56 protein-coding genes and 2 tRNA genes (2 of these 58 cut by a window edge) are annotated in these 57,671 nt (G+C 40.4%); 51 read left to right on the top strand and 7 right to left on the bottom strand.

Annotated elements, in window-relative coordinates:
• The 5 genes from OFO01_RS05545 to OFO01_RS05525 form a co-directional block, all read left to right on the top strand.
• Positions 1–140: the 3' portion of a FeoA family protein gene (locus OFO01_RS05545; RefSeq protein ID WP_270859198.1), read on the top strand. The gene continues 88 nt to the left of window position 1, outside the view; only the last 140 of its 228 coding nucleotides appear in the window; its start codon lies off the left edge, out of view; it ends in the stop codon at positions 138–140.
• Positions 141–164: 24 nt separating this feature from the next.
• A complete protein-coding gene (gene feoB, locus OFO01_RS05540; protein WP_270859197.1) occupies positions 165–2,543 on the top strand; it encodes a ferrous iron transporter B in 2,379 nt (792 codons plus the stop codon).
• Position 2,544: 1 nt separating this feature from the next.
• Entirely contained in the window at positions 2,545–2,706 is a 162-nt protein-coding gene (locus tag OFO01_RS05535; RefSeq protein WP_270859196.1) for a FeoB-associated Cys-rich membrane protein, read from the top strand.
• 116 nt (positions 2,707–2,822) lie between these two features.
• Entirely contained in the window at positions 2,823–3,035 is a 213-nt protein-coding gene (locus OFO01_RS05530; protein ID WP_270875520.1) for a hypothetical protein, read from the top strand.
• Positions 3,036–3,100: 65 nt separating this feature from the next.
• Positions 3,101–4,024 carry a hypothetical protein gene (locus tag OFO01_RS05525; RefSeq protein ID WP_270859194.1) on the top strand — a complete coding sequence of 308 codons (924 nt, stop codon included), beginning with the start codon at positions 3,101–3,103 and terminating at the stop codon, positions 4,022–4,024.
• Between the two features lie 91 nt (positions 4,025–4,115).
• Here OFO01_RS05525 and OFO01_RS05520 read toward each other — a convergent pair whose 3' ends face one another.
• A complete protein-coding gene (locus tag OFO01_RS05520) occupies positions 4,116–5,051 on the bottom strand; it encodes a M48 family metallopeptidase (protein WP_270859193.1) in 936 nt (311 codons plus the stop codon).
• Positions 5,027–6,349, bottom strand: coding sequence for an MATE family efflux transporter (locus OFO01_RS05515; protein ID WP_270859192.1), 1,323 nt, complete (start codon positions 6,347–6,349; stop codon positions 5,027–5,029). Before OFO01_RS05515 ends, OFO01_RS05520 begins: the two co-directional genes overlap by 25 nt.
• 124 nt (positions 6,350–6,473) lie before the next feature.
• On the opposite strand from OFO01_RS05515, the gene abc-f reads away from it, so the two are divergent.
• The 7 genes from abc-f to OFO01_RS05480 all read left to right on the top strand — a co-directional run bounded on the left by abc-f (position 6,474) and on the right by OFO01_RS05480 (position 13,585).
• On the top strand, positions 6,474–8,426 hold the full coding sequence (abc-f, locus tag OFO01_RS05510) for a ribosomal protection-like ABC-F family protein (RefSeq protein ID WP_270859191.1): 1,953 nt from the start codon (positions 6,474–6,476) through the stop codon (positions 8,424–8,426).
• An 8-nt stretch (positions 8,427–8,434) separates the two neighbouring features.
• Complete coding sequence (locus OFO01_RS05505; RefSeq protein ID WP_270859190.1) at positions 8,435–9,664, top strand: M48 family metallopeptidase; 1,230 nt, start codon at positions 8,435–8,437, stop codon at positions 9,662–9,664.
• Positions 9,661–10,455: a peptide chain release factor N(5)-glutamine methyltransferase gene (prmC, locus tag OFO01_RS05500; protein ID WP_270859189.1), complete on the top strand. Its 795-nt coding sequence runs from the start codon at positions 9,661–9,663 to the stop codon at positions 10,453–10,455. The genes OFO01_RS05505 and prmC overlap by 4 nt, the downstream gene beginning before the upstream one ends.
• On the top strand, positions 10,455–11,099 hold the full coding sequence (locus tag OFO01_RS05495; RefSeq protein WP_270859188.1) for a uracil-DNA glycosylase: 645 nt from the start codon (positions 10,455–10,457) through the stop codon (positions 11,097–11,099). The genes prmC and OFO01_RS05495 overlap by 1 nt, the downstream gene beginning before the upstream one ends.
• A complete protein-coding gene (locus tag OFO01_RS05490) occupies positions 11,096–12,268 on the top strand; it encodes a hypothetical protein (protein ID WP_270859187.1) in 1,173 nt (390 codons plus the stop codon). Before OFO01_RS05495 ends, OFO01_RS05490 begins: the two co-directional genes overlap by 4 nt.
• Positions 12,269–12,340: 72 nt before the next feature.
• Positions 12,341–13,102 carry a transporter substrate-binding domain-containing protein gene (locus tag OFO01_RS05485; protein WP_270859186.1) on the top strand — a complete coding sequence of 254 codons (762 nt, stop codon included), beginning with the start codon at positions 12,341–12,343 and terminating at the stop codon, positions 13,100–13,102.
• A gap of 78 nt (positions 13,103–13,180) precedes the next feature.
• A complete protein-coding gene (locus tag OFO01_RS05480) occupies positions 13,181–13,585 on the top strand; it encodes a hypothetical protein (protein WP_270859185.1) in 405 nt (134 codons plus the stop codon).
• A gap of 48 nt (positions 13,586–13,633) precedes the next feature.
• Here the strand turns inward: OFO01_RS05480 and OFO01_RS05475 are convergent, their stop codons facing one another.
• Positions 13,634–14,026: a YbgC/FadM family acyl-CoA thioesterase gene (locus OFO01_RS05475; protein WP_270859184.1), complete on the bottom strand. Its 393-nt coding sequence runs from the start codon at positions 14,024–14,026 to the stop codon at positions 13,634–13,636.
• Complete coding sequence (locus tag OFO01_RS05470) at positions 14,016–14,519, bottom strand: DUF4149 domain-containing protein (RefSeq protein WP_270859183.1); 504 nt, start codon at positions 14,517–14,519, stop codon at positions 14,016–14,018. The genes OFO01_RS05475 and OFO01_RS05470 overlap by 11 nt, the downstream gene beginning before the upstream one ends.
• 171 nt (positions 14,520–14,690) lie before the next feature.
• Between OFO01_RS05470 and OFO01_RS05465 the strand changes: the two genes are divergently transcribed.
• From OFO01_RS05465 to OFO01_RS05450, 4 genes are all read left to right on the top strand, one after another.
• Positions 14,691–14,766 (top strand) — tRNA-Phe (locus OFO01_RS05465).
• Positions 14,767–14,814: 48 nt separating this feature from the next.
• Positions 14,815–15,711, top strand: coding sequence for a metallophosphoesterase family protein (locus OFO01_RS05460; RefSeq protein ID WP_270859182.1), 897 nt, complete (start codon positions 14,815–14,817; stop codon positions 15,709–15,711).
• A gap of 135 nt (positions 15,712–15,846) precedes the next feature.
• Entirely contained in the window at positions 15,847–16,269 is a 423-nt protein-coding gene (locus OFO01_RS05455) for a hypothetical protein (RefSeq protein WP_270859181.1), read from the top strand.
• A 97-nt stretch (positions 16,270–16,366) separates the two neighbouring features.
• Entirely contained in the window at positions 16,367–16,612 is a 246-nt protein-coding gene (locus OFO01_RS05450) for a hypothetical protein (RefSeq protein WP_270859180.1), read from the top strand.
• A gap of 124 nt (positions 16,613–16,736) precedes the next feature.
• Here the strand turns inward: OFO01_RS05450 and uvrA are convergent, their stop codons facing one another.
• Positions 16,737–19,553 carry an excinuclease ABC subunit UvrA gene (gene uvrA, locus OFO01_RS05445; RefSeq protein WP_270859179.1) on the bottom strand — a complete coding sequence of 939 codons (2,817 nt, stop codon included), beginning with the start codon at positions 19,551–19,553 and terminating at the stop codon, positions 16,737–16,739.
• Between the two features lie 128 nt (positions 19,554–19,681).
• Between uvrA and OFO01_RS05440 the strand changes: the two genes are divergently transcribed.
• The 13 genes from OFO01_RS05440 (at position 19,682) to tgt (ending at position 32,552) form a co-directional block, all read left to right on the top strand.
• Positions 19,682–21,103: a TrkA C-terminal domain-containing protein gene (locus OFO01_RS05440; protein WP_270859178.1), complete on the top strand. Its 1,422-nt coding sequence runs from the start codon at positions 19,682–19,684 to the stop codon at positions 21,101–21,103.
• A gap of 48 nt (positions 21,104–21,151) precedes the next feature.
• Complete coding sequence (gene aroB, locus OFO01_RS05435) at positions 21,152–22,186, top strand: 3-dehydroquinate synthase (RefSeq protein ID WP_270859177.1); 1,035 nt, start codon at positions 21,152–21,154, stop codon at positions 22,184–22,186.
• Positions 22,183–23,850, top strand: coding sequence for a mechanosensitive ion channel family protein (locus tag OFO01_RS05430; RefSeq protein WP_270859176.1), 1,668 nt, complete (start codon positions 22,183–22,185; stop codon positions 23,848–23,850). Before aroB ends, OFO01_RS05430 begins: the two co-directional genes overlap by 4 nt.
• Positions 23,851–25,089 (top strand): tRNA (N(6)-L-threonylcarbamoyladenosine(37)-C(2))-methylthiotransferase MtaB, encoded by a 1,239-nt coding sequence (gene mtaB / locus OFO01_RS05425; protein WP_270859175.1) that lies wholly within the window; start codon positions 23,851–23,853, stop codon positions 25,087–25,089.
• Complete coding sequence (locus OFO01_RS05420) at positions 25,052–26,842, top strand: AAA family ATPase (RefSeq protein ID WP_270859174.1); 1,791 nt, start codon at positions 25,052–25,054, stop codon at positions 26,840–26,842. The genes mtaB and OFO01_RS05420 overlap by 38 nt, the downstream gene beginning before the upstream one ends.
• Positions 26,843–26,849: 7 nt before the next feature.
• The gene (gene mog / locus OFO01_RS05415; protein ID WP_270859173.1) at positions 26,850–27,380 is read left to right on the top strand and encodes a molybdopterin adenylyltransferase; all 531 of its coding nucleotides are present in this window, start codon (positions 26,850–26,852) and stop codon (positions 27,378–27,380) included.
• A 2-nt stretch (positions 27,381–27,382) separates the two neighbouring features.
• Positions 27,383–27,700, top strand: a complete 318-nt coding sequence (locus OFO01_RS05410; RefSeq protein ID WP_270859172.1) for an HMA2 domain-containing protein — start codon at positions 27,383–27,385, stop codon at positions 27,698–27,700.
• Positions 27,701–27,918: 218 nt separating this feature from the next.
• Positions 27,919–28,281, top strand: coding sequence for a hypothetical protein (locus tag OFO01_RS05405; protein WP_270859171.1), 363 nt, complete (start codon positions 27,919–27,921; stop codon positions 28,279–28,281).
• Between the two features lie 9 nt (positions 28,282–28,290).
• On the top strand, positions 28,291–28,590 hold the full coding sequence (locus OFO01_RS05400; RefSeq protein WP_270859170.1) for a Cys/Met metabolism pyridoxal-phosphate-dependent enzyme: 300 nt from the start codon (positions 28,291–28,293) through the stop codon (positions 28,588–28,590).
• A complete protein-coding gene (locus tag OFO01_RS05395) occupies positions 28,587–28,955 on the top strand; it encodes a YtxH domain-containing protein (protein ID WP_270859169.1) in 369 nt (122 codons plus the stop codon). Before OFO01_RS05400 ends, OFO01_RS05395 begins: the two co-directional genes overlap by 4 nt.
• The gene (locus OFO01_RS05390) at positions 28,945–31,119 is read left to right on the top strand and encodes a heavy metal translocating P-type ATPase (protein ID WP_270859168.1); all 2,175 of its coding nucleotides are present in this window, start codon (positions 28,945–28,947) and stop codon (positions 31,117–31,119) included. Before OFO01_RS05395 ends, OFO01_RS05390 begins: the two co-directional genes overlap by 11 nt.
• Positions 31,109–31,405, top strand: a complete 297-nt coding sequence (locus tag OFO01_RS05385; RefSeq protein ID WP_270859167.1) for a hypothetical protein — start codon at positions 31,109–31,111, stop codon at positions 31,403–31,405. Before OFO01_RS05390 ends, OFO01_RS05385 begins: the two co-directional genes overlap by 11 nt.
• Complete coding sequence (tgt, locus tag OFO01_RS05380) at positions 31,395–32,552, top strand: tRNA guanosine(34) transglycosylase Tgt (RefSeq protein WP_270859166.1); 1,158 nt, start codon at positions 31,395–31,397, stop codon at positions 32,550–32,552. Before OFO01_RS05385 ends, tgt begins: the two co-directional genes overlap by 11 nt.
• 5 nt (positions 32,553–32,557) lie before the next feature.
• Here tgt and OFO01_RS05375 read toward each other — a convergent pair whose 3' ends face one another.
• On the bottom strand, positions 32,558–33,454 hold the full coding sequence (locus tag OFO01_RS05375; RefSeq protein ID WP_270859165.1) for a hypothetical protein: 897 nt from the start codon (positions 33,452–33,454) through the stop codon (positions 32,558–32,560).
• 65 nt (positions 33,455–33,519) lie between these two features.
• Positions 33,520–35,343 (bottom strand): glutamine--fructose-6-phosphate transaminase (isomerizing), encoded by a 1,824-nt coding sequence (glmS, locus tag OFO01_RS05370; RefSeq protein WP_270859164.1) that lies wholly within the window; start codon positions 35,341–35,343, stop codon positions 33,520–33,522.
• A 134-nt stretch (positions 35,344–35,477) separates the two neighbouring features.
• On the opposite strand from glmS, the gene mqnE reads away from it, so the two are divergent.
• The 22 genes from mqnE to OFO01_RS05260 form a co-directional block, all read left to right on the top strand.
• Complete coding sequence (mqnE, locus tag OFO01_RS05365; protein ID WP_270859163.1) at positions 35,478–36,566, top strand: aminofutalosine synthase MqnE; 1,089 nt, start codon at positions 35,478–35,480, stop codon at positions 36,564–36,566.
• A gap of 2 nt (positions 36,567–36,568) precedes the next feature.
• Positions 36,569–37,789, top strand: a complete 1,221-nt coding sequence (locus OFO01_RS05360) for a potassium/proton antiporter (RefSeq protein ID WP_270859162.1) — start codon at positions 36,569–36,571, stop codon at positions 37,787–37,789.
• Positions 37,773–39,068 (top strand): NCS2 family permease, encoded by a 1,296-nt coding sequence (locus OFO01_RS05355; RefSeq protein ID WP_270859161.1) that lies wholly within the window; start codon positions 37,773–37,775, stop codon positions 39,066–39,068. Before OFO01_RS05360 ends, OFO01_RS05355 begins: the two co-directional genes overlap by 17 nt.
• 12 nt (positions 39,069–39,080) lie before the next feature.
• Positions 39,081–39,530, top strand: coding sequence for a phosphoribosyltransferase (locus tag OFO01_RS05350; protein WP_270859160.1), 450 nt, complete (start codon positions 39,081–39,083; stop codon positions 39,528–39,530).
• Between the two features lie 23 nt (positions 39,531–39,553).
• Positions 39,554–40,708, top strand: coding sequence for an MFS transporter (locus tag OFO01_RS05345; RefSeq protein WP_270859159.1), 1,155 nt, complete (start codon positions 39,554–39,556; stop codon positions 40,706–40,708).
• On the top strand, positions 40,686–41,894 hold the full coding sequence (locus OFO01_RS05340) for a hypothetical protein (protein ID WP_270859158.1): 1,209 nt from the start codon (positions 40,686–40,688) through the stop codon (positions 41,892–41,894). Before OFO01_RS05345 ends, OFO01_RS05340 begins: the two co-directional genes overlap by 23 nt.
• Positions 41,895–41,919: 25 nt before the next feature.
• Positions 41,920–42,585 carry a pilus assembly FimT family protein gene (locus OFO01_RS05335; RefSeq protein WP_270859157.1) on the top strand — a complete coding sequence of 222 codons (666 nt, stop codon included), beginning with the start codon at positions 41,920–41,922 and terminating at the stop codon, positions 42,583–42,585.
• A 24-nt stretch (positions 42,586–42,609) separates the two neighbouring features.
• On the top strand, positions 42,610–44,505 hold the full coding sequence (gene metG, locus OFO01_RS05330) for a methionine--tRNA ligase (protein ID WP_270859156.1): 1,896 nt from the start codon (positions 42,610–42,612) through the stop codon (positions 44,503–44,505).
• 81 nt (positions 44,506–44,586) lie between these two features.
• Positions 44,587–45,576: a hypothetical protein gene (locus OFO01_RS05325; protein WP_270859155.1), complete on the top strand. Its 990-nt coding sequence runs from the start codon at positions 44,587–44,589 to the stop codon at positions 45,574–45,576.
• Positions 45,577–45,591: 15 nt separating this feature from the next.
• Positions 45,592–47,436 (top strand): menaquinone biosynthesis decarboxylase, encoded by a 1,845-nt coding sequence (locus tag OFO01_RS05320; RefSeq protein ID WP_270859154.1) that lies wholly within the window; start codon positions 45,592–45,594, stop codon positions 47,434–47,436.
• Positions 47,437–47,451: 15 nt separating this feature from the next.
• Positions 47,452–48,126, top strand: a complete 675-nt coding sequence (locus OFO01_RS05315) for a methionine ABC transporter permease (protein ID WP_270859153.1) — start codon at positions 47,452–47,454, stop codon at positions 48,124–48,126.
• A gap of 823 nt (positions 48,127–48,949) precedes the next feature.
• A tRNA-Glu gene (locus tag OFO01_RS05310) sits at positions 48,950–49,024 on the top strand.
• Positions 49,025–49,263: 239 nt separating this feature from the next.
• A complete protein-coding gene (locus OFO01_RS05305) occupies positions 49,264–49,848 on the top strand; it encodes a hypothetical protein (protein WP_270859152.1) in 585 nt (194 codons plus the stop codon).
• Positions 49,849–50,053: 205 nt separating this feature from the next.
• Positions 50,054–51,451, top strand: a complete 1,398-nt coding sequence (locus OFO01_RS05300; RefSeq protein ID WP_270859151.1) for a carbon starvation CstA family protein — start codon at positions 50,054–50,056, stop codon at positions 51,449–51,451.
• 107 nt (positions 51,452–51,558) lie between these two features.
• Positions 51,559–51,945: a CRISPR-associated protein Csx20 gene (gene csx20, locus OFO01_RS05295; RefSeq protein ID WP_270859150.1), complete on the top strand. Its 387-nt coding sequence runs from the start codon at positions 51,559–51,561 to the stop codon at positions 51,943–51,945.
• Between the two features lie 37 nt (positions 51,946–51,982).
• Positions 51,983–52,807, top strand: coding sequence for a CRISPR system precrRNA processing endoribonuclease RAMP protein Cas6 (gene cas6, locus OFO01_RS05290; RefSeq protein ID WP_270859149.1), 825 nt, complete (start codon positions 51,983–51,985; stop codon positions 52,805–52,807).
• On the top strand, positions 52,797–54,425 hold the full coding sequence (gene cas10 / locus OFO01_RS05285; RefSeq protein WP_270859148.1) for a type III-A CRISPR-associated protein Cas10/Csm1: 1,629 nt from the start codon (positions 52,797–52,799) through the stop codon (positions 54,423–54,425). The genes cas6 and cas10 overlap by 11 nt, the downstream gene beginning before the upstream one ends.
• A complete protein-coding gene (gene csm2 / locus OFO01_RS05280) occupies positions 54,425–54,841 on the top strand; it encodes a type III-A CRISPR-associated protein Csm2 (protein WP_270859147.1) in 417 nt (138 codons plus the stop codon). Before cas10 ends, csm2 begins: the two co-directional genes overlap by 1 nt.
• 12 nt (positions 54,842–54,853) lie before the next feature.
• Entirely contained in the window at positions 54,854–55,510 is a 657-nt protein-coding gene (gene csm3 / locus OFO01_RS05275) for a type III-A CRISPR-associated RAMP protein Csm3 (RefSeq protein ID WP_270859146.1), read from the top strand.
• A 12-nt stretch (positions 55,511–55,522) separates the two neighbouring features.
• A complete protein-coding gene (csm4, locus tag OFO01_RS05270) occupies positions 55,523–56,479 on the top strand; it encodes a type III-A CRISPR-associated RAMP protein Csm4 (RefSeq protein WP_270859145.1) in 957 nt (318 codons plus the stop codon).
• Entirely contained in the window at positions 56,463–57,500 is a 1,038-nt protein-coding gene (locus OFO01_RS05265; protein ID WP_270859144.1) for a hypothetical protein, read from the top strand. The genes csm4 and OFO01_RS05265 overlap by 17 nt, the downstream gene beginning before the upstream one ends.
• Before the next feature lie 20 nt (positions 57,501–57,520).
• Positions 57,521–57,671, top strand: the beginning of a protein-coding gene (locus OFO01_RS05260; RefSeq protein ID WP_270859143.1) for a TM1812 family CRISPR-associated protein. It continues 1,199 nt past the right edge of the window; only the first 151 of its 1,350 coding nucleotides appear in the window; the start codon lies at positions 57,521–57,523; its stop codon lies off the right edge, out of view.

Below are 57,671 nucleotides of genomic sequence, written 5' to 3'. Positions count from 1 at the left end.
ATATGGGGATTACAAAAGGCATTGAGATAAAGCTAAAAAAAGCAGCCCCCTTAGGCGATCCTTTGGAGCTAGGCGTGAGAGGATATGAGCTCTCGCTACGCAAGGCCGACGCGTCATTGATAGAGGTCGAAAATTTATAAAATTTGCAAATTTAAAGAGTAAAAATGATAAAAATCGCACTTGTAGGAAATCCAAATTGCGGCAAAACGACATTTTTTAATGCCCTAACTGGCGCAAATGCCTTTGTCGGCAACTGGCCGGGCGTAACGGTTGAAAAAAAAGAGGGCTGTTTAATCGGCAAAGAAAATATCATAATCACCGATTTGCCGGGCATTTACTCGCTCTCGCCATACACGCCAGAAGAGATTGTGGCGCGCAATTACCTTTTGCACGAAAATCCAGATGTGATTTTAAATATCATCGACGGCACGAATTTAGAGCGAAATTTATACCTTAGCACGCAACTTTTGGAGCTTGAAATTCCAATGGTAATCGCTGTGAATATGACCGATATTTTGCGCAAAAGAGGCGATAAAATCGATTTAAAACTTCTTAGCAAAACCCTTGGTGCGCCGTGTGTGGAGATTTCTGCGCTTAAAAATATCGGCACGAATTTATGCGTGGAGCTAGCAATCGAGGCTAGCAAAAACCCTGCCCCGCACCCAAAACACGATTTTTGTGGCCCGGCCGAACACGCGCTAGCGCATATCGAAGACGCTGTTTTAAAGGGCGAAAAGGGCGATAGGTGGTATGCGGTTAAAATTTTCGAGCGCGATGAGAGCGTGCTAAAAGAGCTAAAAATCGAAAAAGCCAAATTTAGCCTAATCGAGGAAAAAATCAAATCCTGTGAAGCCGAGCTAGATGACGATAGCGTGGGGATTATCGCAAACGAGCGATACAACTATATTGCGCGTGTAAAAGAGGCGTGTTTTATCAAAAACACAGATTTTGTCGCCAATGCCAGTGAAAATATCGACAAGGTTTTGACGCATAGGATACTAGCTTTGCCGATTTTTGCGGTGATTATGTTTATCGTGTATTACACTTCGGTTACAGGCGTGGGCGGGCTGATGACAGACACCGTAAATGACGGGATTTTTGGCGACGGATTTTTCGTGGGAAGTAGCGAAAAATACGAGCAGGCTCTTGGCGAGCATTTGCAAAGCAAAATTTGCACGAGCGAATTTGTGGGCGCATTAGATTTGATAAATCCTGAATTTAGCGCGGTTAGCGAAAATTTAAAAACAGCTTGCAATGAAGGCGATTTTGGCGCATTTAGCGAAAATTTTGACGCACTAAGCGGTGAAATTTCGCAAATTTCAAACGAAAATTTAAAAGAGCAAATTTCACTAGCTAGTGCGAATTTAGAGGCCCAAATTTTGCCAAATCCTAGCGAGTATGGGCTGTATCTGCGCGGTCTGCCTGTGGTAATGGACGAGTTTTTGGAGCGCATAAACTGCGCGCAGTGGCTAAAAAGCCTCATCATCGACGGCGTTATTAGTGGCGTTGGAGCAGTGCTTGGCTTCGTGCCACAAATGGCGGTGCTTTTTATCTTTTTAGCGTTTTTGGAGGCGTGCGGATATATGACGCGCGTGGCTTTCGTGCTGGACCGCGCATTTCGCAAATTTGGGCTTAGTGGCAAGTCCTTTATCCCTATGCTAATCGGCACGGGCTGTGGCGTGCCCGGCGTGCTAGCTACGCGCACAATCGAGAGCGAAAAAGACCGCAAAATGGGCATTATGACGACTACATTTATGCCGTGTTCGGCGAAAATGCCGATGATTGCGCTCATTTCCGCTGCGCTTTTTGGCGGAGTGTGGTGGGTGGCGCCTAGTGCGTATTTTCTGGGGATTTGCGCGATTGTGATTTCTGGGCTAATGCTTAAAAAAACGCCTATGTTTGCGGGCAAACCTGCGCCTTTTGTCTTGGAGCTTCCGCCATATCACATGCCGACCTTGAAAAATATTTACCGAAGCGTCAAAGAGCGCGTTAGCTCGTTTATCAAAAATGCTGGAACGATAATTTTCATCTCATCGGTGCTGATTTGGTGCGGATCGAGGTTTGGCTTGGCTGAGGGGGGCTTTGTCTTTGATATAGAGCTTGATTTAAACGATAGCTTTATCGGCAAAATCGGCGCGTTTGTGGCGCCACTATTTGCGCCACTGGGCTTTGGCGACGCGAAGTCCGCAATCGCTACGCTTATGGGCTTAGTAGCCAAAGAAGAGGTCGTGGCGGTCTTTGGGATACTCGATTTTTCGGGGCTTGACACGCTTAGTGGATATGCGTTTTTGGCTTTTAACCTGCTTTGTGCGCCTTGCATAGCGGCAATGGCGACAATCGCAAAAGAGATGAGAAGTGCGCGCTGGACGGCGTTTGCGCTTGTGTATCAGACGCTGTTTTCTTACGCGGTCGCGCTTATGATTTATCAATTTGGCAGATTTTTTAGTGGTGCGCAAGGCGTGGGAGTGTGGCTTTTCGTGGCGTGTGCGTGCGCTGCGCTGATGATTTTAATGCTAGCAAAACCTTATAAAGAGAAAATTTGATATGCAAACTTTAACACAAAATATCGGAACAATCGCGGTTTTAGTGGTGCTTGGCGGGCTTTTGTTTTTGGCGGCAAGAAGCTTTGCGAAAAACAAAAATTCCTGCAACAAATGCGAGGGCTGTGGCTGCAACAACCCGCAAGAGTGCAAAAAAGACGAGTGAGGGTGATTTTGCCTTTGCAAGGTGCGCTTGGCACGAACCTATGAACCCTGCGCCTGATTTGTCATTGCGCGGTAATCAAAGTGCAAATTTTGCTAAATCTGTCATTAGGGGAATTTTTGCGAAGCAAAAATTCGTGCCAATCTACGATTTTAAAATTCCAAAACGCAAATTTCGTGTCATTGCGAAATTTTAGTAATAAAATTGAAGCGATAAACTCGCTAATTGCTACCATAGAAGCCAAATCAGAGCTACAAGCTCATATACTAAAATTAAATTTCACGCTTAAAAAGCTTGGCTTAATCGCAGAGCAAAGCAAGAAGTGTGAGTGAGGGTTTGTGAATTTAAAAATTTTAGTATCGCAGATACTGACCGAGATTTTATAAAAGGATTAAATTTGGAAAACAGAAATTTTAAAAACGATATTTTTAATAAAAATAAGAATTTGAGGGATTACGATAAGGAACCGTTGGTTTTGCGTAATTATGCTAGCTGGGCTTTGGCTTTCCATTTTTTACTAATTTTTGCATTTTGGGTTACTGCTTCATTGTTTATTTTAAACAAATTTGATGAATTTGAATACAGATATTTGGAAACCCATGAAACTATACGAACGATTGCTATTTTTGGATTTATAATGTTTTTTATGTTATTGCTTGATTTTTTAAATATTTCTAATATGAAATCACATTATACTTATTTCTACAACTCAAAAGCTGTATTTTACAATCATAAAAATCAAGTCGATGAGACAATACATTTCCGAGTTATGGGAGATAGGATTGTGCTTTGCAATCCTTATGATAATCCAATTAGTTATGAGATTTCGCATGTAAAAAAAGAAGAAAGTAAAATGGTTTTTTATTCTTTTATGCAAACAATTATAACAACAGGTTTTGGTTGGGGATTTCTTAGTGCGTTTGTAATCATAAATTTAGGTTCTAGGGATAGTTTCGGACTATTCTTTTTGAGTGTGCTTATCACAATATTTATGTTATTTGTAGCTGAATTTTTAGAAATTTTAGTCTTTATGGGAATTTATAAAAAATCAAATAAAACTCTTAAAAATTTTTGGAAATATGCTAGAAAATTTCAAATAAACATAGAGTGGGCTTCGATCGAAAGGTGGAAAGTTGCTCCAACTATCAATATGTTTTATTTTAATCAAAAAGACCACGACGAATTAAGACAATATATTTTAACTATATTTAACAGAGATATTGACAACAAATTAAAACCAAATTTTTCTAATAAGGAGACAAAAATGAGTAATTCTAGCAGAATTCACAAGGCTACTAGTGAGCTAAACAAGGCAGAATAAAGATTATAAATTTTGATAAATTTTAAAAATTCTCTAAATTTTGCACGCGTAGATTGCTTCGTTTCGCTCGCAATGACAATAGGGGTGCAAATTATCTATTTTTCACCAGATTAATTCGCTCTTTGAAATCAGGCATAATCCCAGCTATGAAGTCGTAAAATTCATGCCTGTGGTGGGCGTAGATGAGGTGAGTTAGCTCGTGAAGCACGACATAGTGGATAAATCGCAAATCTTTTTCGACCAATTTTAACGACAAATTTATGTAGCCCTTCGCGCTGTTGCAACTGCCCCAGCGCGTCTTCATATCGCGCACGACTAGGCGATTGACGCTCTTTTGCACGAACGGCAAGTAGAGTTTAATCAAATCTTTGTATAAATTTAACGCCAAAAATTTCTTAAATTTCGCAAATTCTATCTCGTTTGCGCAGTAAATTTTACTCTCCAAAATGGCGATTTTGCCGTTAAATTTCGCCAAATTTTGCGCCAAAATTTCGTTTGGCGTGGCTGGCGTGGCTGGCGTGGCTGGCGTGGCTGGCGTGGCTGGCGTGGCTGGCGTGGCTGGCGTGGCGGACTGGGCGGACTGGGCGTTCGTGGAGTTCGTGTTTGGCGTGGCACTAGGTGCAGTATCTCTCGCAAAATTTGCGTCAAATTTTAGCGCACTATCACTCGCGCCACTCTCGCAAAATTTCGGCGCAGTATCGCCACCACTAAAATTTTGCGCACTAAATTTCGGCGCAGTATTCCGCAAATCCGCGAATTTCTCGCCAAATTTCAGCTCATAAATTTGCCCTAAAATTTCACTCTCGTTTTCTTTTAGCGCCAAATTTTCGTATTTTTCTAAGGTTTTTTTAATCCAAATTTCATGCGAGGCGATAAATTCCTGCGCCCTTTTCACGCTCCAAAACCACGGCACACTAGCACGCACGGCGCAATCAGGGCTAATGCGAATCCTAGCGTATTTTACGCGCTTGAAACTCGCCAAAACGCAAATTTCGCCCAAATTTAGACTAATCGTTTGCTCTGCCATTTTTTGCTAATCCACCGCCAAGTATTCGCCCCGCCTCTGAGCCACTCATCGCACAAAAACCCAATCCAAACGCCCAAAATCCCGATTCCAAGCGAAATGCCTAAAAAATACCCCACCGGAAGCGACACGCCCCACATGAAAATCAGCCCCATTAAAAACGGAAATCTCGCATCGCCGCTGGCGCGCAGAGCATTTACGAAAACGATATTGAAAGTGCGCCCAAGCTCTAAGATTATCGTTAGATAAAACAGCGGCCGCATGATTTCTTTGTGCGCCCCGCCCAGATTTAGCGTGCTCATGATTAGCTCGCGCGCGAAAAAGACAATCGCGATGAAAAAGGCCGTGACGATTAGACCGATTTTTAGCGCGTGAAAGGTGTGCGAATACGCGCGTTCTGGCTCTTTTGCGCCCACTAGGCGGCCTACGATGACCTCATTTGCCATGCTAATGGCACTTCCGCCAAAGAAAATAAAACTTGAAATCTGAAAATAAATCGTCTGCACCGTAAGACTTGCCTCTCCCATACTCGCCACAAAGGCAAAGGCGACGAGATATTGCGTGATCCAAAGCAGATTTTCCCCAGCACTCGGTAGTCCCACGGATAAAATTTTGCGTAAAATTTCAAATTTTATTTTCAAAAACATTGAAAAGTAAAATTTCAGTTTTATGATTTTTACAGCAATTAGCGCGAAAAGTATCACGCCCACAATCCGCCCGATAATCGTGCTAATTCCAACGCCAAAAAGCCCGTAAAATGGCAGTCCAAAGGGCTGGAAAAGTGCGATAAAATTTCCCACTAGCGTGATGATATTCATCGTTACTGAGATGATGATTATGTAGTTGGCATAGCCATACACGCGGATTATTGCGCTAAAAACTATCGCCACAGCGTCGATTGCAAAGACAATGCTAATGATTTTTAGATAAATCGTGCTATCAGCGAGAAGTTCGCTTGGCACTTGTAAGGCACGGAGCAAAAGCGTGGCGCACGAAAATACAAAAACCCCGCTAAGTCCGCCGATTAGGGCGTTAAAGGTAATGCTAGTATGTATTGCGCGCAGGGCTAAAATTTTATTCCTAGCCCCCAGAGCTTGGGCGACCACGACCGAGCAACCCACAGCCAAAAACCCAAAAACCGTGATAAAAAGCAAAAATACCTGATTGCCAGCGCCTAGCGCGCCCACGAGCCTGACATCGACAAGGCTTATCATGTAGGTGTTAATCAGCGCGGTAACTAGGCGCAAAAACATATCCGCATAGATTGCTAGGCTTAGTTTTGTTAGTGAAATTTCCTTCATTAATTCTCTTTTTTTAAAATAAGAAGCGCATTTTAGCGAAAAATTCATAGATTAAATTTAGAAATTATTCAAATTTAATATTTTTTTTACTACAATCGACAAATTTTATCTATAAAGGCAAATTTTGGCATTAGTTGATTTGATTGATGTAGTTAAAAAATTCGGTTCAAACACTGTCCTTGACGGCGTGAATTTCAGCCTGAGCTCTGGCGAGAGAGTCGCAATCATCGGCAAAAACGGCGGCGGAAAATCTACGCTGATGAAAATCATCGCTGGTGAGTATGAAATCGACGGCGGTCGCGTCATCACGCAAAATGGCATAAATATCCAAATGCTAGAACAAAGCCCGAAATTTGACGATAATCTCTCTGTCAAAGACGCCCTAAAACGCGAACTCAAAGAAATCTACGATGCCATTGATGAATACAACCAAATTTTAGAACAAATCTCAAACGACCCCCAAAACGAAGCACTTCTAACCCGCCAAAATGAGCTAAATAAATTTATCGACGCCAAAGACGGCTGGAATATCGACAATAAAATCGAGCGAATTTTGGAGCATTTTGGGCTTAAAATTTACGAAAACCGCTCGGCTTGCACGCTAAGTGGGGGCGAAATTCGCCGCGTCGCCCTTGGCGCGCTGGTGCTAAAAAAGCCAGATATTTTGCTACTTGACGAGCCGACAAACCACCTTGATGTCTATATGGTGAGATTTTTGGAGGATATGCTTTTAAATTCGAAGCAAACCATACTTTTCATCTCGCACGATCGCTATTTCATCGACAAACTTGCGACTAGAAGTATCGAGATAGAAGAGGGCAAACTAAGCTTTTTTGATGGCGGATACGAAAACTATCTAAGGCGCAAACAAGAAATTTTAGCTAGCTTGCAAAAATCCCATGAAACGCTTTTAAAACAGCTAAAATACGAAGAAGAGTGGCTTCATCGTGGCGTAAAAGCGCGCCTCAAACGCGACGAGGGTCGCAAAGCCCGCGTGCTAGCCATGAGAGAAGAAGCCAAAAAAAATCCGGGCGTGATAAGGCGCGTGAAATTGGAGCTTGAACGCGCTAGTAGGAATTTCAACGGCACAGGTGGCGAGAACCGCAAAAAAATGCTTTTCGAGTGCAAAAATGTAAGCAAAATTTTAAACGGCAAGGACCTATTTAAGGGCTTTTCGGCTAGGGTTTTACAAGGGGAAAGAATTGGAATTGTCGGCGCAAACGGCGCAGGTAAATCCACACTAATAAAAATGCTGATTGGCAAAACCCGCATTGACGGGGGCGAGATCAAAAGGGGCGATATCAAAATCGGCTATTTTGATCAGGCTAGGTCTGAAATTTCAGGCGATAAGAGTTTGATTGAGATTTTTTGCCCAAACGGCGGAGATCACATTATGGTGCGCGGACATTATATGCATGTTTATGGCTATCTTAAAAATTTCTTATTCCCAAAAGAATTTTTGGATAAACCAGTAAGTGTGCTAAGTGGTGGCGAAAAAAACCGCGTAGCCCTTGCCAAGCTTTTTACCGAGCAATACGACTGCCTTATTTTAGACGAGCCGACGAACGATTTGGATATCGCTACAATCAACATTTTGGAAGATTATTTGCTAAGTTTTGAGGGGGCTGTCATCATTGTAAGCCACGATAGATATTTCATCGACAAAATCACAAACAAGCTCTGGGCGTTTGAAAAGGGCAAAATCGAGCAGATTTACATACCATACAGCGAGTATTTGGAGTATGAAGACGAGATAAAAGACCTTGAAATTTATGAAAGTGAGGTCGCTTCTAGCGTGGGGGATACTGCGCCCGAAATCAAAGAAAATAAAAAAGAAAAAACCGCCACGACTAAACTTAGCTACAAACAAAACAAAATTTTAGAAGAATATCCAGCCAAAATCGAAGAGATAGAAAATAGAATAAAAGAGCTAAATCACGCTCTTTCAACCCCTGAAATTTACCAACAAATCGGGCTTCAACCGCTTTTTGAAGAGCTCGAAGAGAAAAAGGGTGCATTAAATCAAATGGAAAACGAATATTTCGAGGTGCTCTCGCTGGCTGAAAATTTAAAATAGGAAAATTTATGCTTTATTTTTTGATAATCATTTATATAATTTACACGATTTATAAAATTTCACTAGCCCTTTTACAGCTAAATTTTATCAAGGAAAACGCCAAAAAACCAGCCGTGATTTTAAGCGAAGCAGACTATCAAAAGGCTGGAATTGTCAGCATTACGAATTTGAAATTTGAAATTTTTAGCCTTGCGTTTGGGCTTTTGGTCGCGATTTTTTGGATTTGTTATGGTGCGGGTGCGTTGCAGGAATTTATCTACGCCAAATTTGGAGGGGGCGGCGCAAATTTGGAGGGCGGCGCGAGTATCTTTATCCAAAGCATTTTTGTTTTGGCTTTTATCATACTTGGCGGGGTGATTGATTTGCCGTTTGAAATTTATGCTACTTTTGTCAAAGACAAAAAACTAGGATTTTCTACAATCACGCCTAAAATTTTTATCGCTGATAAGCTAAAAGCCCTAGCACTTACGCTAATTTTTGGCTTTTTGGTGGTTTTTGCGCTAGTTTTTTGCGTGCAAAATTTGGGGCAGTTTTGGTGGGTGTATGGATTTGGCTTTTCGTTTGGGCTGATTTTGCTGATAAATTTGATTTATCCCACACTAATCGCGCCGCTGTTTAACAAAATGTCGCCACTAGCTGAGGGCGAGTTAAAATCGCAAATTGAGATTTTGCTGGGCAAATGTGGCTTTAAAAGTAGTGGCGTTTTCGTCATCGACGCAGGCAAGCGCGATAATCGCTTAAATGCGTATTTTGGCGGACTTGGGGCGAGTAAAAAGGTCGTGCTTTTTGATACGCTGATAAAAAAGCTAAGCCAGAGCGAAATTTTGGCAGTTTTGGGGCATGAACTAGGGCATTTCAAACACGGCGACATACTCAAAAATATCGCGCTTGGGGCGTTTATGCTGATTGTGATTTTTGGCGTGTTTGGAAATCTGGCTACAAAGGGGGTTTTTGACGCGCTAAATTTGGTGCGCGATGGCGGTGCAACGCTGATTTTTATCATGCTGTTTTTGCCGATTTTGCAGAGTTTTTTAGAGCCTGTAATGTCGAAATTTAGCCGTATGCACGAGTTTGGCGCGGACAGGTTCGGCGCAGATAATGCGAGTAAAAATGATATGATTAGCGCACTTAAAAAACTTGGTAGCGAAAACAAAACTTTTCCGATTTCTCACCCGCTTTACAGCGCGATTTACCACTCGCACCCGAGCCTGTATGAGCGTATCAAGGAGCTAGAATGAAAATTTTCGAGGCGTTAAAATGGGCGCACGGCAGGACAAATTCTAGGTATGTTTCAAGGGAGCTTTTGAAATTTAGCGAAAATTTAAGCAACGAAGAGTTTGTAATGCTCTTTAACCACGCTATGCGAAACGAGGAAAAATTTCGCCAAAGTGTCGAAATTTACGCTTCTGGCGTGCCACTTGAATACATCACAAACAAGTGCAAATTTTTCGATTTTGAGTTTTTCGTCGATGAGCGGGTGCTAATACCGCGCTTTGAGACTGAAATTTTGGTCGATAAAGCATTTAGCGTGGCTCATCTTTTCAAAACTCCGCGCATTTGCGAGGTCGGCACTGGAAGCGGGATAATCTCGATTTGCCTTAAAAAATTTTTCCCAGATGCGCAAATTACCGCCACTGATATCAGCGAAAGTGCGCTTGAAGTAGCGCGCAAAAACGCCAAAAATTTGGGCGTGGATATTGAATTTGTGCATTGTGAATACCTAAGCGGGGTGCAGGGGGATTTCGATATCGTAGTATCAAATCCGCCATATATCGCCTCCTCGTATAAGCTCGATGAGAGAGTGCTAAAAGAGCCAAATTTGGCGCTAATTGGCGGCGAGAAGGGCGATGAGAAGCTAAAAAAACTAATCTTTTTAAGCGAAAATCGCACGAAATACCTGCTTTGCGAAATGGGGTATGACCAAAAGCAAAGCATGCAAGAAACGCTAAGCGAGCATGGATTTGCCTTTGAATTTTACAAAGATTTAGCTGGGTTTGATCGCGGATTTGTCGCAAGGAAAATGAATTAATGCAGGGCTCGAAACTTCATAGGTTGCTTTGCTACAAGGCGTTTGGTTACAGGTATATCGACGCTGGAATCCTTGCTAGTGGCGAGAGATTTTTTAGCGATATTGATAGCCTTTCGCATAGCGTGCAAAACTGCGCGCTGTGCGAACTATCCAAAACACGCACCCACGCTATGGTGCCTTATGGCGATAAGAACGCCAAAATAATGGTAATCTCTCAGTGCCCAACGCACGCAGAAGATGAGAGCGGTGAGCCATTTAGCGGGAATTTGGGCGAGAAATTTAGGGTTAGTTTGAAGGAGCTTTGTGGTTTGGAAATCGGCGAAATTTACGCGTCGTATCTGATAAAATGCGCCCTAAATTTAAATAAAAAACTCACCTCTGAAATCATACTCAAATGCGCTCCCTACGCTATCGACGAGATTAAAATAATCCGCCCCAAAGTCGTGCTTTGCCTTGGCGAGCTGTGCGCTAAAATTTTGCTTAAAAACAACAACCTCCCAGATATAAGGCTGATTCACGGCACGCCATTTCGTGAGGGCGGGATTACCTTTATACCGACATTTGATCTAAATTTCCTAAGCCAAAACCCAAGCCAAATTCCACTTTTTCACGATGATTTGCGCAAGATAAAGGAATTTTTGTGAGAGCGATTATTGCGCTTTTAATCGCTGTTTTTTGCTTGGCGCACGATGACGAAAATATTTCGCTAAAAGATTTAAATTTTACGATAAGCGATGATGAAAATTCTAGCACCCAGATTTTGTTTGAGGGCGAGGATTTTATCCAAAAAAGCCTAGATGAGGGATATACGCTATGGGATCCAGACAGCGAGAAAGGCGAGGTGTATAATCTCGTGGCAAATGCGATGAGTGCGACGATTGAAAACTCGCAAAATTCGGGCTTTAAAGTGGGTGTTTTAATGGCGCAAAATATCCTTGGCTCGCGCGCCGATAGCATTGCAAATGCGCTTTTGGCCTTTGTGAGCGAGAGAAATTTGCAGGCGAATTTGCGCTTTTATTACATAGGAAATGAGAGCGAGGAGGGCATTATAGCGGCACTTGAAGCTATGGAGCGCGATAATGTCGCCCTCATAATCGCTCCATTAAATAGATCTGGCGTGGATATAGTAGATGAAAACTCGCAGTATAGTAGTATGGTTTTTGTGCCGACGCTAAATCAAAATTTAAGCGGGTTTGTGTCGAATAATATATATTTTGGCGGTATTGATTATAGCGAGCAAATGCAGTATCTGCTGGGGCGTTTCGCTGAGAATTTATACGCTATCGGCGATGAGAGCGCGCTGTCGCAGGTGCTAAACGATATGGCGTTTGATAGTCGCAATATCGAGGAGTTTTACACGATTAAAAGCAATCGAAATGCGGTTTTTGATTTTGAGGGCGAACTGCCACAAAATGCAAATTTTATCCTAAATTTGCCAAGCTCTAAAATACTCTCCGTAATCGGCGAAATTTCGCACAAAAAGCTAAACACGCAAAACCTGCTTGCCACGCAAGTGGGCTTTGACGGCGAGATTATCGGTGCGCTTCCAAGCGCGATTGGCGGGAAATTTTACCTTGCAAACTCCATTTCGCCGGTTTCAAACTCACTGCTTCATCGCGCGCTTAGCCTTGGCGTGGATTTGCGCTACGAGTGGATTGCATACAGCGCGCTTAGCGGGTTTGACTATTTTTATTCAAATTTTGCATTAAACCGCTACGAACGGGCATTTAGCGAGGAATTTTATGATAACGGCCTTAGGTTTGATACCAAAATTTACGAGGTCGGCGAGGGTAAATTTCAAAAATTAAATTAAAATTTCAAATTTTTTTAGAAAGGAATTGCATGAAAAAGTATTTCAAAACACTTTTTTTAGGGCTTTCGTTTTTTGTTTTTGCTCGCTGGTTGTGCGAGTAATCAACACGGGTTAAACCAACCTACGCTAGATCAAATCAAATCTCGCGGAACTATCCTAGTGGGGGCTACTGGGGATTATAAACCGCTAAGTGTGCGCGAGCAAAACGGCACGCTATGGGGATTTGACATCGATATCGCAAGGGCAATCGCCGAGCGTCTTGGCGTGGAGCCCGAGTTCGTCGCCACTAGCTGGCCAAGTCTGAGCGATGATACTATGGCAGAGCGCTTCGATATCGCTACTACCGGCATTACGATTAACGAAACACGCAAAAAAACTATGCTAATGAGCGATGGTTACCTTGCTAGCGGTAAGACGATTTTGTGCCGAAAAGGCGACGCTGCGAAATTCACAAGCTTAGAGAGTATCGATAAAAAGGGCGTTCGCGTGATGATAAATCCGGGCGGAACGAACGAGAAATTCGCGCGGGCAAATTTTAAAAACGCTAAAATCATCGTCCATAAGAAAAACGCCGAGATCCCAGCGCAAATCGCAAAAGGCGCAGCCGATGTGATGATCACAGAGACTACTGAGGCGCCGTATTATGTGGCAAACAACCCTAAACTAGCCGCTCCGCTGCTAGAAAGTCCATTTACGCGCGATGAAATCGGTGCTTTGATGTCGCAAAACAATGGCGATTTGCAAAGCTTCGTAAATAAAGTAATCGCTGAAATGAAGGCAAACGGCGAGTTGAAAAAAATCACTGAAAAATACGGATTAGTTTATTCGTATTAAAATTTTAAAATTTCGGTTGCGAGGACTGCTTTTGGTTTTCGCAACCACTTTTAAAATTTTATCTATGGAGGAAGAATAATGAAAAAAATTTTTGCATTTTGCGTGGTTATTTCTAGTTTGTTTGGGCGAGATATTTGCAATGAGGAATTTATGATAGAAGCCGTAAATGATATAAACTCACAAGTCCCATATAATGTAGATAAAAGCACTATTCTTAGAAATACAGCTTGTATAAAAGATACATTTGTATATTCTATGGTAGTAACTAATACCGATGAAACAGATTGGAGTTCATTAGATGAGCTTGAACTAAGAAAAATTAAGTATGTAATGGGAGTAATGACAGAAAATAACTATTGCACAAATCCGAATATGAGGTTTTTTAGAGAACTTCGAGTGCCCTTACAATACGATTATGCTCTATTTAATGGAAAATTTTTATTTAGCATACACATAAAACCTAATCAATGTGACAATTTTTAGATTTAAGTAATTATGATAAAATTTTGTGAAATTTGGCCCTGCCAAACCTCACAACCCCTTGAAAAACTCCACGATTTCGTCGCCAAATTTCACCGGTTTGCCGTTTTGCAGGTATGCGACTCTGACATCTTGGGCGAAGATTAGCTCGTCAAATTCGCGCCCATTTATATCTTTTAGCTTGTAGATTTTTTGTGTCAGCACCGCGCTTGCGTTTTTTAGCTCTTTGAGCGTGGTTTTGATTTCTAGCTCGTCGCCCAGCACCGCAGAGCGCAGGAATTTCGCCTGCAAATCGCTCACCACGAAATGCGAGTGCTCGCCAAAAAACCTCACGCCTGCACGCATTAGCGCCTCGCTTCTAGCCCGCTCGCAAAATTTTATGTAGTTTGCGTGATAGACGATGCCCTGCGCGTCGGTATCGTCGTAATAAATCCTAAATTTCATCGCCTCTGCCTATGCGTAAGTTTGGCACCATTTTTAGGAAAAACAGCACCGTTTGCGCGATTATCATTAGTTTGGCGCACCACTCGCTGGCTTTGTGGATTTGGGCGAATTCGGCTGTTTGCGTGCCTGCTTCGCCTAGCTTTTGCGCGTCAAGGATAAATTCCGTGAAATACAGCACGAAAAGTGTCGCTAAAATGAGGTTTATGAGCGCTAACATAAGGGTTGAAAATTTGAGATTAAACGGCTGGGATTTGTTGTTGTTGAAATTCACCATTTCAAAAATGAGGCAAATTATCGAAAACGGCATTAAAATGGCGTTGTATTTGACAAAAATCGCGCTCATCATCTGACCGCTTTGGAAGTGGTTAAGCACGCCCTCACCAATGAGGCTTTGCGGGTAAAAAATCGTCGGAGCCACAAGCGCGCCAAGGCTAAGCTCGATACCGATGAGCGCGCCAAGAGCGAGGATATAAATCGAAAAAATCGCTTTCATAAAAATCCTTAAATTTGTAAATTTCGTAAATTTTGTAATTTTGCGCCATTATACCCTAAAATTTGTCTTTATTTGGAAATTTTGTGTAAATTTGGCTGGAATTTAGCCGAATTTCTCAAATTTTATCATTATTTAAGCAATGTTTAAATAAAATAATTTTTCTTTTTTCGTGGTTGGATAGCTCAGTCGGTAGAGCAGCAGACTGAAAATCTGCGTGTCGGCAGTTCGATTCTGCCTCTAACCACCACTTTTATTCAAATTTAAATCCCAAAATCAGTGAAATTTAAGGCGCGCAATGGCTAGGATTTTTATCACGGGCGATACTCACGGCGGATACAAAAGTGGCGGTGCTAAGCTCAAAAAATTCGCCCAAAACCACAGATTTAAAGACGATGATTATCTCATAATCGCTGGGGATTTTGGCTTTATTTGGGAAAACGAGCCAGACGAAAAGGAAAAGCAGTGGTTAAGCTGGTTCGATGCGCAGAAATTCACAACCCTTTTTATCGACGGAAATCACGAGAATTTTAACAGACTAAAATCTTATAAAACGAGCTTTCAATTCGGTGGCGTGGTGCAAAAAATCAGCCAAAAAGTTATTCATTTAATGTGTGGCGAGATTTACGAAATAGCCGGTTTTACGCTGTTTGCTATGGGTGGCGCGCTAAGCGTGGATAAGTGTATGAGGCGCGAAAACATCTCGTGGTGGAGCGCGGAGGCTATCACGCAAGACGAGGTTAGCACAGCGTGGGCAAATCTAGCTAGCGTGGGTCGTGAGATCGATATCGTCATCACGCACACTTGCCCGAGAAATCTCGCTTGCGGGCTTATTTCTGCGCGCAATCATAAAAAATCGCAAGATATAAATATGGATATTTTGCAAGGTTTGTGCGAGGGTATGAAATTTAGAAAGTGGTATTTCGGACACTTTCACACAAATCGCAAGATAAACCAAAAATTTAGCTGTTTTTATAATAAAATCGAAAAGATAAATTTGAAGCCAAAGGCGAATTTTGCGCCGAAATTTGCGAATTTGCCAGACAGGGTTACAGAGGCGATAGCGAAATTTTATGATGAGCCAAAATTTGCGGGTGAGTTTTTGCAAATTTTAGATAACGCCTGCAAAAACGGCGAAATTTCACGCGCGTGCAAAGATGAAATTTATCGTAGATTTTTAGCCGAGGAATTTTAGGCTAAATTTGAAAATTTGGGAAAAATTTGCAAAAATGCTTATATAAGGATTAAAAAATAATGGAATTTGATAAATTTATAAAATTCGGTTGGCAAGGATACCCACCTTACGGAGCTACCCAAACAAGGATAAATAATGAAAAAAGTAATTTTTATTTTATTTGTTTTAATCGTATTGTTTTTTATATTTTTTAATGGCAGGATAGACAATGAACAAAGTGTTTTGTTGGGTTGTGCTATAAATACGCCAGACACAAAAAATGGTGGCAGTTGTGCAAAAACACTTAAAAAAGATTATGGATTTTACGAAAAATTAAATTCTAACAAAATAGATGAAATTTTACTTGGCGATAACAAAGATGAGTTGCTAATTATTGGATACAATCAACATATAGAGTTGCTAAAATTTATAAAATGCAATTTTTTAAAAAACAACAACCACCTATGTCATGAATTTTGGCATAAAAGTAATGGAAAAATCAAATTAATACAATATGATGATTTTGAAAAATTATCAAAACGAAATTTGAAAATTATAGTTATTGAAAGAAAAAAATAATTGAGTTTCGTAGGATGGCGTCCTCGCCCACAACAAAGGTTAAGCAAAGGATTAAAATGATTAAATTTGATAAATTTATAAAATTCGGTGGGCAAGGATGCCCACCCTATGGGGCTGTCTTTATAATAAAATCGAAAAGATAAATTTGAAGCCAAGGGCGAATTTTGCGCCGAAATTTGCGAATTTGCCAGGCAGGATTACAGAGGCGATAGCGAAATTTTATGACGATCCAAAATTTGCGGGTGAGTTCTTGCAAATTTTAGATAACGCCTGCAAAAACGGCGAAATTTCACGCGCGTGCAAAGATGAAATTTATCATAGATTTTTAGCCGAGAATTTTTAGGCTAAATTTAAAAATTTGGGAAAATTAATGCAAATTTCATGCAAAATTTACGCTAAATTTTAAACTAAATTTGCCAAATTTAACTCCAAAATTCACGCTAAATTTCCCCAAATTCACCCGAATTTTACCCAGCAAATTCCTCGTTTAAAAACTCCCCGGTATATGAGTGCGTTTTTTTGTAGTTTTTCGCCAGCTGTTTTGGTGTGCCTTGCGCTACGATTTTTCCGCCACCATCGCCACCCTCTGGCCCCATATCTATGAGATAGTCGCAGTTTTTGATGATGTCCATATTATGCTCGATGACAAAGACCGAATTGCCCAAATCCACGAGGTGATGAAGCACCTGCACCAGCCTATCGACATCGGCGAAGTGCAGACCTGTGGTCGGCTCATCGAGGATATAAAGTGTATTGCCGGTATCCGTGCGACTAAGCTCTTTCGCGAGTTTGACGCGCTGAGCCTCGCCCCCGCTTAGCGTGGTTGCAGGCTGACCTAGCGCGATATAGCCAAGGCCGACATCTTGGAGGGTTTTGAGTTTTTGATAAATTTTTGGCACAGCTTTGAAAAATTCCAAAGCCTCGTCGATACTCATCGCCAAAACTTCGGCGATATTTTTGTTTTTGTAGTAAATTTCAAGCGTCTGGGCGTTGTAGCGCGAACCACCGCATGCGTCGCAAACTACGCTGATATCGGGCAAAAAGTGCATTTCGATTTTGATTTCGCCCTCTCCTGCGCATTTTTCGCAACGCCCACCCTTGACATTGAAGCTAAATCGCCCGATTTTATACCCCCTCATCATCGCCTCTTTTGTCTGCGCAAAGAGCGCGCGGATCTCGTCCATGACGCCAGTGTAAGTGGCTGGATTGGAGCGTGGGGTGCGACCGATTGGGCTTTGGTCTAGGTATATGACCTTGTCTAAATTTTGCAGGCCTGAAATTTTGGCATTTTTTAGAATTTTAACATTTCTGGCGCGGTTAAGTTCCTCCAATGCCGCCGGCAGGATTGTTTGAAGCACGAGCGAGCTTTTGCCACTGCCACTAACTCCGGTAATTCCGACTAAATTTCGCAAAGGAAATTTTGCGCTTAGGCCGTGGATATTGTTGATTTCGACATTTTTTATGCTTAACCACTCTTTTTGCGGGCGGTTTTTTTGGTAATCAATCGTTTTGTGATTGTTCATATATAGCGCAGTTTGCGTGTCGCTTTTAAGCAAATTTTCCACGCTTCCGCTAAATACGACCTCGCCGCCGTATTTACCAGCCCCAGGTCCGATATCTACGACGAAATCCGCTTGTTGTATGGTTTTTTTGTCGTGTTCGACGACGATTACGGAATTTCCCTTTTGTTGTAAATTTCTAAGTGTATTGATTAACTTTTGTGTATCGCGCTCGTGAAGCCCGATACTAGGCTCATCTAGGACATACATTACTCCACTTAGTCCGCTTCCAATCTGGCTAGCTATTCGGATTCGTTGCGCTTCGCCACCGCTGATTGTGCGTGCATCGCGCCCAAGGGTCAGGTATCCAAGACCAACATCGTTTAAGAAAAATAGCCTTTCGTTGATTTCTTTTAAAATCGGTGCTGCGATTTGCGCCTCTTGCGGGCTAAAATGAGCGAAATTTTTCTCATCGCCAAAGAATTTGACATTTTCTTCTATGCTTGTCTTCACCACTTCGCCAAGCCCCTTGCTAGCGACTTTTACAGCTAAGCTTTGAGGTTTTAGACGCAGTCCGCCACAAGCAGAGCAGGTTTTTTCGCTCATATATTCGTCTAAATCGTTTTCGTTTTTTAGCAAATCATAGGCGTATTTTATCGCGCCCTCGAATTTACGCATTAGTTTGTGTGATTTCCAATAAAACGGCACCTCTTTCGCGCTTCCGTATAAAATGAGCTGTTTTTGTGCCTCGTCAAGCTCGGCGTATGGGACATCTGTGGGGATATCGTTTGCCGCGCAAAATCCGAGCAAAAATTTATAATAATAGCTTTTGTTAAACCCCGACATTACCTTAATCGCGCCATTTTCGATAGAATTTGCCTCGTTTATGATTTTAGCTAAATCTAGGCTAAATTTAATCCCAAGCCCGTCGCACTCCTCGCACGCACCTTTGGGGCTGTTGAAGCTAAAAGTCAGCGGTTCAAGCGGTGTAAATGAAATTTTGCAATCAAAGCACGCCATGTGTTCGCTGTAATGGATATGATCGTGCGCAAGCCCGAATTCATCGGCATTTGCGATATCTATTTCGACCTCGCCAAAGCTAAGTTTTAAGGAATTTTCGATGTCGCTTGCGATTCTAGTGGCGTTTTCTTCGCTGATACTGACGCGGTCGATGACGACTTTGATTGTGTGTTTTTTGGTTTTGGCTAGTTCTATTTCCTCATCAAGGCGCACCAAAACGCCGTCAATCTGGGCTCTGACATAGCCTTTGTTTCGCATATCTTCGATCAAATCAGCAAAAGTGCCCTTTTTTTCGCGCACAAGCGGGGCAGAAATTGAAATTTTCGCGCCATTTGGGAGTTTCATAACCTCGGCAATGATATCAGATGAGCTCATTTTTGAGATTGGTTTGCCGCATTGGTGGCAGTGTTGCACGCCCGTTCTAGCGTAAAGCAAGCGCAAATAATCGTAAATTTCAGTTATCGTGCCAACAGTCGAGCGCGGGTTTTTGGAGGTGGTTTTTTGATCTATCGCGATTGCTGGGGTTAGGCCGTCGATTTTGTCGATATCTGGCTTGCCCACGCGGTCTAAAAACTGCCTAGCATACGCCGAAAGGCTCTCTACATAGCGTCTTTGCCCCTCGGCATAGAGTGTATCAAAGGCCAGCGTGGATTTGCCAGAGCCCGAAAGGCCGGTAAAAACGACTAATTTATTTTTTGGAATTTTCAAATTTATATTTTTTAGGTTGTGTTCTCTTGCGCCGATAATTGTGATTTTATCGTTCATTTTAGCCTCTTTTTTGTGAAAATTAACCTTTAATTATATCTTAAAATTCTTTGAAAGAGTTTGCAAAAACGCTTAAATTTCAGCCATGTTTGATATAATTTTGAAAAATCAAAATTTAATGGATAAAAATGAAAAGAGTTTTAATCATAGCAAGTGGCGATTTCGCGCGCCATTTTTTAAATAGAATTTACAAATCCAAAGATGTTATCCACGAATACTTCATCATCGCAAAAGACAGCTCCTGCGTGCCTGAGGGGATTTTGGGTATGCAAAATTTCAGCGTGGAGATTTTCGATCCTACAAGCATAGAAAGGCTAAAATTAGTAGTAAATCAGGGCGAATTCGATAGGTGTATAATGATAATGGACATTGAATTTGACGCTAGGGTGAGCCTGAATAATCTCAAAGAAATTGCGCCAAATTTGGAAATTTATCTCGCTGATTTTTGGGATTTGGTGCAAGAGTATAAAGAAGAAAAGCATATTAAAATTTTAAATGTTTTATCGCTAAATTCATCTCGTTTTATGGGTTGCTTGCCAGATAGTCCGGTTTTTGCGCAGTATGTGGGGCTTGGTAGAGGCGAGATAATGGAGGTAAAAATCCCTGTGGGAAGCTCATTTGCGTATCGCAAGGTAGGCACTCTAAGCTCGAAGCGATACAAAATCCCGATGATTTATCGCCACAACACATACATAATCACCACGAAAAGCACGGTGATTTATCCAAACGATACGATTTTGGTCGTGGGCGAGCCAAGTGCCTTGCGCGCGGTATTTGCGCAGGTCAAACAGCAAAACGGCCAGTTTCCATCGCCATTTGGGATAAATATTTATGCGCTAATTGATATGAAGGAAATGAGCGAGAGCTCGATTTATAAGACGCTAAGAGCGGTGGAGTATCTAGATAGTAGGCTTCAAAATCACAAAATTTGCATTAGGGTAGTAAATCCTAAAATTTCGCCTAGTTTCGAGGAGATTAAGGCCAAAAGTGATGACGAAAAATTTGAAATTTTAATTGATTATAAAGAGAAAAATATATCGAATTTAAACGGCGATGTGAGCGAAAATAAGGCTGGTTTGGTCGTGTGCGTGAGAGAGATTTTCGAAAAAAATAAAGCCTATTTGCAAAGTCTTGGTGTGCCGATTTTAAGCCTAGGGCAGAGCGAGTTAGAGGCGATAAAACGCAGTGTGGTGGTAAATGGCGGAGCGAATATGGACGAGGAATCAAGCGTGGTTTTTGATATCAGCTCGCAGCTTGGTATGAATATTCACCTGTATATTTTTAACGAAAACGGCGGCAAAGGTGGCGAGTTTGTGCAAAATTATCTAAATTTGTCAAAGCTTTTCTCAAAAGAGCTCATAATTCACGATGATATGAGTAAAAACCCATTAATCGAGCTTAGCGGAGAGAGTGATTTCTTGCAGTTTGTGCCATTTAGCGATAAAATTTTAGCCCCGAAATCGACAGCAATTTTCAAAAAAGACCTTGACAAAATGTATTTCAAACTAAGCCACAATCACCAAATTTTTCTTCCATGCGATATGGGGTAAAAAAATGCAAAATTTATGCTACAATAAGGCAAATAAAGGGGTTAGAATATGAAAATTGATATTGATTTGAAAGAGAAAAGTTACAGCGTTTTTATCGACGAATTAGCCAAAATTTCACTTCCTGGCAAGGTCGCAATCATCACAAACCCCAATGTTAGCGGGCTTTGGCTCTCGTATTTGTTGGAGAGATTGGAGTGTGGGCAGAAATTTATCATCACAATTCCTGATGGCGAAGAGTATAAAAATCTATCCAGCGTCGAGCAAATTTTAGAGCAACTTTTTAGCTCCAAACTAGATCGCAAAAGCACGCTAATAGCACTTGGCGGTGGCGTGATTAGCGATATTACGGGATTTTGCGCGAGTATTTATGAAAGAGGGATAAATTTTATAAATATCCCAACCACGCTTTTAGCCCAAGTAGATGCTAGCGTGGGCGGGAAAACAGGCGTGAATAACCGCTTCGGCAAAAATTTAATCGGCTCATTTTATCAACCACGCGCCGTGTATTGTGAGAGTAAATTTCTCTCAACCCTGCCAGCGCGCGAATTTGGCGCAGGTGTGGCGGAAGCTGTGAAAATGGCGGTTACATTTGATAAAGAGCTATTTGAGTATTTTTGCGAGCATGATTTGAAGAGTGATAGCGAAGTAGCCCATATCATCGCAAAATGCGTGGAAATAAAAGCCAGTGTCGTGGCGAGAGATGAGCGCGAAAATGGCGTGAGAGCGGTGCTAAACTACGGACACACATTCGCGCATGTGATTGAGAATTTGACGAATTATTCTGTGTATTTGCACGGCGAGGCTGTGGCGATTGGCATGGTTATGGCAAATGATTTGGCTGTAAGACTTGGCAAACTAAGCGCAAACGAGGCGGAAAAAATTCGCGCGTTGCTCGCTAAATTCGGACTTCCGCTAAGTTATAAAATCCAAAGCGTAGATAAATTTTACGAAATGTTTTATCTGGATAAAAAAAGTGCCTCAGGCAAGATAAAATTTATCATGCCAAAGGGAATTGGTGATTTTTTCGTATCTGATGATATCGATGAAAATCTCGTAAAATCGACATTAAGAGCGTTTCAATGAATAAAATTTTAACTCTTTTTTTATTTTTTATTTTTGCTTTTGGTGAGGGAAATTTAAGCGAAAATTTAGCAGAGCAAAATTTAAGCTTATCAGAGCAAAACAGCTCAGCCACTAGATTAAATAAAGAATATGTCAATTCGAGCGAAAGTGCCGATGTAGCGATGATTGCTCCGCTTAGTGAGCAGATTAGGGCGATTGATGAGGAGATTAAAAACAATCTTTGGGTTAGCAGATTTGCGAATTTCATCGGTTACCAAGAGCTTTTAAAACAGCAAAAAATCCTGCAAGATGAGCAAAAATCCCTAAGCGACGCGGACGAGATCAATGAAATAGGCAAAAAACTTCGCGCCGTAAATGAGCAACTCTCGCTTTTAAAAGAGTATGAAAAAAGCCCATTTTTAGACATTGTCGCTATGCCAGAGACCCCAGAACCAGAGCGTGTGAGCAATCCCTTTTCGATAATTACGGGCTTTTCGACGATTCGAAATTTACAAGAGCAAAAATTGGAGCAAAAACGAAAAATCGAAAATTTAAAGGTTTTGATAGAAAAACTCGAAACCAAAGCCGAATTATACGCCAAAGTGGAGAAAATTTCCCCAGATGATAAACTCATCAAAGATTACGAAAATTTAAAATATGAAATCGGTGAATTTAGCTCTGCTTACGAGCTTGCAGGCACTACTTATGATGTGTATGAGAAAAAAATCAACTCCCAAATCACCGCGCTAACTGCCGATATCACGGCGCAAATCAAGCGCGCTGGAAATATCCTTATATGGATTGGTATAGTTTTGGCGTTGGCGTTTTTAGCCAAATTTATCGCCAAACGATATGTCATAAATGACGAAAATTTCTACCTTGTAAATAAAATCATAAATGTCATAAATTTCACCATTATCGTGCTGATTTTGCTATTTTCGTATATTGATAATATGACGCATTTTGTTACCGTGCTGGGCTTTGCTTCGGCTGGTTTGGCGATTGCGATGAAGGATATGTTTATGAGCTCGCTTGGCTGGCTTGTAATCGTATTTGGCGGCACATTTAGGGTAGGGGATCGCGTCAAAGTCTGCAAAAATGGCGTCGTGTATGTGGGCGATATCATCGATATTTCCGTGCTTAGAATGACAATTTTCGAAGATGTTACGATGACTACATGGCGAGAAAACAAGCGCGCCGGCAGGGTTGTATTTATACCGAATAACTACATTTTTACAGATTTGCTGGCTAATTATACGCACTCTGGGTTAAAGACCGTTTGGGACGGCATTGATATCTTACTCACATTTGATAGCAATCATAAAAAAGCTATGTATATCATCAAAAACATAGTCAGGAAGTATTCGAAAGGCTACACCGATATCGCTAAAAAGCAAATGTCAAAACTCCGCTCTCAATACAGCATAAAAAACCCAAATGTCGAGCCTAGAATTTTTAGCTTTTTCGAGCCTTATGGTATACAAATTTCGGTTTGGTATATGACAAATTCATACGCTACTTTGGGACTTAGAAGCAATATTTCAAGTGAAATTTTAGAAAGCTTGCAAAAAGAAGATGATATCAAAATCGCTTACCCAGCTTACACGCTTTACAACGGCAAAACTTATGGCGCAAACAAAGCGCCAAATTTCGAGCCAAATGAGCCACCTATGGGAGAAGTATAGGTGAGGGTGTATTTTAAGACCTTTGGGTGTCGCACGAACATTTACGATACTGAATTAATCAAAAAAATGGTGCAAAACGCGCAGATTGCGGGCAATGAGAGCGAAGCAGATATCATTGTGGTAAATTCATGCACCGTTACAAACGGCGCAGATAGCGATGCTAGAAACTATATCTCGCGTATGAATAGGGCTGGAAAAAGGGTGATTTTAACAGGCTGTGGAGCGAAATCTCAGGGGCAAAATTTGCTAGCAAAAAATCAAATTTTTGGCGTTTTTGGTATGAGCCAAAAGGCCAAAATCGATGAGTATTTGCGCGCAGATACGAAATTTTACGATATCGGAGATTTGGAGTATAAAGAAAGTAGTGTGCTCGGCGATTTTGAGAATCACACGAAAGCCTTTATCAAAATCCAAGAGGGTTGCGATTTTTCGTGTGCTTACTGCATAATCCCCTCTGTAAGGGGGCGCGCGCGCTCTATTGATGAGAATTTGATTATAAATGAGGCGCGAAATTTAGCCCAAAATGGTTTTAGCGAAATCGTCCTAACTGGCACGAATATCGGTAGCTATGGCAAAGATAGCGCCACATCTCTTGGGGCTTTGTTGCAAAGGCTTGGCAGCCTTTCAGGCATAAAGCGCATTAGGCTGGGTTCAATCGAGCCAAGTCAGATTGATGAGAGTTTTCGCGAAATTTTGGGCGAAAGCTTTTTGGAGCGACATTTGCATATCGCTTTGCAGCACACTTCGCAGACTATGCTTAGCATTATGCGTCGCAGAAACACGGCATTTAGGGATTTGGAGCTGTTTTTGGAGCTGGGCGAGAGAGGCTTTGCGCTAGGCACTGATTTCATCGTCGCTCACCCAGGAGAGAGCGAGGAAGTCTGGGGCGAGGCGGTTGAGAATTTCAAAAAATTCCCGCTTACGCACCTGCACGCCTTTATTTTCTCTCCACGCTGGGGCACAGCTTCTGCTTCGATGAGCGGGAGGATTAATGGCGAAGTGGCGAAAGCTAGGCTTAAAATGCTTAAAAATATCGTAGCGTTAAATAATTTCGAGTTTCGCAAAGCTCACAAATCGCCACTTTCGGTGCTAGTAGAGCGCAAAAATGGCGAATTTTTTGAAGGATACGATGAGTTTTATAATAAAATTTTGATAAAAAGCGAAAAAGATTTATCTAAAAAATGGGTAAGGATAGAAGATTATGAAGTCAAATTTGAGTCAAATGTGGCAGAAATTTAAGGCAAACAAGCTAAATTTAATCCTTGTGTTTTTGGGATTGCTTATCGTTTTGCTTAGTATTGTGTATTTCAAAGATGACGCGCAATACATCAGCGAACGCGAATTTAGCGAGCTTATGCAAAGGGATTTGATCAAGCGAGCCCATATCGAGGACGGCGCGCTAAATTTCATTTACGAGGGCAAAAGATACCGCATTTTAGCCGATATCGTCGATCTCAAAGAGTTAGCAAATCACGCAGTTATCAGCAAATCGCACGGCAATAGTGGCGAAATGACAATCAGCGCGATTTTGGTGATTTTCACTTTTGCATTTTTTCTTTTTGTCTATTATTTTGAAACCGTGCTTTCACGCCGTAAAAAAGGGCAAAATTTAGCTTCGCAAGCTCAAAATACTGCGCCGCAAAATTTCGCACCAAACTCATTTGAACCAGTTAAAAGCGATGTGAAATTTAGCGATATCGCAGGCATTAGCGAGGTTAAAGATGAGCTAATACAAATCGTAGATTTTCTAAAAAATCCGCTCAAATACCAAAAATTTGGCATAAAACTCCCAAAAGGCGTTTTGATGATTGGGGCTCCTGGTGTGGGAAAAACGCTAATTGCAAAGGCCGTAGCTGGCGAGGCTGGCGTGCCGTTTTTTTACCAAAGCGGGGCGAGTTTTGCTGAGATGTTTGTCGGAGTGGGCGCAAAGCGCGTCAGGGAGCTCTTTGCCAAGGCAAAATCCTGCGCACCTGCGATTATTTTCATCGACGAAATCGACGCTGTGGGCGGTAAAAGGGGCGTTGGGCGAAATGACGAGAGAGAGGCTACGCTCAATCAGCTTCTAACAGAAATGGACGGATTTGAAGAAAATAGCGGTGTAATGGTCATTGCCGCTACGAATAAAATTGATTTGATCGACGAGGCTCTGCTTCGCTCTGGCAGGTTTGATAGGCGCATTTTTATCTCACTACCAAATTACAAAGACAGGATTGAAATTTTAAAAATTTACCTTGCGGATAAAAAATTTGATTTAAATATAACCAAAGTAAGTCGCCTTTGCGTGGGATTTAGTGGGGCAGGCGTGGCGACATTTGTCAATGAAGCTGCTATGAAGGCATTAGAGAGGGGAAGCGATAAAATCGAGCTAATAGACTTCGAAAATGTGCGCACAAAGGTATTTTATGGTGTGCAAAAAAGCCAAATTTTAACAGAAAACGAAAAAGAAATCCAAGCCTTTTATCAGGCTGCAAAGGCTCTGATTGCGTATTGGTATTCGATGAATTTCGATAAAATCGAGCTTTTAAACGATAAATTTTTAAACGATGATTTTGAAATCCGCTCCAAAACCCAAATGCTAAATCAAATCAAGGTCCTATTAAGCGGCACCGCAGCCCTTGCGATACACAAAAATGACGCCTTTACAAACGGCTCAAACGATGTCAAAGAGGCCACCGAGCTGGCGCAAAAAATGGTTTATGAATACGCTATGGGGGATAGTTTCGTGCCAAATCCAGCCAGCGTCAATGAGATATTAAATTCGTGTTTTGAGGATGTGGGCGAGACGCTTCGCACTATGCAAGAGGCGCTAAATTTGATAGCGAAGCAAATTTTTGTTTATGAGTATATCACTCACTCTGGCGTGCGCTCGATCTTGCAGCCAGAGCTTGATGAGGACGAGGAAAATTTGGGCGAAGAGCAGGGCGAAGAGCAGAGCGAAATTCAGAGTGAAACACCTGCGCCTAGAAGTGATAGATTAAATTTCGATGATTAGGAAAAATATGCAAAAAAAGGTAAAAATAGGAATTTTAACCATTAGCGACCGCGCTTCAAGCGGGGTTTATGAAGACCTTGGTGGCCCAGAGATAAAGCGCATAATGAGCGAGTGGATAGAGGGCGAGGTGGAATTTGACTACCGCATAATCGCCGATGAGCGTGCGCTAATCGAGGGTGGTTTGCGAGAAATGTGTGGTAACGGGTGCGACGCTGTATTTACCACAGGTGGCACAGGTCCAGCCCTACGCGATGTTACGCCAGAAGCTACCGAGGCAGTGTGCGAAAAAATGCTACCTGGTTTTGGCGAGTTAATGCGCGCTGTGAGTCTAAAATATGTCCCAACCGCCATTTTATCGAGGCAAACGGCCGGTATTTACAAAAACTCTCTTATTGTAAATTTGCCGGGCAATCCAAAGGCGATTTTGCAGTGTTTAGAGCCGATTTTCCCGGCGATTCCATACTGCATAGATTTAATTGGTGGCGCTTATATCGAGGTAAGCGATAAAATCACGGCCTTTCGCCCAAAAAAGAAGTAAAAATGCAAATTGAGAAAAACGATATTTTAAATTTCGCCAAATATTTCACCAAAATCGCCCACACAAGGGGGCGTTTGCGAATTCGTGTAAGCCCCAAGATTAGGGAGATTAGTGGGGTTAGCGAGGCGGAATTGAAGGCGAAAATCGCTAGTATTAGCGGGATAAAAGAGTATAAATTTAACCCGCTAATTGGCTCTTTGACGATTTTTTACGACAGCGAAATTTTTAAGCCCCAGCTGTGGGAGGAGTTTTTATCTGGGCAGATTTCGACTGAGTTAATTTCGCTTGTAAATTCTACGGCTAATGATATTTGCTCTTAAAATTTTCATAATTAAATGAAAATCGTTTTTATAAATTCAGCTAATTTTATACAAAAATATTCTATTATTTCACACTAAAAATTTGATAAATTTATCGTTTAAAATGCCTTGAAATTTTGATTTTAAGGCATTTTTGCGTAAAATCAAATTTTATTTTTTATAATTATGATAGCAAAAATCATAAGTATGTAAATTTCAAAATTTTAAAAGGAGAAATTATGCCGATTAGATTTTTTTTAGGTTTAGTTTTTGGCGGGGCTGGTGTCTATGCGCTCACAAATCGCAAAAAAATCGCACAAGGTCTTAGCGAGCTTGCCAAAAGCGAGGGCGCAAAAAAGCTAAAAGATAAGGTAAAAAGTGCGAGCGAGGGCGTCAAAACCACGCTAAATAAGGCAGGCGATGAGATTAGCGAGAAATTTAAAAACGCAAAAGGCGAGCCAGAAAAAACTGCTGGTGAGTCAAAAAAATCCGCGAGTAAAAAAAGCACCGAAAAACCAGCGAAAAAACCGCGCGCGAAAAAATCAACCACCCCTAAACCACGCGCCAAACGCGCAGATACCGCGACTGAGACGCAAATTTAAGGCTAGGGTATGAATACAAAACTAACTTTGTCGCGCTCGCCAATCGATAATGCCCTAAGCGGCGCGCTAGCTGGGGCGATTGCTGGGGCTGCGAGCGAGATTGCAAATGTCAAAAAAGGCAAAAACAAAAAGCAGGCCATGCGCGACGGGCTAAATTCGGCGCTTCGTGGAGGCATCATCGCAGGTGGGGCGATTTATAGCGCAAACAAACTAGTCCAGGGCGAGTATTTGGGGGCGCTTGTGGGTGCAGTTTTGGCGACATGCGCGCTAGAAATGAGCGAAAATTTAATCACAAAGGAAGCAAAATGAGCAAAAAAAAGATTTCTAAAAAAGAGTTAAAACAAATTTTAAAATATTGCGAAAGTAGCGCAAACGGCGAGCTTGGCGAGCTATCAAAATGGATAAATAATGCACTTGGTGGCAAAAAATCCAAAAACCTTTCAAATTTTGTCGGGCTAAATCAATTAGGCAAAAGCAAATTTTTTAAGAAAAATTCATTTCTAAATGGCGCAATTTTGGGCGCTGCGGTTGTGTATTTTTTCACTAACGAAAATGCGCAAACAAACCTTTTTAAATTTATCGCAAAGGGCTCAGAGCTCTTTGAAATGGGGATTGAGGAGATGAAGGAGCGTTTTTTGGACGCAAAAGCGCAAATGAGCGAAAATGAAATTTGAGATAAAACACGAGTGTGCGGGGCGAATCAGGCTTAAAATTTGCGCTTTTAAAAATTTAAATGAGGGCGAATTTTTAAAAGAAATTTCAAAATTTGGCGGTGTTAAAGAGTGCAGATTTAACGCTAAAATCGGCGCTTTAATTATAAATTATGACAAAAATTTTGCTAGTTTAGCTTTCAAAAATACTGCCCGCGAAGGCAAGGGCGAGAGTGATGGCTCCCGCAATAGCGCAAACTCCCGCAAGAGCGCAAATACTAGCACTCGCGACGAGTTGATAAAGCACCTAGCAAATTTAGACTTAGCCAAATTTAAGCGCGCCAAAAAGCGCGAACGCTCACATGCCCCTAGCAAAAACGCTTTGATTGTCTCAGCAGCTGCGCTTGGAGCGAATTTTTTCTTTCGAAATTCGGCGTTTGTGCGACTTTTTAGCTTGATTGCTTGTTTGCCGCTGCTTAAAGAGGGGGCAAAAGAGAGCCTAGCGCACGGACTTACTTCTAAAACGCTTGAAGCTTTGGCTGTGGGGATTTCCTTTGGCAGGGCTGATACTTTCGCGGCAAATAGCACAAATACAATGCTAGCCCTTGGCGAGTATATGGAAGAAAGCACCGTTTATAAAAGCGATGATTTGATAAAAGAGCTAGCCAAACCTGATATTAGCGAGGCGTGGGTTGAGGTAGAGCAAAACGGCGAAAAAATCGAGATGAAAATCCCAGCCAGCAAGCTTAAAACAGGCGATATCGTCGTGGTAAGATCTGGCGATATCATCGGTGTAGATGGCCATATTTTAAGCGGAGAAGCACTCATCAATCAATCCTCCATGACAGGCGAAGCCTTGCCAGCGCGCAAAAGTAGGGGTGATAGTGTGCTATCTGGCACGATTGTCGCAGAGGGTAAAATTCGAATTTGGGCTGAGAGCGTGGGTGATGAAACATCTGCGCACAGTATCAAAAAATACATCGCAAACGCACTCAAAGAGCGTTCGCAAATCGGCGCGCGTGCGATGAGACTGGGCGATAAGCTAGTGCCTATTACCTTTGGGCTAGCTGGGGTTTCGTATCTGATAAATCGAAATTTCACTAGCGTTGCCTCTGTTTTGCAGGCTGATTATTCCTGTGCGCTCAAACTCCCAACGCCAGTTGCCTTTAAATCGAGTATTTCAAAGGCTGGCAAGGCTGGAATTCTCATAAAAGGGGCGAAAGCCTTAGAGAGCCTTGGAGCTAGCGATACTTTTGTCTTCGATAAAACAGGCACGCTTACACACGGGAATTTAGAGGTCGTAAAAATCATATCCTTTGATAAAAATTTCAGCAATAAAGACATTTTAAATTTAACAGCGAGCGCGGAGGAGCATTATTTCCACCCAGTCGCCCAGGCTATCGTAGAAGCAGCCAAAAAGCGTGGATTTATCCATGTCAGCCACGATGAGGTCGAATTTGTCGTAGCGCACGGGGTGAAGACAAACATAGAGGGCAAAATTTTAATCATTGGCTCGAAGCATTTTTTACAAGATGATGAGATGATAGATTTTTCGCCGTTTAAAAAACGGATTGAAAATTTAGAAAATCGCGGTCTTTCGCTACTTTTCATCGCATTTGACGGCAAACTTTTGGGCGTGATTGGACTGCGCGATAGACTTCGTGATAATGCTAAATTTGTGATTTCCCAGCTTCGCAAAATAGGGGTCAAACAAATCATAATGCTAAGTGGCGATGTGAAGCAAAAAGCCGATGAAGTGGCGCGCGAGTTGGGGCTTGACGCGGCGTATGGGGAGCTTTTGCCGACGCAAAAAACCGAGATTATCAAAGATTTGCAATCGCGCGGGCATAAGGTTACATTTATCGGAGACGGCATAAACGACGCTCCTAGCCTAATGGCGGCAGATGTGGGGATAGGTATGCCAAGTTCCGCGCACATCGCAAAGGCAAGCGCGCAAATTTTGCTTTTGAAAAACGATATCGAGGGCGTGGCGAAAATCAAAGCCGCAGCAGATGATACACTAAGGCTGATTAGGCGGAATTTTAACGCTACCGTTGGGATAAATTCAGCGATTTTGCTTTTGGCTACGCTTGGGATTTTAAGCCCGATATCCACGGCGATTTTGCATAACGGCACGACGATTGCTCTGCTTTTAAATTCGATAAAAGGGGCTAAATTTGAAAAGTAAGGATAAAATTTTGGATTTGCAATTTCAGCGAAAACTAGCCAAAAACAGCCTTGCAGTGAGTATGGGAATCTGCGCGTTTAGCGGGTTTAAAAAGGGCAAGGCGTGGCGTAAAATCCACAAAATAAGCGGAATTAGCATGCTTGGCTTTGCGATTTGGCACGCAAGTCTGTATGGCACGAGATACAGCGAGTATTTAAGCGGACGCAAAAATTTCAAAAACTCTAAAAAAGGCAAAAACTTTGGTAAAATAGCGCAAAATTTACCAAAGGAAAGTAATGAAATTTAAAATAGACACAAAAGACGGCGCAGCGCGCGCCTGCACCCTAGAAATGGCGCACGGCGTGGTGCAAACGCCGATTTTTATGCCTGTTGGCACGGTGGGTGCTATCAAAGGCCTAGACGCGCATGATGCGAGCGAAATACTAGGCGCAAAGATAATCCTAGCAAACACATATCACATGTATCTGCGCCCAGGAGCTAGCGTGGTGGAGGAGTTTGGCGGACTTCATGGATTTAGCAAATTTGGGGGAAATTTTCTAACAGATAGCGGTGGGTTTCAGGCGTTTTCACTACGGGCAAACACCAAAAACGACGAAAACGGCATAAAATTTAAAAGCCATATTGACGGAAGCACACATTATTTCACACCCCGCTCTGTCATAGAGACGCAATACGCGCTAAATTCGGATATTATGATGATTTTAGATGATTTGGTTGATTTGCCACGCAATCCAAATGAACTCGATAGCGACGCAAAATTTCGCCTAAAAAAGCGCATTGATTTGAGCGTGAAACGCACGATAAAATGGGCAAAGGAAGCGGTAGAATTTCACAGCGAAAATAAATCGCGTGGATCTCACACTCACCAAAATATCTTTGGCATTATCCAAGGCGGCACGGATTATGAAGCGCGAAAAGAGTGCGCGCTCGCACTTTGTGAAATGGGCTTTGACGGGCTTGCAATCGGCGGATTGAGCGTAGGCGAGACAAACGAGCTAATGTATGATACGGTCGAGGGGGTCATGCCTTTCATTGATGAGGCTCGCCCAAGGTATCTAATGGGCGTGGGCACGCCAGAGGATTTGGTCGAAAATGTCGCGCGTGGCGTGGATATGTTTGATTGCGTAATGCCTACGCGAAATGCGCGTAATGGCACAATATTTACAAGCAGGGGCAAATTTAGCATTAAAAACGCCTGTTTCGTCCATGACCATGGACCGCTTGATGATGAGTGCGATTGCTACACTTGCAAAAACTTTTCGCGCGGGTATTTAAACCACCTATTTCGTGCGCACGAGCTGACATTTTACCGCCTAGCAAGTATTCATAATCTGCATTATTATCTAAATTTAGTAAAACAAATGCGTGAAGCGATAATGCGGGGCGAATTTGCTAAATTTAGGCTAAATTTTTACGCCAAAAGAGCCAAATAAAACGCCTAAACAAGGCGTTTTATCAGCAAAAATGAAAGTATATAAAGTGGCGCGATAACCGCACAGATTGCGACATGTTGCCACCAAATCAAATCAGGGTCAATAAAGCCAAAAAATCTGTTTAGCACATTTGCGCTAAATACAGCCACGAAATCCACAATCAGGGCTAAAATAAAGAGTTTGACCCCTGTTTTTTTGCTGAGATAAAAAAATGCCTTGGCTTTGTAAAAATATCCGCAAAAGCTTAGCACACCTAGCGCGCATAGCACGCCAAGGCCGTATTTTTGCAGCCCAAAGAAATTATTCATTTCTGCTAGTGCGACAATCAAAGTTAGGATAAAAAATAGATTAAATGAGTTGATTTGGCGTTTGGCGTATAGATCGTGCGTGGCGACTGCAAGGCCGTTAAATGCGAAATTTAGTGGGATTAGATAGGCTAGAAGCCAGATAAAAACTATGGCTAACTCTACGCAAATCCCAAGCGAAGCTGAATTTGCAAAGCCCAAATTTGCGCTATTAGCGAGCAAAAACGAGATTATTTCGCCTTTGAAAAACATTAATCCCCCAGCGAAAATCAGTGGCAAAATGCACGAGAGAATTCCGTGTTTGCGTATGAAATTTGAATAAATTTTGCTCTCTAAATTTTCGTTTTGTTTAGGCTCGATTTCGACGAATTCGAAATTTACCTCTTTTTTGAGAAACGAAGTCTCGTCCTGTGGCTCTGGGCTTACGCCGTCTTTTATGTATTTGATAAAAACTGCTTTGTCTTTTTCGGCGATGAAGCTTACAAAATCGCCGATTTTTAAATTTTCGTCGTGGAAATCAAAGGTAGAGTAGCTGTATCTTTTGCCGTCATCACCCAAGATTACAGATTTGTTTAGAATTTGTCCTGCAAGTTTCATAAAAACCCCGTGAAAGTGAAATTTCACGGAATTTTATAAATTTAAAGTAAATAAATATTTAAAATTTATTCTACGGTTACACTTTTTGCTAAATTTCGAGGCATATCCACATCGTTGCCAAGGCGCACAGAAATTTCAAGGGCTAGAAGTTGTAAGATTATCATCATTTCGAAAAATTCAGCCATCGGGCTGGTTTGGTCGCTGGTTTTGATAAAATCATCTGCTAGGTCAAATTCCTTTGGACTAATCGCCAAAATATACGAATCCCTAGCGGCAAGTTCTTCGACATTGCTTTTGGTTTTCTCATATAGCAGAGATTGTGGCATTAGCGCGATTGTGAAAAGGTGCTCGTCAGCCAGCGCGATTGGGCCGTGTTTCATCTCGCCACTTGGATAGCCCTCTGCGTGGAGATATGAAATTTCTTTTAGTTTGAGTGCGCCTTCAAGTGCAAGCGGATAGAAAATATCCCGCCCGATAAAGAAAAATCCATGTCCGTGCAAATAGTGCTTGCTAAGGCGGTAAATTCGCTCTTGCAGGCGCGGATTTATTTTTAAAATTTGCGGAATTTTAAGCATTGTTGAAATTTGCTCGTTTTGCTCGTCTGTGCCGATAGTTTTGCGCAACCTTGCAGCATAGACGCTTAGCATCCATAGCACCATGACCTGCGTAGCAAAGGCCTTTGTGCTAGCCACGCCCTTTTCGATACCGGCGCGAGTTAGGATTACACTGCCTGCTAAGCGCACGATTGAGCTGTTATCGACATTGCAGATTGCTAGGGTTTTTAATCCTGCTTCTTTGGCGATTTTTAGGGCTTCTAGGGTGTCGGCTGTCTCGCCACTTTGGCTAATTACGATAAAAAGCGCGTTTGGGTTTAAAAACGGCTCTTTGTAGCGAAATTCGCTAGCGATTTCGATTTTGGTGCGAATTTTGGCTAGTCTTTCGAAAAGATACGCGCTAACTAGCGCAGCATGGTAGCTCGTGCCACACGCACAAATCATAATCTCATCTACACCCTTAAACAAATCAGGCGAAATTTCATCAAATTTAATATCCCCAGCCTTTATCACGCGCCCCATCATGGTCTCTGTGATGACTTGGGATTGTTCGTAAATCTCTTTTTCCATGAAAAATCTATAACCCTCTTTTTGCGCGTAGCCCTTGTCTTTCGGAAGTTCGCCGTAGTTTGGAGAGATTTTTTTGCCGTTTTGATATACACTGATTTCATCGCTATTAGCCACGCCATACACGCCGTCATCTAGGTAGGTAACCTTGCTAGCTAGTCCGATTAATGGCGCGTCTGATGAGCTAAACAAAACCTCGCCACTCTCGCCAAATCCCACGATTAGTGGAGCTGCGTTTTTGGCGAAAAATATCTTCCCAGGCGCTGCTTTTGTGATTAAAAGCGTAGCGTAAGCCCCGTGCAAGCGCGCAATCGTAGCCTCGTAAGCCTTAAATGCGTCAGCGTGAATTTTATAGTATTTTTCAAACAAATGCACGATGACCTCAGTGTCTGTTTGGCTTAAAAACACCACGCCCTCGCTACTAAGCTCATCTTTTAGCTCTTGGTAATTCTCGATAATTCCATTATGCACCACAAAGCTAAATTCGCCAAAATGCGGGTGAGCGTTTAGCTCGGTCGGTTTGCCATGAGTCGCCCACCTAGTATGCCCAATCGATACTCCAAAACACTCGCTGCTAAAATCAGCCATTTTTTCATCTAAATTTTTTAGTTTTCCAACAGCCTTAAAATATGTAATATTCGCATTTTCCATGCCCTCCATAATAGCGATTCCAGCGCTATCATAGCCTCTGTATTCAAGCTCTCTTAGACCATTTAGGACGATATTTTTTTTCTCTTTATTTCCGATATATCCTACGATTCCGCACATTTTTAAATTTTATTCCTTTCAGTAAAATTCGCAAAATTATAGTAATTTTTCGTAAATCGTTAGAAAATTTTTAAAAAATTAGCTAGATTAAATTTTAAAACTATATAATTACGATTTAAATTTTAGGAAGTTTTATGGAAATATTAAAAAAATTAGAAAATAATGAAAGATTAAATTTCGATGAAGCGACCAAATTGTGGGACTTAGACCTTTTCGACCTAGCTAAATTTGCAAACGCAATCCGCGAGCAAAAAAACGGCAAAAAGGTGTTTTTCAACTCAAATCGTCATATAAATCCTTCAAATTTGTGCGCTGATACCTGTAAATTTTGCGCTTTTTCGGCTCATCGCAAAAACGAGAAGCAATCTTACACAATGAGCAAAGATGAAATTTTGGGCATTGTGGCTGATACTGTGGAGAGAGGCACCAAAGAGGTGCATATCGTAAGCTCGCATAATCCAAATTTAAAGCCTGAGTGGTTTTTCGATTTATTTAGCACTATAAAATCTAAATTTCCAAATTTGCATATCAAAGCAATGACCGCAGCCGAGGTGGATTTTTTCAAGCGAAAATGGAAAATGCCTTACGAAGAAACGCTAAAAAATATGATTGCTAGTGGCGTAGATAGTATGCCTGGTGGCGGGGCTGAGATATTTGATGAGGGCGTGAGGGAGCAGATTTGCAAAGGAAAGGTAAGCTCGGCAGATTGGCTAGAAATACATAAAATTTGGCATAGGCTTGGTCGCCAAAGCAACGCAACTATGCTTTTTGGCCATATTGAAAATTTCGCTCACCGCACAGATCACATTTTGCGAATTCGCGATCTTCAAGATGAAGCTCTTAAAAACGGCAATGGCGGCGGATTTAACGCATTTATCCCGCTTGTGTATCAAAGAGAAAATAACTATTTGCAGACGCCTAAGGCTATGGGTTCGGCTGAGGTTTTAAAAACAATCGCAATCGCTCGAATTTTGCTAGATAATGTCGCGCATATCAAGGCGTATTGGGCGACTTCGACGCTAAATTTAGCCTTAGTGGCGCAAGAATTTGGCGCAGATGATATCGACGGCACGATTGAGAACGAAAGTATCCAAAGTAGCGCAGGCGCGCAGAGCAAAAAGGGTGTGAATAAAAAAGATTTTATCGATTTAATTCAAACTGCCGGATTAATCCCAGTCGAGCGCGATAGTTTGTATAACGAACTTCAAATTTATGCGAGTTAAAAATGGAAATTTTACTAAGTAGCCTGAATTTATATATCATCGGTATCGGTGTTATACTCTTTATCAGTGTTTATGCTAGTAAAATTTCCGAAAAAATCGGGCTTCCGCTTTTGCTTGTGTTTTTAGGTTTTGGTATGCTGCTTGGTAGTGAGGGCATTGTGGGGATTGAATTTGACAATCCGCATTTAGCACAAGCTGTGGGGACAATCGCCCTTGTTTTCATACTTTATAGTGGCGGATTAAATACCAAATTCGAACACATTAAAAGCGTTATGGTAAGCGGGGTTTTGCTTGCGACCATTGGTGTTTTGCTGACTGCTTTGATAATGGCGGTTTTTATACATTTGGTTTTGGGTTTTGCGCCACTTCACGCACTTTTACTTGGCTCGATTATATCTTCGACAGACGCTGCGGCTGTGTTTATGATTTTGCGAAGCCAAAAAATCAAGCTCAAAAATGGCTTAAATGAACTTTTGGAGCTAGAAAGCGGTAGCAACGACCCTATGGCGATTTTTTTGACAATCGCTATTTTAAATTTGATAGTTTTAGCCCAAGATACAACGATAGAAAAAATGATAATGCATTTTTTCTTGCAGTTTGCAGTGGGCGGAGTTTTGGGCATTGCGTTTGGGTATTTGTTCCCTAGAATTTGCATAAATTTACGCCTTATGCAAACAGGACTTTACCCGCTAATTAGCATTGCGTGGCTACTTATAATGTTTGGGCTAAGCTCGCATTTGGGTGGTAATGGATATTTAAGCGTCTATATGGCTGGGGTTTTGGCGAACAAATACGCATTTCCAAACAAAGAAAATATCATAGCATTTCACGAAGTGATTGCGTGGATGATGCAAATCGTCGTATTTTTGACCCTTGGGCTTTTGGTTTTTCCATCAGACCTGCCTCAAATCGCGCACAATGCGATTATTTTGTCGCTGGTTTTGATTTTTATAGCTAGGCCAGCTAGCGTTTTTATCTCACTTATCAAAAGCAAATATTCCAAATTTGAAAAATTTTATATTTCGTGGGTAGGGCTAAGGGGTGCAGTTCCTATCATACTTGCGACATATCCTTATGTTTATCATTTAGAGGAATCTCATATTATTTTTAATATCGTTTTCTTTATGGTTTTAATCTCGGTTTTAATCCAAGGAACGACTATAAATTTTGCAGCAAAAAAACTAAATATCACTGAAAAGGACGGCGATGACTTCGTTATTTAAGTTAGAAGAGAACAAAACTTCTATCAAGCAAGAGTTGAATGCGGGAATTACCACATTTTTGGCTATGATTTACATAGTGCCTGTAAATGCTATCATTATGAGCCAAACAGGCATGCCATACGAGGCGCTAGTTACTGCAACTGCGCTAATTACGATATTGGCGACGCTTTTTAATGGCTTTTTTGCAAATACGCCTGTTGCACTTAGTGTGGGTATGGGCTTAAATGCGTATTTTACATTTGGGCTTTGTATGGGGGCGCAAATTCCATGGCAAACAGCCCTTGGAATCGTGTTTTTGAGCGGATTTTTATTTACTGTTCTTTCATTTACAAATTTCCGAATTTGGGTTATCAAATCAATTCCGCTTGATTTGCGTCGCGCGATAAGTGCCGGTATTGGCGCATTTATCTGCTTTATCGGGCTTAAACAAATGGGCATTATCGTAGCCGATCAAGCTACCCTTGTCGCTCTTGGCAATTTGCGCGATCCGCTTGTTTTGCTTGGTCTTGGCGGACTTACTATCATGATTTTGCTTTTTGTTTTGCAGGTAAAAGCTTCGTTTATTTTGGCGATTTTGATTACCTCTGTGATTGCGTGGGTGTTTGGGATTTCGCCTAAACCAGAGGGTATCATCTCGCTTCCTGCTTCAATCTCGCCGATTTTTGGACAGCTTGATATCATGGGCGCGCTAAAACTCGCGTTTTTGCCATTTATCATCACATTTTTTGTAACTCACCTTTTCGATAGTATTGGCACGCTAACTGGTGTCGGAAATAGGGCGAAAATTTTTAGCGACGAAGATCCAGAGGGTATGAAAAAACTAGCGCGAAATTTAACTGCCGACGCTGTTGGCTCAGTAGGTGGCGCGATAGTGGGCACTAGCACGGTTACGGCATTTGCAGAAAGCGCAAGTGGTGTCGAGGCTGGCGGTCGCACTGGTCTAACTGCTGTGTTTGCGGCGGTTTGCTTTATTTTGACGCTATTTATGCTTCCGCTTTTTAAAGCGATTCCAAGCAACGCGATTTATCCAGTTTTGGTAATGGTTGGAATTTTGATGTTTAGCGAGCTTGGCAAGCTTGATTACAGCGATATTGGAATTTTAATTCCAGCGTTTTTTATCGTTATGCTTATGCCTTTTACATATTCGATTACAAATGGTCTAAGCTTCGGATTTATCAGCTATTTGCTTGTGCGCTTGGTGCAAAGAAGGTTTAGCGATATAAATTTGGGCGTTTTGGTGCTAGCTGGAATTAGTGCGCTGGTATTTATTTTACATTAATAAGGAGAAAATATGAAATTTTACAGCTTTGAAGAACTTGATAAAGATAGTAGAATCATTGCCAAGCAGGTGCGCGATAGCTTCGCGCCTGACGCGATTGTAGCGATTGCGCGTGGCGGGCTGACATTTGGTCATGCGCTAGCAAACGCACTTGATATGAGGACGATTTTTTCAATCAACTCAATCCACTACGCAGATACGCAAAAGCTCGATACAATCGATGTTTTCAATATCCCTGATTTGGAACTTTATAAAAGAATTTTGCTAGTCGATGATATTATCGATAGTGGCGATAGTATGGTCGAAATCAAGCGCGTTTTAGAGGAAAAATACCCTAATGCTGAGATTAAAACAGCGGTGATTTTTTACAAAAGCAAGGCGCTAATCCAGCCTGATTTTAAAATCAAAGAGACCGATGAGTGGATTAACTTTTTCTGGGAAAATTACAAAATAGAAGAGTAAATTTTAAAATTTAGAAGTGGGCTGTGAAGAATTTTAATTTTTTGATTTTATATTTTTGTGCGGTTTTAGCAATGTGCATTATGTATGCGCCACAGCCCTTGCAACCGCATTTCGAGCAAATTTTGGAAATTTCAAAATTTAAAGCATCGCTTTTTACCACTGCGATTTTAGCCCCGCTTGCATTTGCTTCGATAATTTATGGCTATATTTTAGAAAAAGTTTCGATTAAAAATGTCCTAGTGGGGGTGTTTTTTGTATTTGGTGCGAGCGAAATTTGCTTCGCTTTGGCGGATAGTTATGAAATTTTGCTTACTATTCGCATAATCCAAGGCTTCATCGTCCCAGCGGCCCTGACTGGGATAATGAGCTACATCTCCCAAAGTGCAAACAAACAAAACCTAGCCAGCGCAATCGGCGCGTATGTGGGTATGACGATAGCTGGGGGATTTATCGGGCGATTTTTGAGCGGATTTTTTACCGATTTGTTTGGGTGGAGATTTTTCTTTTTTGTGCTTGGGGTGCTTGCATTTGGCGTGAGCGCGTTGCTTTATAAAATTTTGCCTGTGATTAAAATCAGCCTTGTAAAGCCTAAAATTCGCAACATAGCCCAAATTTTATCAATTCCGCGAAATATCTATATTTTTTGCGCGATTTTTGGTATGTGCTTTGTCTTTCAAGCTACGCTAAATGTTTTGCCATTTGAGCTAAAAAGACTTCTTGGCGAATTTAACGGCTCGAAAATCGGCTTTATGTATTTTGGCTATATCGTGGGAGTTTTTATTTCCTTTAATGTCGCGCGAATTGCAAATTTTTGCAAGGGTCCGACAAACGCGATTATGATAGGGTTTTTGATATATTTCATCGCGCTTTTGCTTTTGCATGTGGAGAGCTTCGGGGTGATTTTTGGCTCGATGATAGTGTTTTATTTCGGCTCGTTTATGGCGCACTCGGTCGCCACTGCGCATGTCAATAAAAAGGCCACCGCTCACAAGGGCATTACAAACGGACTTTACATTAGCTTTTATTATTGTGGTGGGGCTTTGGGGAGTTTTGTGCCTGGATTTTTGTATGATAGCTTTGGCTGGGGAGCCTTTTTAAGCGCGCTTTGCGTGGTGGTTATGGCGTCGATATTTTTTATATGGAAACTAAAACGATATGAGCTTAGAAAAATTCATTAAAAACGAAATTTTAATCCTAGCGATTTTGTTTTGTGCTGACGCGTTTTTTTTGATTTACGCCATATCAAATTTAAGCATAAGCTACTACGAGGCTGAAATTTTTTATAACCAAAACAGCCTAACTTCGCTCATAGCAAATGTTTCGTGCAAAATTTTTTCTCAAAATGATTACGCGCTAAGGGCGCCTTTTTTGATTTTGCATTTCATAAACTGCGCCTTGATTTATAAAATTTCAAAATTTACCCTAAAACGCAGATTTGATAGACTTGTCGCAACTGCGCTATTTATGGGGCTTCCTGCCTCGATGAGTAGCGCGATTTTGCTAAATCCAGCCGGCATTATTATCTTTGCTACGCTTTTGGCATACTATTTTGCCAAAACCAAAAACTGGGGTGCGTTAATTGCTATTTTGGTGCTTAGCGCCTTTATTGATAGGGCGTTTTTTATGCTTTATATCGGTTTTGGAATTTGGGCTTTGAGATCTGGGAAGCGAGAAATTTTCGTGCTAAATTTGGCTCTTTTTGTATTTAGCATAGTCTTTTATGATATCGGCACACAGGGCAAACCGCGCGGGTATTTCCTAGACGCTCTTGGCGTATTTGCGGGGGCGTTTTCGCCTTTTGTTTTTTTGTTTTTTGTCTATGCGATTTATCGAATTTGGATTAAAGAAAACAAAGATTTGCTCTGGTATATCGCTACTAGCGCGTTTTGTTTGGCACTAATTTTTTCGCTTAGACAGCGTGTGGCTATGGAGATGATGCTACCATACTGCGTGATTGCGACGCCATTAATCGTGCGGGTCGTGTTTAATTCATACAGGGTGAGGCTCCCTAGATTTCGCTCTTTTCACAAATTTGCGCTTGGTCTTAGCCTTTTTAGCTTAGTTTTTAGCTATTTTTCTGTGATTTTTAGCGACGCGATGTATGTGGTGTTTTTCCAAAATCGCCCTAGCAAACATTTCATTTATAAATTTGATGTGGCAAAAAATTTAGCTAATGAGTTAAAAAAGCGCGGGGTTGCAAGCGTGCTTTGCGATGATGAGCAAATGCAGCTACGGCTTAAATTTTATGGTATAAACAAAGGTTTTGACGCCATAATAGAGGAAAAAAATGAAAGAAATTTCGATCAAAGTATTGATATTTATAAACTAGGCGTTCAAATTGCGAAATTTTATGTTAAAATATAGCGAATTTTTATGAAAGGTAAAAATTATGAGAAAAGGTTTCACATTAATTGAACTTGTTTTTATTGTAGTTATAGTTGGGATACTTGCAGCGGTTGCAGTTCCCCAAACAGAGCGAAATGCCCTAGTCGAAGCGAGTGATCAGCTCGTATCACACATACGCTATACACAACAATTAGCGATGTATGATAATAAATTTGACGCAAATGATCCTAATTGGTATAAGAAAATGTGGAGGATTCAATTCCACAACCATAACACCGCTACTTCTGCGAGAGGATGGAGATATACTATCTATGAGGATACTACCGCAAGTGGTAATCCAAACAGCGAAAAGGAAATCGCCAGAGATCCGCAAAATCCAGCCAGACTTTTAACATCTGGTTTTGCAAGCCAAGGTTTTAATAAAAAAGGCGAGTTGATGAATAATAAGCTAAATTTACAGGGCAAATACGGCATTACAAATATCGCTTTTGCTGGTTGTGGCGAAAATGGCAATCAAACTATTTCATTTGATCATATCGGACGCCCAATGGGGCAAGTAAGTAGTTCTAAGACGCCTTATGATAAGGTGTTTGTCGAGGATTGTAATGTAACGCTTACAAATGACGCTGGTGATAGCTCTGTTATTACCATACGCCCTGAAACTGGCTATGTTTCATACAGGCTAAGTGGCGCAGATATCAGCCAATAATATAATTTTAACCCAAGGAAAAAGATGAAAAAATACATACTAACGCCTATTTATTATGTCAATGATGTCCCGCATATCGGGCATGCTTATACTACGATTATCTGCGATACTATGGCTAGATTTTATCGTTTGCAAGGGCATGAGGTTATCTTTAAAACCGGCACTGACGAACATGGACAAAAAATCGAAGAAGCCGCTGCTAAACGAGGCAAAACACCGCAACAATACGCAGATGAAATCAGTGCGAAATTCAAAGAATTATGGGATAAATTCGAAATTTCTTACGATATGTATTCAAGAACGACAGATAAAAATCACGAAATAGGCGTGCAAAATGTATTTCGCAAAATGTATGAAAACGGCGATATTTACAAGGGCGAATACGAGGGGAATTACTGCGTTAGTTGCGAGAGTTTTTTCCCGTCAAATCAGCTAATAGACGGCGAATACTGCCCTGATTGTGGCAAAAAAACTAGAATTTTAAAAGAAGAAAGCTATTTTTTCAAACTCAGCGCTTATGGCGATAGGCTCTTAAAATGGTATGAGAGCGATAAGTGCATTTTGCCTTTGGGTAAGAAAAATGAGGTTATAAGCTTTGTAAAAAGTGGCTTAAAAGACCTTTCTATCACACGCACAGGCTTTGATTGGGGTATTAAAATTCCAAGCGAACTAAAAGACGATAAACATGTGATTTATGTTTGGTTGGACGCGTTGATGGATTATCTCACTTCCATAGGTTATGGTGTAGATGACGCTAAAATGGACTTTTGGGGCGACACGCTTCATATAGTCGGCAAGGATATTTTGAGATTTCACGCTGTGTATTGGCCGGCGTTTTTGATGAGCTTAAATTTGCCTATGCCACGCACTATCGCAGCGCACGGCTGGTGGACTAGGGACGGACGCAAAATGAGCAAAAGCTTAGGCAATGTCGTAAATCCTGCCGAAGTGGCCGAGGCTTATGGTTTGGAGCAGTTTAGATACTTTTTGCTCCGTGAGGTGCCGTTTGGTCAAGACGGCGATTTTTCGCAAAAAGCTATCATTAGTCGCATAAATTCAGAACTTGCAAACGAACTTGGAAATTTATTAAACCGCATTATCGGTATGAGCGCGAAGTATTCGGCAAATATCATAAACTCCAAAGATATCTTAAAATACTACACAGACGAGATAAATGAGGCAAATGCTTTGATAAGCTCGGCGATTGCTCAACTTGAAGAAGTCGCGACAAATCGCTATTTAGAGGAGCTTTGGAAGGCTCTTGCGCTGGCAAATGGCGCGATTGCAAAATACGAGCCGTGGAATTTGATAAAAAATGGCGAGAGCGAAAAGGCAAATGCGCTTGTGGCGCTTGTAGCCAATATTTTGGCCAAAGTTGCTGTGCTTTTAAGCCCTGCAATGCCAAAAACTGCGGATAAAATCGCCTCTGCGCTGGGATTTAAAATTTCAACTGAAATTTACGAAAAACTCTGTCTTCGTGGCGAGTTATTGGATTATAGCGCGAGTGCGTGCGAGCCGCTGTTTGCGAAGGTAGAAAGTGAGCTTATGAGCAGACCAGAGGCAAGTGTCGAGCCTAAAAAAAATGAAAACGCTGAGGCGCAGATTAAAATCGATGATTTTGCAAAATGCGTGATTAAAGTAGGCAAGGTCTTGGAGTGCGAAAATATCGAGGGTAGCGATAAATTGCTAAGATTTATGATTGATTTAGGCGAGGAAGCTCCACGCCAAATCATCAGCGGTATCGCTAAATTTTATAGTCCAAAAGAACTAATTGGCAAACAAGTCTGCGTCCTAGCAAACCTAAAACCAGCCAAAATTTTCGGCCACATTAGCCAAGGTATGATTTTAAGCGCAGAAGACGGCAAACTTACGCTTCTTGGCACACAAAGCGAAGTAAAAAACGGCGCGCGAGTAGGGTAGGTTTGTGCTGTTTATCTCCCAAATTTCGGCACAAATTTTGCTAAAATTTAGCGCGAATTTACGCATTTTGGCGATTAAACAATGACAAATTTAGCCAATCTAGTCCGCATTGTAAATGGAAAAATGCTAAACCGCCCGAGTGTTTCGGCGGTGGAGAGTTTTTCTATTTGTGCGCATAAAATTCACAAAAAAGCAGCCTTCATAGCGGTAAATGCGAGCGCAAAAGATGTCGAGACGGCTATTGCAAACGGCGCTTATGCCGTGATTTTTGATAGTTATTTTAAGGTTAGCAACGACGAGGTCGCCTTTATCAAGGTCGAAAATTTAAATGTTGCCTTGCTTAGAATGATTAAATTTTTAGGCGATATTTGGCGTCATCAATTCGTGCTAATTGATGAAATCCAAGCCTCGATTTTGCGCTTCATCAGCGTGCCAAAAAACCTGATTTTTGCCCCAAACACGCTTCACGAGCTTTTTATTCATCTAATCAGCCACGAGCAAAAGCACATTTATTTCACCAAAAATAGGGAATTTTTACAGCTTTTAGAGATTAGCTATCAAAAAATCGAAAAAGATGAAAATTTAAGCGAAACTTATAGCGGATCGATATTTTATTCGAGTTTTATTTATGATGAAATTTATTATTCAAATTTAGTTTTTCCGCAAATTTTCCTGCCAGATTTGTGTGGAATTTTGAAATTTTTGGGGCGCAAAAATATCGAATTTAGACTTCAAAATTTCAGTGCTCTAAGCCATTTCGAGCCGATTTTCGTGGATAAATTTTTAAATATCACCCCTTTTGGCGAGAGTTATCGCGCCTTTATCATCGAAAGTGATAAAGAGCTTTTTGTGCGCGCGGCGCAGTATTTGCGGGCAAAATTTAGGGATAAAATTTTAATTTGCGCGAGCTGGGACGATGAGTTTGGCGAAACCGCAATCGATTTTAGATTTTCAAAACTCGAAATGCTAAAAACAATCCCAGAGTTTCACTATGCCCTGATTTACGGCAACCGCGCCGATATAGTGAGTTTTTTGAGCCAAAAACCGCGCGAGAAAAATCTGTTTTTTTAAATTTAGGAGGCGTGAATGAAAAGTGTAGAAAATATAGAAAATCTCATTACAAGCAATCATTGGATTCACAAACTCCACAAGGCTGGGCTTTTGCGCATTATCGCTGAGCCTTGCGATATAGATTTACAAATCGCTCATATCAGCTATATCGAGGTGAAAAAGCCAAATTCGCAAGCTCTGCTTTTTTTAAATCCGACAAATTCATCTGGGGCGAAATTTGCGCCGGTGCTGACAAATGTTTTTGGAAGTTTCGAGGCGCTAAATTTGATTTTAGGCCGTGAAGTAGAGGAAATCGCAGGCGAAATCGAAGCGCTTTTAAAGCCAAAAAAACCAAAGAATTTTAAAGAAAAAATCGATTTTCTCTCGTATTTAGTATCGCTTCGCAAGGTTTTTACGAAAAGAAAAAAAGTGCAAGGCGAGTGTCAGCAGGTCGTGCATACTGGCGCGGATGTCGATTTGGGCGCGCTTCCTATTCTAAAAACTTGGAAAAATGACGGCGGAGCGTTTATCACTATGGGGCAGGTTTATACGAAAGATTTAAACGGCGATACCCAAAATTTGGGCATGTATCGCTTGCAAGTCTATGATAAAAACCGCCTTGGCATGCATTGGCAAATTCACAAGGACGGCGCGCATTTATATCACGAATACGCGCGCGCTGGGCGCAAAATGCCAGTATCAGTGGCGATCGGTGGCGATCCGCTGTATATCTGGTGCGGTCAAGCGCCCCTACCAAAGGGTGTTTTCGAGCTTTTACTCTATGGTTTTATCCGCAAAGAGCCAGCCTGCCTAGTCAAATCTATCACAAACGATATTTATGTTCCGCATGACGCGGATTTCGTGATAGAAGGCTTCGTCGAGCCTGGCGAGATGTGCGATGAGGGGCCATTTGGCGATCATACGGGCTTTTATACGCCGATTTTGCCGTTTCCGGTGATGAGAGTGGAGGCTATCACACACAAGACAAATCCGATTTTTGCCGCCACGGTCGTGGGCAAACCGCCACTAGAAGATAAATTTATGGGATACGCCACGGAGCGCATTTTCTTGCCGCTTTTTCGCACGAGCGCGCCTGATTTGATTGATTATCGTATGCCTGAAAATGGGGTTTTCCATAACCTGATTTTGGCTAAATTTAGCTCTCGCTACCCAGCACACGCACAGCAGTTAATGCACGCATTTTGGGGTGTGGGGCAGATGAGCTTCGTAAAACACGCTATTTTTGTGGGTGAAGATGCGCCAAATTTGGGTGATTACAGGGCGCTAGCAAAATTTATTCTTGATAGGATTTCGCCTAGATCGCTCACATTTAGCGAGGGTGTGTGCGACCAGCTAGATCACGCTAGCCCAAATGCGTGCTTTGGCGGTAAGCTTGGTATCGATGTTTCGCAGCCTAGCGCGAGTCCTGCGCCACAGGTGCTTAGCGATGAGGATTTGTTGGAGAGCTTTCATAATATCAAAAAAGATGTAGTCTCCTTAGCGCAGCACTTTACCGAGTGCAAAAATCCCTTTGTGCTTGTGAATTTGAAAAAATCTTCGAGCGTGAGGGAGACCTTTGAACTGCTTTGCAAGGAAGCTGGGGCGAATTTTAAAATTTTGATTTTCACAGATGAGAAAAACGACCCAAACAACCTGTATATGAGCCTTTGGCGTGTGGTGAATAATATCGACGCTCTGCGCGATGTTTTTATAAATGGCGAGCATATCGGAATCGACGCTACTAGCAAGGGCGCGCAGGACGGGTATGATAGACAGTGGCCAGGCGAGACGCTGTGTTCGCGCGAAGTGCTAGAAACTCTGGTAGCTAGGGGGCTTATCGAGCGCGACGAAGAGTTTTGGCATAAATTTGAAATAGTTTAAATTTGGAGATTGGAAATGTTTGAGAGCATACAGGGATTTTTTAATTCACAGATTACTTCGCTTTTGTTAGAAGCGACGCGAGATACGCTATATATGACCTTCGTATCTACATTTTTGGCGTTTTTGCTAGGTAGTGTGCTAGCTATCGTGCTGGTGCTCACGCGCGCTGGCGGGCTATACGAAAACCGCTCGCTATACGCTGTGCTTGATATCGTGGTGAATATCTTGCGAAGTTTCCCGTTTATTATCCTGCTAATCGTGCTGTTTCCATTTACGAAAATGCTCGTAGGCACGAGTATCGGCACCACGGCGGCGATTGTGCCTCTAACAATCGGCTCTGCGCCATTTATCGCGCGTCTAATCGAAAGTGCGCTAGTCGAGGTCGATCCCGGTGTAATCGAGGCTGCGAAGAGCTTCGGGGCGAGTAAGTCGCAGATAATCTTCCGCGTGATGTTCGTCGAGGCGTTGCCTGCGATAATAAACGCGATTACGCTTACTTTGATTGTGATTATCGGATTTACGGCTATGGCTGGCACGGTCGGTGGCGGCGGACTGGGTGATGTGGCGATTAGGTATGGATTTCAGCGTTTTCGCCCTGATATTATGGCTTATACGGTCGTGATTTTGATAGTAGTCGTGCAGATTATCCAAAGCGTGGGAAATCTGCTATATAAAATCACGAAAAAATAGGGAAAATGCGTTAAGTTTGCTTGTAGAATTTGAGTGAATTTGAATTTGTGAATTTAATAAATTCAGTATCACCGATACTGACGAGATTTAAATTTGCTGTAATTTATTAATATATTAAATTAGTAAATTATATAAATCTTAAATAATCGAATATATATATAACTTCAAAGTTGTTAAAGGATTGGACTTATGAGCTATTATTTACAATGCGATTGTGGCAGAAAATTAACGAAAAAGCCTATGAAAACGCTAGTTTGTCCAAAATGTCATAATGTCTATAAGAAGTCTAATAAATTCATATACTCGTTATATATTTGTGTTGCAATTTTTGTTATTGTAGTATCAGTATTAACTGGTGATAATTTGTTTGTATCTATCGGATATGGATTGGTTATAAATCTATTTTTATGGGTTTTTTTAATCTATTACTTAAATATAGATATTTTAGATTTAATTATTTTAACCATCGGGTTATTTCTATTTTTTTATTTTTATAAAAGATATGATAGCACAATACTTGGTTTGGTTGTAGCTGTGGTGTTCTGCTGGGTTAGCGCAGAATTTTTTATTAGAATTTTTCCATACGAAAAGCAAAATTCTAAGAAAGGATAGATAATATGGAAGAAACAAGTTTATTGGATTTGGTAAAAAATATCAAAGATTTTGGTAACGGTGTGCTTGATACGACTTTTAAAGTTCTGTATAGCATTGGAGATTTAAATTTTAGCTATTAACTTAAAATTTGAAATTTAGCGCAAATTTGCTTTCAATTTTATCTTAAATTTATAATCCTTTGGGTAAAATCATATCTCTTATTTTTTGTGGCCCATTCGTCTAGCGGTTAGGACACTGGCCTCTCACGCCGGTAACAGGAGTTCGAGTCTCCTATGGGTCACCAGTTTAATTTTTAATCATTTCTTCATATTTATGATTAGTTCCTAAACAATGATATTCATGCACTTGTTCTTTTTGCTTTTATATTATAATCATTTTGTTAATTTACAAATTTAAATTTACTTGTTACATAGGTTTAAATTTGATATTTTAAAATATTGGGCAAAGAGAGATGCTTGATTATTTGGGTATAAATTTAGTTTGAAAGTAGTAGTATTTCAAATATTGATAAGGACAACTGTTTTGAAAAAACTAGATAATGAAAAAAATAATATCAGAGGCAAGTTTTTGATTAACTTTTTACTTGCTCATCCGGTGATTTCTGCAATGGTATTTTTTCTACCAAGCGATATTTTAAGTAAAAGTGAATTATGCGCTAATTTTGTGAGTTTTATGAAGCATATTTTTCCGAATATAGAAATATTTGCAAATGTTAGCAAAATGCCACAAGTTACAGAATTTTATGTAAGTGCATTATGGATATGGATAATTGTATTGTCGATTTATTTATGTTCTATATTTTTTTCTATTAATTTAAAATCAGAGCGCATATCAAGCATGATTGAGCCAAAGGATATTTTTATTGTTTTAATAGGCTTAATTTTTGGTTATATGCTACTAAATATTTATTTTACGGCATGGGTTGCACAGGAGCCATTTGGAGTGAGAGATTATGTGTTGCAACTAAATTCTAAATTGAGTAACTATTTTTGGATAATGATTTTTTCGCTGTTTTTTCCTATTGGAATATTTTGTATTTTTATTGGTTTGTTTATGGGAATAATAATTCTATTAAATTTTAAAAATAGTAAAAATTTTAAGAAGTAGAGTATTGGCTATGGTTGTGTTGAAATCATTTCAAATTCACCCATTAACAAAATTAAACAAAAATCACATAAAAATCACATTTTTTCCAAATTTTAAGCAATATTATTTGTAAATATTACATAAATTCAAATTAAATTTATGTAACATTATATACAATTTTACAAACAATTTTTTTTGTTTTGAATTCTTTTTTGAGGAGGCAAAAATGCTTTGGTTTTTCTTTTGTGTAGCGCTTCTGATTGGAGCGTTTTTTACATACGGAAAATTCGTAGAAAGTGTTTTTGGTGCCAGTGCTGAGCGCAAAACTCCTGTGCATGACATGGCCGATGGCGTGGATTATGTCAAAATGTCAGATTGGAAAATCTATCTGATCCAAATCCTAAACATCGCCGGTCTTGGACCTGTATTTGGTCCGATTATGGGTGCGCTTTATGGTCCTGTGGCTATGCTATGGATCGTCATCGGAACGATTGTAGCAGGTGCTGTGCATGACTACTTTTCTGGTATGTTGAGCGTGCGCGCAAACGGTGCTTCTATCCCTACCGTCGTAGGTGTGCAGTTAGGAAACTGGGCGAAACATTTTATGAATATTTTCGCTCTTGTATTGCTCGTGCTCGTTGGTGTTGTTTTCACAACTGGTCCTGCTGGCCTTCTTAAAGGCATTACAGGTATGGAAGCTGGTATTTGGGTAATCATCATTTTTGCTTACTACTTTATCGCGACACTATTTTCAATCGATAAAATCATCGGTAGATTTTATCCGATATTCGGTGCTTTGCTGATTTTCATGTCAGTTGGTCTTACTGTCGGATTTATCGTCAGCGGTAGAAGCTTCTATCCAGAGGGTCTAAATTTCTTCGTAAATATGGATCCAAAAGACCTTCCACTATGGCCATTGCTTTTCGTTACTATTAGTTGTGGTGCGCTTTCAGGCTTCCACGCTACACAATCACCGCTTATGGCTAGATGTATCCAAAACGAAAAATCAGGTAGAATGGTTTTCTACGGCGCAATGATTGGCGAGGGTATTATTGGTCTTATTTGGTGCACACTTGGTCTAAGCTTCTATGAGACCAGAGAGGCTCTTGCAGCAGCTGGTAACCCAGCACAAGTAGTCCATGAGATCTCAAAAACACTTCTTGGACCTGTTGGTGGTATCATTGCGGTTCTTGGTGTTGTTATTTTGCCTATCACATCTGGTGATACTGCGTTCCGTGCGGCTCGTTTGATTATCGCTGATTTTTTCAAAATGCCACAAAGAGATATCGTAAAACGACTTTTCATTGCCGTTCCGTTATTTGCTATCGGTATCGGTCTATCTCAAATCGACTTTGGTATCATTTGGAGATATTTTGGTTGGGCGAACCAAACAACTGCGACTATCATGCTATGGGCAGCGTCAGCCTACCTATACCGCAGAGGTAAATTCTTCTGGGTTACTTTGATCCCAGCAATCTTTATGTCAAATGTCGTAATCGCTTACCTTGTAAATGCGAAAATCGGCTTTAACATGCCTATGACTATTGCGACAGCGGCTGGTATCATCGGCACTATCGTTATCTTGCTACTATTTTTCAGACTTAAAAAAGTTAGCGAAGAATAATCCATAAGGGGCAAATTTTGCCCCTTTTTTAAATTTTGATCCATTTTATGACACAATCTGACATAAAATTTCTCTATTATATTAAAAAAAATTAATGGAGTTCATAGATGAAAAAAATGTTTGTTTTGCTTTCGCATACGCTTAGTGATACACAAATCGCCGAGGCTAGGGCTAAATTTGGTGTTTTGGAGTTTGCAAAATTGCCTGCGAATTTACAAGAAGCGTTTTCGTCTGTTCCGCCTGATTTAGACGATTTGAGCGATTTTGCGCGTCCTTTTATGGAATTTTTGTCGAAAAATGCTAAAAATGGCGATTTGGCTGTGATTCAGGGCGATTTCGGACTTACATATATTTTGGTCGGCTTTTGCAAAAAAATTGGCATAAAGGCGCTTTATGCTACGACTAAACGCGTTGTCTCTGAGCGTAACGAAAATGGAAAAATAAGCAAAATATCGACCTTTGAACATATAAATTTTAGGGAATATAAATGTTAGATTTGATAAATTTTTGCATTTTATTTAAAGGTAGCTTGTGAAATACACTAAAATTTCGCTTATTATGCGTGAAGCTCCCCCTTATTTCATCGGTTCGCAGATTCGTGGTGGTCTTGGTGTCGCACTTAGACGGGTGAGCTGTATCAATCCAAAGCAAATTTGCGATGGTTGTTTTGGGGCGCAAAACTGCGTTTATTATGATTTTTTTGAGCGTAAAAACACCTATCACGATTTTAGACTTGATTTTGAGCTTGGAAAAAATTTTTACGATTTTAGTATTTTATTGTTTGAAAAATCTTGCGAAAAAGCCCCATATATAATATCGGCTTTGCATTTGTTACTCAGTAAAATTGGGCTTGGAAAAGATAAAAAAACTTTCGCTAAATTCGACATTTTTGTAAATGAAACTTCTTGCTTTGATGGCGAAAATATTAAACTTCCGCCAAATTTAACCCAAAATATAATTATAGATGAATTTAAAAATAAGCTAAATTTAAAGCTTATAACTCCGCTTCGCATAAAAAAAGAAAATAAATTTATCCGCGATGATAGTGTAGAGCTAAACGATATTATAAACTCTATTTATATGCGACAAATGCGAATTTTAGGCAAAGAATTTAAGAATTTCCCTTACGAAATACAAGGTGAAATTGTAGAAAAAAATCTGAAATTTATCGAATTAACCAGATATTCAAATCGCCAAAAAACCAAAATGCAACTTGGCGGAATAATCGGCGAAATGAAAATCACAAATTTAAATAAAGAGTGTTATGAAGTTTTGAAATTAGGCGAGATTTTAGGCGTGGGGAAATCCTGCGCCTTTGGGCTCGGAAAGATAGTTGTGGAGAGTTATGATGAATAAATTTGATGAATATTTTAATGTGCCGAAGTTGGCAAATTTTGAATTTAAAAAACCTCAGCCAAAAAAATTGCCATTTTCAGATGGTGATATGTGGCTTATAAGTGGCGATTTTTATGGAATTCAAAAGTTTATTTTCGAAGGACTTGGCACAAAAAATGCCGCCAAAGTCTTGCGTGCAAAATCGGCTTTTATACAGCTTTTTAGCGAATTTATCGCCAAATATATTTGCGAAAAATTAGGAATTTCGGATGATAAAATGGATGATAAAATAATCTCGCTAAGTGCTGGAAAATTTGAAATTCTAAGCGATAAAGAACCAAATTTAAGCGAGATTAAAACTAAAATAAACGAGTATTTCATTAAAAATTTTTACGGACTAAGTGGCGCTAGCATCGTGGCTGTAAAGTGTGAAAAAGAGGATTTTGCAAATTCGGAAAGATATAAAAAGCTACGCAAAGAAGTCGCCGATGAAATAGAAAAAGTAAAATTTAACAAATTCAACCTGCAAAATTTCGATAATTTTGTGATGAATTACGATGAAAATATCACAAATCAGACTTTATGTAAAATTTGCAATATACGCAAAGACTCAGGCGAAAACTGTGAAATTTGCGATATTTGCGACCATTTTATCGCTCTTGGGCAAAAGCTTGTCTCAGGTAAAAACGAGAAAATTTCTATCGAAAATTTAGGCATTAAATTTGACGATTTTAAAACCGATTTAACCTTTGATGATGGCATAAAATCCTATGTTTTTAAGGAAGGTGGCGAGATTTGCGAATTTGAAAGATTGGCAGAGCTTTCGTGTAAAGATAGCGACAAAGGCGTCGAAGCCATAGCTGTTTTAAAAGCCGATGTCGATGGTATGGGGAATTTCATCAAAAACAGCGATGTAACGGCTAGCTATGAAAATTTCTCCGTTTTTTCAAACGGCATAAACGATTTTTTTTCACTTTTTGTGCCAGCTTTGATGAGGGCGAAATTTCCACACACTTACACGATTTTTGGCGGTGGCGATGATTTGCTGCTAGTGGGAGCTTGGGACGAGATAATCGCACTTTCGCGCGAGATAAGAGATGAATTTGAAAAATTTGTAGAGCCATTAAATAAATTAGGCTACGGCAAACTAACCATTTCTTTTGGCATAGTTATTTCTAAGCCTAACACGCCGATTAGTTATCTAGCTGAAATTAGCGAGAGCTTGCTAGAAAAATCAAAGCAGCACATCGATGATGAAAATAAGGAAAATGATAGTAAAGAAAATTTTGTGAAAAAGAACGCTATAACGCTTTTTGGCGAAAGTGCAAACTGGGGTAAGTATTTGGGCGTGTATAAGGAGCTAATGCCAAAATTTGAAAAATTCGCAAACGACGATAGCCTAAATACAGCCTTTTTGTATCGTTTGCTAGAATTTTGCGAAATGAGTAAAAAGGTGAAATTCCAAAGCGACCATATAGCCACAATGTGGAAATCAAAGCTAAATTATGCAATCTCACGCAACCAAAGCCAAAATTTACAAAATGAGCTTTACGCCATGCTTGATGAAAAAATAGAAAACAATCCAAAGGAGACTAAAATGGTAATTTCAGAATTTATTTATAAAAGGAGAAAAAGATAATGGCTTGGGATAAGAATTATTCGCAAAAACCGCAAAATAGGCAAAATTCGCAAAATACAGCACCGCAAATAAATTTGCCAGAAATCAAACTTGATTATAAAGAAAATCCTAGTTTGTTTGACACTACTGCAAAGCAAACAGCAAAAATAGTCAATACTTCGCAAAACCAAATGCGAAATTTTTACGATTATCTTCTCAAATATTACGAAAAATCACAAAACAGCGACGATTTTAGCGAAATTTTGCCATTTGTAAAAATGCTAAATTCAAAAGTAGCTTATGCAAATAGCAGAAAACACGCAACTAATGAATTTAAAGAAATGATTGAAAGATGCGTAGCTCAGGTAAATGATAAAAAGAGCTTAGAGTGCTTTAAGCTATTTTTTGAAGCAGTTTTAGGTTTTAGTAAAAAATAAAGGGGGTAAAAAATGAAAATCATAGAATTAAAAGGAAAAATTGAAGTTATAAGCGGACTTCATATCGGTGGTGGTGATGATACTATGAAAATCGGTGGAATTGATAACGCTGTAATCAAAAACACAAAGGGCGAGCCTTATATCCCGGGAAGCTCGCTAAAAGGCAAAATGCGAAGCCTTTTGGAGTGGGATTTGGGGCTTGTGGGATATGCGATTAAAAAAGACGATAGAGGAAAAGAAATTGCAAATCCACTAAATTCAAAAGATATAAAAAATGCAGAGCCACAAGCTAAGAAAAATGGCGAGATTTTTCTTAAACTTTTCGGCGATAGTGAGAAAAATTTTGGTATTACTCGCATTAGCGTAGGAGATTGCGAAGTTAGCGATGAAAGCAAAAAGCTAAAACTTAGCGAAGCAAAATTCGAAAATGTAATCGATAGAAAAAGCGGCACCGCCCAACATCCGCGTCAAAGTGAGCGTGTGCCAAGCGGAGTAATTTTTGATTTTTCAATCAGAGTTAAAATTTTGCCAAATGATAACGAAGCCGAATTTAAAGAGATGATCGAGCGTGGGCTTAATTTGATAGAAAAAGATTATCTAGGCGGTAGTGGCTCTCGCGGATATGGAAGAGTGAAATTTGACAAAAAAAAGTGGGAAGAACTAGCTTAAAAAGGAGAAACTATGAAGCTTTTTAAAGCCATAATTTCGCCAAAATCTAGCTTTTTAACCCCGCTTAAAGGCGATACGCTTTTTGGGCAAATTTGCTGGGCTATTAATTATAAATTTGGCGAAAAATTTTTAAACAATTTGCTTGATAGTTACGATACTGCGCCGTTTTTAGTGGTTTCTGATGCGTTTGCAAGTGGATTTGTGCCAAAGCCAAATTTGCCGTTGAAATTTTTATTAAACGATGAAAAAGCAGACGAAAAGAAAAAAGAAATTCGAAAGAAAATTTGGCTGAGCGTTGAAAATTTAATAAACGGCGAATTTGACAAAGCAAAAACTAATGCCGAAGTGGTGCAAAATTCTGAAAATTCTGAAAAATCTGAAAATTTGGCAAATTCGCAACACCCCCAAATCATAGTGCGAAATACCATAAATCGCCTTAGCTTCACCACGGGCGAGAGTGATGAGTTTGCGCCGTTTAGTTTGCAAGAATTTACCATTAGCGAACGCGATATTTATTTTCTTTTAGACGAGGCGAAATTTAGCAAAGATGATTTACAAAAAACGCTTGAATTTATCGGCAAAATGGGCTATGGCAAAAAATCCACAATTGGCAAAGGTCGCTTTGAGATTTGCGAATTTATCGAGCTTAGCACTCTACAAAGCAGTGCTAAAAGCTTTATGACACTCTCGCCTGTGGTGCTAAACTGCGACGCGGTCAAAAACGCCAAAGAGTGCTATTATGAGCCGTTTGTGAGATTTGGCAAACACGGCGGAGATCTGGCAAATTCTAGCCCGTTTAAAAAGCCGATTTTACTAGCAGATACAGGCGCAGTAGTGGAGTATGAGAGCGAAAAAGAGCTTAAATTTATCGGTCGTGCGGTGCGTGGTATCTCGGCGCATGAGAGCACACTTCATCAAGGCTATGCCATAGTTTTGCAGGTAAGGATAAAAAATGAAAAAGCGATATAAGCTAAATTTAAAACTTCTAAGCCCTGTTCATATTGGCACCGGTGAAGTTTATGAGCCGATGAATTATATCATTAGCACAGATGAAAACGGCAAAAATTATATGTATGTTTTCGATGAATTTGAGTTTTATCGAAATTTAGGAAATGATGATAAAAAACAATTTATGAATTTGGTTGAAAAAACAGGTGTTGAAGCTATTTTGGGAATTCATAAATTTATAAAAGAAAGAGAAGGCATTATCGCAAATATTTCATATAAGAAAATAATTGCTTTAAATAGTGTAGTTGAAGAATATAATAAAAAACTGGCAACAATTGTTCAAGCTAGCCAAAATACTATAAATAAACTTGAAATTTACAAAACTTACACTTCGCCGAATTCAAATAAAGCCTTGATTTTAGGAAGCAGTTTAAAAGGTGCGATTTTGACGGCTTATCAAAAATTTAATCCTAACGCAAATTTAAAAGAAGTTTTTAAAAATTTAATTATCAGCGATAGTAATGGTTGTAGCACATTTGTAGGCACAAGCCAAATCGTAAAGCGTCATATCGCAACGAATATTGCAAAAAAAGAAAACTTGCCAAAACAAAATTTGCAATTATCTTGTAAAGATATGCTTGAAGCAAAAATGCAAAATCAATCACAAAAAAGTCAAAAGCCAAACGAAAATGAGATAAAACCTATTTACGAAGCGATTGCACCATGTCAAACTTTAACAGAAATTATTATAAAAGATGATTTAATTTTGGATATTTCAAATTTAGCTAAATGTTGCAATAACCACTATTTGCCGATATTTCAAACGATTTTTAGCGATAAAAATTCAAGCACTAAAATAAGTTCTGTTTTTAAAGAAAAATATCAAAATTTAAAATTAAGTGAAAATCAATTTTTACTTCGAGTCGGCAAACACAGCGGAAAAAGGGCGGTTACTGCTATAAATGGCAAAGAAGAGACCGCGACTTGGCTTATAAATTCGCTCCCGTTTGGTTGGGTTTTATGCGAATATAGTGAAATTTAAAATTTTAAAAAGGATAAAAAATGAGTGAAACAAAAAAAGACAAAAAGGCTGTGATTACGATTTTGGGCATTGCTGGTGGCGACGATAAAGCAAAAAAGGCTAGTTATTATTTGGAAAATATGGAGTTGAATACACACTTTGAGTATTTTAATACTTTTCCGTTTTTATGTG

The sequence above is a fragment of the Campylobacter sp. JMF_01 NE2 genome (assembly GCF_027737365.1).
In the GTDB taxonomy this organism is placed as follows: Bacteria; Campylobacterota; Campylobacteria; order Campylobacterales; family Campylobacteraceae; genus Campylobacter_B.
Note: the sequence above shows the minus strand (reverse complement) of the source record. Positions and strands in the feature narration are given on the sequence as shown.

What these genes read in the sequence shown, in the direction of transcription:
- OFO01_RS05375 (WP_270859165.1), bottom strand. Translation starts at nt 33,454, where the DNA reads ATGAAACTTGCAGGACAAATTCTAAACAAATCTGTAATCTTGGGTGAT.
- OFO01_RS05515 (WP_270859192.1), bottom strand. Translation starts at nt 6,349, where the DNA reads ATGAAGGAAATTTCACTAACAAAACTAAGCCTAGCAATCTATGCGGAT.
- csm3 (WP_270859146.1), top strand. Translation starts at nt 54,854, where the DNA reads ATGAAAATCATAGAATTAAAAGGAAAAATTGAAGTTATAAGCGGACTT.
- OFO01_RS05440 (WP_270859178.1), top strand. Translation starts at nt 19,682, where the DNA reads ATGAAAAGAGTTTTAATCATAGCAAGTGGCGATTTCGCGCGCCATTTT.
- OFO01_RS05355 (WP_270859161.1), top strand. Translation starts at nt 37,773, where the DNA reads ATGACTTCGTTATTTAAGTTAGAAGAGAACAAAACTTCTATCAAGCAA.
- OFO01_RS05335 (WP_270859157.1), top strand. Translation starts at nt 41,920, where the DNA reads ATGAGAAAAGGTTTCACATTAATTGAACTTGTTTTTATTGTAGTTATA.
- OFO01_RS05410 (WP_270859172.1), top strand. Translation starts at nt 27,383, where the DNA reads ATGCAAATTGAGAAAAACGATATTTTAAATTTCGCCAAATATTTCACC.
- OFO01_RS05450 (WP_270859180.1), top strand. Translation starts at nt 16,367, where the DNA reads ATGCCCACCCTATGGGGCTGTCTTTATAATAAAATCGAAAAGATAAAT.
- csx20 (WP_270859150.1), top strand. Translation starts at nt 51,559, where the DNA reads ATGAAAAAAATGTTTGTTTTGCTTTCGCATACGCTTAGTGATACACAA.
- OFO01_RS05390 (WP_270859168.1), top strand. Translation starts at nt 28,945, where the DNA reads ATGAAATTTGAGATAAAACACGAGTGTGCGGGGCGAATCAGGCTTAAA.
- uvrA (WP_270859179.1), bottom strand. Translation starts at nt 19,553, where the DNA reads ATGAACGATAAAATCACAATTATCGGCGCAAGAGAACACAACCTAAAA.
- feoB (WP_270859197.1), top strand. Translation starts at nt 165, where the DNA reads ATGATAAAAATCGCACTTGTAGGAAATCCAAATTGCGGCAAAACGACA.
- OFO01_RS05455 (WP_270859181.1), top strand. Translation starts at nt 15,847, where the DNA reads ATGAAAAAAGTAATTTTTATTTTATTTGTTTTAATCGTATTGTTTTTT.
- OFO01_RS05495 (WP_270859188.1), top strand. Translation starts at nt 10,455, where the DNA reads ATGCAGGGCTCGAAACTTCATAGGTTGCTTTGCTACAAGGCGTTTGGT.
- OFO01_RS05395 (WP_270859169.1), top strand. Translation starts at nt 28,587, where the DNA reads ATGAGCAAAAAAAAGATTTCTAAAAAAGAGTTAAAACAAATTTTAAAA.
- aroB (WP_270859177.1), top strand. Translation starts at nt 21,152, where the DNA reads ATGAAAATTGATATTGATTTGAAAGAGAAAAGTTACAGCGTTTTTATC.
- OFO01_RS05350 (WP_270859160.1), top strand. Translation starts at nt 39,081, where the DNA reads ATGAAATTTTACAGCTTTGAAGAACTTGATAAAGATAGTAGAATCATT.
- csm4 (WP_270859145.1), top strand. Translation starts at nt 55,523, where the DNA reads ATGAAGCTTTTTAAAGCCATAATTTCGCCAAAATCTAGCTTTTTAACC.
- OFO01_RS05460 (WP_270859182.1), top strand. Translation starts at nt 14,815, where the DNA reads ATGGCTAGGATTTTTATCACGGGCGATACTCACGGCGGATACAAAAGT.
- mqnE (WP_270859163.1), top strand. Translation starts at nt 35,478, where the DNA reads ATGGAAATATTAAAAAAATTAGAAAATAATGAAAGATTAAATTTCGAT.
- cas10 (WP_270859148.1), top strand. Translation starts at nt 52,797, where the DNA reads ATGATGAATAAATTTGATGAATATTTTAATGTGCCGAAGTTGGCAAAT.
- mog (WP_270859173.1), top strand. Translation starts at nt 26,850, where the DNA reads ATGCAAAAAAAGGTAAAAATAGGAATTTTAACCATTAGCGACCGCGCT.
- OFO01_RS05505 (WP_270859190.1), top strand. Translation starts at nt 8,435, where the DNA reads ATGCTTTATTTTTTGATAATCATTTATATAATTTACACGATTTATAAA.
- OFO01_RS05325 (WP_270859155.1), top strand. Translation starts at nt 44,587, where the DNA reads ATGACAAATTTAGCCAATCTAGTCCGCATTGTAAATGGAAAAATGCTA.
- OFO01_RS05420 (WP_270859174.1), top strand. Translation starts at nt 25,052, where the DNA reads ATGAAGTCAAATTTGAGTCAAATGTGGCAGAAATTTAAGGCAAACAAG.
- OFO01_RS05300 (WP_270859151.1), top strand. Translation starts at nt 50,054, where the DNA reads ATGCTTTGGTTTTTCTTTTGTGTAGCGCTTCTGATTGGAGCGTTTTTT.
- csm2 (WP_270859147.1), top strand. Translation starts at nt 54,425, where the DNA reads ATGGCTTGGGATAAGAATTATTCGCAAAAACCGCAAAATAGGCAAAAT.
- tgt (WP_270859166.1), top strand. Translation starts at nt 31,395, where the DNA reads ATGAAATTTAAAATAGACACAAAAGACGGCGCAGCGCGCGCCTGCACC.
- OFO01_RS05360 (WP_270859162.1), top strand. Translation starts at nt 36,569, where the DNA reads ATGGAAATTTTACTAAGTAGCCTGAATTTATATATCATCGGTATCGGT.
- OFO01_RS05340 (WP_270859158.1), top strand. Translation starts at nt 40,686, where the DNA reads ATGAGCTTAGAAAAATTCATTAAAAACGAAATTTTAATCCTAGCGATT.
- OFO01_RS05315 (WP_270859153.1), top strand. Translation starts at nt 47,452, where the DNA reads ATGTTTGAGAGCATACAGGGATTTTTTAATTCACAGATTACTTCGCTT.
- OFO01_RS05520 (WP_270859193.1), bottom strand. Translation starts at nt 5,051, where the DNA reads ATGGCAGAGCAAACGATTAGTCTAAATTTGGGCGAAATTTGCGTTTTG.
- OFO01_RS05265 (WP_270859144.1), top strand. Translation starts at nt 56,463, where the DNA reads ATGAAAAAGCGATATAAGCTAAATTTAAAACTTCTAAGCCCTGTTCAT.
- OFO01_RS05405 (WP_270859171.1), top strand. Translation starts at nt 27,919, where the DNA reads ATGCCGATTAGATTTTTTTTAGGTTTAGTTTTTGGCGGGGCTGGTGTC.
- OFO01_RS05470 (WP_270859183.1), bottom strand. Translation starts at nt 14,519, where the DNA reads ATGAAAGCGATTTTTTCGATTTATATCCTCGCTCTTGGCGCGCTCATC.
- metG (WP_270859156.1), top strand. Translation starts at nt 42,610, where the DNA reads ATGAAAAAATACATACTAACGCCTATTTATTATGTCAATGATGTCCCG.
- OFO01_RS05430 (WP_270859176.1), top strand. Translation starts at nt 22,183, where the DNA reads ATGAATAAAATTTTAACTCTTTTTTTATTTTTTATTTTTGCTTTTGGT.
- OFO01_RS05535 (WP_270859196.1), top strand. Translation starts at nt 2,545, where the DNA reads ATGCAAACTTTAACACAAAATATCGGAACAATCGCGGTTTTAGTGGTG.
- OFO01_RS05480 (WP_270859185.1), top strand. Translation starts at nt 13,181, where the DNA reads ATGAAAAAAATTTTTGCATTTTGCGTGGTTATTTCTAGTTTGTTTGGG.
- prmC (WP_270859189.1), top strand. Translation starts at nt 9,661, where the DNA reads ATGAAAATTTTCGAGGCGTTAAAATGGGCGCACGGCAGGACAAATTCT.
- OFO01_RS05475 (WP_270859184.1), bottom strand. Translation starts at nt 14,026, where the DNA reads ATGAAATTTAGGATTTATTACGACGATACCGACGCGCAGGGCATCGTC.
- OFO01_RS05400 (WP_270859170.1), top strand. Translation starts at nt 28,291, where the DNA reads ATGAATACAAAACTAACTTTGTCGCGCTCGCCAATCGATAATGCCCTA.
- glmS (WP_270859164.1), bottom strand. Translation starts at nt 35,343, where the DNA reads ATGTGCGGAATCGTAGGATATATCGGAAATAAAGAGAAAAAAAATATC.
- OFO01_RS05320 (WP_270859154.1), top strand. Translation starts at nt 45,592, where the DNA reads ATGAAAAGTGTAGAAAATATAGAAAATCTCATTACAAGCAATCATTGG.